Origin of the sequence: Rhodococcus sp. IC4_135 (assembly GCF_011602025.1) — a bacterium.
GTDB lineage: Bacteria > Actinomycetota > Actinomycetes > Mycobacteriales > Mycobacteriaceae > Rhodococcus_F > Rhodococcus_F baikonurensis.
On the sequence record NZ_JAAOLG010000015.1, the window covers coordinates 1 to 56,331 of the forward strand.

Here is a 56,331-nt window from a genome sequence, read left to right on the forward strand (position 1 = left end):
TCAACGTCAGGGTGTCGACGGCGGCTACTCGAATAGCTTCCAGGCGAAGGATTTCCGCTGATGCGGTGATGGCGATCTCGCGGACGTCGGTGGGGTGCAGCCGCCACAGTCGGGCGCGCACACCCACAGCGGAGCTGTTGACCACGTCGGTGACAGCGTCGTCGGTGATGCTGATCGTCATGAGAACCCCCCGTTCCACCTCCCATCATACTCGAACATACATTCGAGTCAAGGATCTTTTCGAGAAGGCGAGCCGGGTCCGGTCTGCGTGATTGTGTTGTTCGAGAGCAGCTTCCGTCACTTCTCGGTTCGTTGGAGGAGGGGACGGGGCCAGGCGCCGAGTGCGAGAACGGTGAGGATCGTCTGGGCCAGTCCGGTGCTGAAGAAGATGCCTTGCAGCGGCGACCAGACGAGGAGCATGACGATCTCGACGAAGATCCAGATCATCATCGTGAGGCCGGCGGCGGCGTGCAGGCCCCATGTCAGGCGGAACCTGTTGTGCTGAGCGAAGAGCGCGGCGGCTTGGATGCCTCCGACGACGACGCCGAGAATGATGCCGGGCCAGAAGTAGGAAGGGAAGACGCTTCCTTCGATCCACTCCGGAGGTAGACCCATTCCGCCGCCGATCGTCAGGCCGGCCATCCCGATAAGTGCGGAGAGCAGGTTGAGCCACGCGATTGCGGACAGACCGATCCGGAGACCCCGTGGAGGGAGCGATGTGGACGTCATGCCTGGCAACGATAGAGGGTCAGTCGAGCCCGTCCATGTTCCTGCGCGTTGCCGCGCTGGCAGCGTCGGCATCGCCCGCGACGATGGCTTCCACCAGATCTCGGTGGGCAGCGGCTTCGTCGTCGATGGATTCGGGGTTTCGTGCCGTGACGTCGGTGATCACGTCCAGGGCCGAGTTGCGGAGCGTTTCGATGAATGAATCGAACACCATCGACAACACGCTGTTGTGCGCAGCATTCACCACGGCGCGATGTAGTTTTATGTCGGCGTCGACAAATTCTGTTGGTGTCGAAGCATTTTCACGGGCTTCGAGTGCTGCCTGTAACAGGTCGACGTCGGCGGAAGTTCGACGCATGGCAGCCAGGCGGCCCGCTTCCACCTCCAGAAGTCTACGTACTTCGTAGACTTCGCGGCGGTCCGAGCGTTTGAGTTCTCGCTCGAGTTCTGTGACCGGAGTCGAGGACATGACGTAGGTGCCGGATCCCTGATGAGAGTAGAGTTGGCCCGACGCAATCAGTGCACGAACAGCCTCCCGGCCGGTCGAACGCCCGACTCCGAGGAGTGTGCTCAGATCCTGCTCGTTCGGGATTTTCGTCCCGACCGGCCATTCGCCGTCGCCGATGAGGCGTGCAAGTTCATCCGCAGCCTTCTGTACCAGTGACTGCTGCTTGACCTGGCGCACTGCCATGTGTCTGCTCCTGACTGACTCGGTGAACCGCCGTCGGGCGGCCCACCGAGTGATACTTCATGTCCTCCGATGAATCTTCAGACTACGGGGCCGTCTGCCGGTTATCGAAGAGCGATGACGTCCAGTTCTCGCTCCGTCTCGTCCTCCGGGTCGAGTCGTCGATCGCGCAGTGTGAAGGCGATGACGGCGCCGACGAACAGTACGGCAGTTGTCGTCCCGATCGTCATGCGCGGCCCGAAGTGATCTGCCAGGTAACCGAACAGCGGAGATGCGATGCCTCCCACGGACATTGCGAGTCCGAGTGTCACCCCACTTGCTGTGCCGGGGCGGTTCGGCAGGTAGTCCTGCGCCAACGTCACCTGTGGCGCGAAGGGCAGGAACATGGCGAATCCGAGACAGACGATTCCAAGTTCGGCAACTGCCACGTTCGGGGCCGCGGCGAGCAATGCCAATGAAGGTACCGCAAGCAGATAGCCGAGTCGGATGGATGCGCGTCGACCGCGACGGTCCGCGAGGGCTCCGCCCACCAGCGTGCCGGCCGCTCCTGCCAAGGTGAAGGAGGACAACACGATTGCTGCACTCGAGGACGATCCGTTCAGCCCGTTGAGTACGTACGGCGAGACCAAGGACAGCGTGGTCACATACGGAATTGACCAACACACCGTCACGAGCACGAGTCGAGTGAACGACCGCCAATCGTCCGATACGGGTCCGTTCGCTGCTAGCTGCGAACTCAACGACTGGGCTGATTCGGCGTCCGTGCCCGTGCCGGTCGATCGCGATTGGGCGACGATCCACCAAATAGCCGCTACCGCTGCAGGAACTGCGAGCAGGTAGCCGCCGGACAATCCGAGCGAACCGACCACGAGCGTGACAAACGGTGGCGCCAGTGAGGCGCCCAACGTGCCACCTACGGAGAACACGCTCATGGCTTTCTGCGAGTGACCTCCAGCTGCGCGTGCCAAATTTGTGGCGGGCGGATGGTATGCGGCAATGCCGATGCCGGCCACAGCAATTGCCAGCCAAGTGACGATGTAGGTGGTGCTCATTGCGGCCACAACGATGCCCGCCGCGGCCGTCACAAAACCCGTGGGTACCAGCCAATTCCGGCTCTTTCGATCGACCAGCATGCCGAATGCAGGTTGCACGACACTGGATAAGCCCGTTGCGGCGAGCGTGATTCCGGCAACCGCAGAGTAGGAATATCCGCGTTCCAGCATCATGAACGGCAACAGTGCAGGCACAGCCCCCTGGTACAGATCGTTCACGACATGTGTGCCGGTGAGAAATGCAACTTGCCCCTTCTTCATCTCTTTGCGCATCCCTTCGTTCAAGTCCTCAAGTCCTCAGGTCCTCTGAGGACTTGAAAGCTATCACGAACCTGCGGACGCACGGTTGTATTGGAGACCTGGCTCTCATTCGAGACGCCTGACTAACTCGCAGCAGTCGCGGCATTGCGGGCGGCGAGTTGTGCGAAAGCGTGGTTCAGCTCTGCCGGGCCGACGACATCGATGTCGGTGTCGAATCGGTTGAAGGAGGCTGCCAGCGCCGTCCAAGACCACGATCCGGCTTCGAGGCTGCACTGCTCGGGGCCAAGATCCTCGACGATGCCGTCTCCGGCAAAGGGAAGAACATAACTGGCTGGTCGATGGAGAACGACCTTGCCGTGGCACGGCCATTTGTTGATATGTTCCGATCCCTTGAAGCGCGCGGCCACGTATTCGCTCACGTCACCGCTCGGGATCGCCTTCGGTGTGAACCGTGGACCGTTAGGGGTGCGTGGGGTGATGCGATCGGCGCGGAAGATTCGCCAGTCGTCGCGCTCGAGATCCCACGCGACGAGGTACCAGCGACGCTTGGAGGTCACCAGATGATGCGGCTCCACTCGGCGTGGGGGTGTTATTTCGCTGTTGCCGTCCGAGTAGTCGAAGCGGAGCACCTCGCGAGCGCGCACCGCTGCGGAAATCGCTACGAGCACCTCAGGAGACACCGAGTCTGCATCGCTGGAATCGGTCGAAATGGTGGTGAACGTGAGTGCGTCGAGGCGATGGCGCAGACGCGACGGCATCACTTGCCGCACGGTGGTCAACGCTCGCACCGCGTCCTCTTCGATGCCGACGCCGGTCAGCGTCGCCGCCTGCAGAGCGACTGCCAAGGCGACGACCTGATCGTCGTCGAACAGCAGGGGTGGTAGCTCGCTGCCGGCGTCGAGTCGGTATCCGCCGTCCGGGCCCATGGTCGCCGCAATGCTGTAACCCATCTCCCGGAGCCGGTCGATGTCGCGGCGGACCGTGCGGTGGCTGATGTCGAGCCGCTCGGCGAGTAGGGCGCCCGGCCAGTCGCGCCTCGTCTGCAAGAGGGACAGCAGATTCAAGAGTCGAGTGGTGGTCGCCATGCCGTGAGACTACGACGAGTCTAGGACGAAAACAGTCCTATACGGCTGTGAGAGTTGAGGCTGCCAGGGAAAACCCGGGCGAAGTTCGTACCAGGAGCAGACATGAGCATCAGAACAACGACCCACCTCAACTTCCGCGGAGACGCCCGCGCGGCGCTGGAGTTCTACCAGTCCGTCTTCGGTGGACAGGTCACGATCGCAACCTACGGCGACTTCGGGATGCCCAAGGAGGTGCCCGGCGCTGAGAACGTCGTGTTCGGCCAGGTGGAGACAACGGACGGCTTTTGCGTAATGGCGTACGACATCCCAGGACAATCGGGAGGCTCGCCCGGCAACGCCGGCACGACGCACCGCGAGAACGGCACCACGATCACCGACCAACCGTTCTTCGTCTCGGTTCGCGGTGAAACCCTCGAAGAGGTGCAGAGTTACTGGGCCAAACTCTCTGCCGGTGCATCGATCATCGAGGGTCTTGCCGCCGCGGCGTGGAGCCCCGGTTTCGGCATGCTCACCGATGCCTTCGGGGTGACGTGGATCCTCGACGTTGCTTCCGGCGAAAACCCGGCCTGATCATTCCCACGGCGAAGCCGCCGGCACCTAAAGGTGTCCGGCGGCTCCAGCGCGTCGGTGCCCGTCTTGCGCCTCTCGGCAAGTGGCCGCTCGAAGCGGCATTTCTGGGGTGGTACCCGGGGCAAAGAACCGAACACCGACACCCTCTACAACGAACCTCTACACAGAGTTATTCCACTCTGACTTGGGCCGCCCTCAGTCGTGGTCCTGCTCATCGCTCAGCTCCGGCAGAGTTGGGCGACAACGGCTTCGATTGGCCGACGTGAGCGTCGGGATCAGCCGGTGACACCGGTCAATTCGTTCGGGGCGTGATCGAGGGTGGTCTCGGTCAGGACGCTGCCGTCCTCGAGGTCGACTGCGATCAGCTTCTTCGACGCGGGGTCGGTGACGTAGGCGGTGTGATCTTCTACGAAGAGTGCGGGCCTGGGTTCTTGCCACTTGGTGGGCTCGGTCCATGCGTCGATGACGGAAATCTTCTTGGTGACGACGCCGGTGTTGGGGTCGATGACGTGGATGGCGCCATCGGTGCCGAGCACCAGGGCCTCACCATGTGGTCCGCGCCCGAGAGAGCGGAAGGTGTAGCTGGTGCCGAGGTCCACGAGCTTGAGTTCCGACGTCGACGTGTTGGTCAGGGAGACCCGTTGCGGGCGTTCGAGTTCGGCATCCGGGTCGGTTTTGTAGTCGCCCAGAACGATGTCCGACTCCTCGGAGCCGGCTTGGTTGCCGATGCGGCCGTAGGCATCGGGGCTCTGGACTTTGGTGATTGCTCCGTTCTTGTACACGAGCAGGCCGTCCTGGCAGCCCAGCACGATGGCTTCACCTGCGGCCACTGCTTCGCCGTGGACACCCGGGCACTGTTCGTTGCGCAGGATTTCCTTGCGGTCGGCATCGAGGACGGCAATGCCGTTGCGGGACTCCGAATTTCCGATTGTGGTCAACAGGCTTCCGTCGGCTAGTGCGACGGCAACGCCGTGATGGGGTTCCGGGGTGGTGTACGTCTCGACGCGGGGTTGGCGCTTTGCCAGTTGCGCCGGATCGAATATCTCGACGAGTCCTGAGCCGTCGTTGAAGAGGACTGTCTTTCCGGCATGGCGTACAACGTGTCCGGGTTCGTTGGCTGCGAACTCGACCTCGGACATCGCGGGATCGGCTGTGTAGTAATGAGAATGGTCGCCGTGGGCCGAGGACCACGTGCCGGTGTCGAGTACTTTGAACGCTTCGCCGGCAGAGATCATGACGTGGCGACCGTCGCCGGCCGGGTTGAGTCGGGTGAAGCCGTCGATCTCGGTCTCGCCGACCACGTCGAGGGAAGTGGCATCCAGCACCAGGACGCCACCGTCGTACGACACCGCGAGACGCGGTGTTGCCGAGGCCTGTTCGGTGGGTGCGGACGCGGTTGTCGTGGTGGTCTCCGACGGGGCCGAGTCCTTGTTGTCGGACGAGCAGCCCGTGACGAGGGCGAGTGAGAGGCCTACTGATGTGGCAAGGGTGAGGCGCCGCGACATGCGGGTGTTGAGGTGCATGGGTATAGATCTACTGTTAATGTAAATGATTGTCAAAGTCGAGTATGCGAATGTTCGCATGTCAGGACGGCCGCCAAGAGGGCGAGAAAGCGCTGGCGATCGCCTGGTGTGTGGTCGCTGAATATTCGGTGCAGGTGTGTTCGATTTGGGTATGGCGCTGGTTCAACTAGGTATTAGTGCACGGATGTCGGCAGGGACATGCTGTAGATCGCATCGGTCGATCGAAAGCTGGGGAGCAATGACGCAGTTCATGTTGATTCATGGCGCAGGACACGGAGCCTGGTGCTGGGACCATGTGGTCGAGGCGCTGGAGAGACGTGGGCACACAGCTCTGGCCACCGATCAACCAGGCTTGGGTCGAGACATGACGAAAGATGGAGAAATAACTTGGGAATCAACGCTTTCCAAGCTATCGGCCGATCTGCTTCAACTGCCTGGAGAAGTGATACTTGTCGGCCACTCGATGGGCGGAACACTGACGGCACAACTGACTGAAATGCACCCGAAGAGAGTTGCTGCGGCCGTCTATCTGGCCGCGACGCTACCCGGGGACGGGGAATCCTGCCTGAGTAGTTCGCGAGAGGACAGCAGCACTGCGAGATTGTTCTTCGCGTGCGATGAACTCGGGATCGACCCTGAGGTTGCCTTGACGTTGTATCCGATGCTCTTGTTCGGGGACTGCACAGATGAGGTGGCGCGTGAATCGATGTCGAAACTTCGCCCGCAACCGATGAGTGTTTTCGGTGGTTCGGTATCGCTGACGCCGGAGCGGGAAGGGACTGTGCCTCGCTACTACATTGAAACCCTTCGCGATCTCGTGATCACTCCTGCACATCAACGAGAGATGGTCTCTCGGCGCTCTTGCGAGAGGGTCTTTACGTTGACGACGGGACATTCCCCCATGCTCGCCGCGCCCGAGGATGTTGCCGATATCCTCGACGAAATCGCCCACGGGTTGCCGAATTCAACTCGTTCCTGAGATCGCGACTCGGTCGGGGTAGTCACCACGCTCGAGCATTCGCGAGGCGATGACCCCGAACACGAGTCCCCAGAAAGCGGCTCCGATATGGAGTAGTTCGACGTCGGAGATCGTCACGAGGAACGCGATCAAAGCGCCGAAGGTGAATTTCCCGCCGAATGCGGCGACGAAGGCGCCCTGCAAGGCCTTGAGCATGGCCAGGCCACCCAGCGTGACGATGAATGCGATCGGAGTTCCCAACATCATCGCGACGAACGTCGGGGCGAACAGGCCGAAGGCGACGGCGAGCAGGCCGCAGAAGATTCCGGCGGTGTACTGGCGTGCCCGCTCTCCTGACGCCGTGAGCAATGCGTTCGTCGGCCCGGTCAGACACGTCGACACACACCCCACCGCCGCGTTCACCAGGGAGAACACTCCGCAGGCAATAGTCGCGGTGCCGATCGGCGGCTGATGACCGGCGGCTCGCAGGACTGCGATTCCCTGGCCGTTCTGCACCACGACGACTGTGATCGCCAGCGGTACAACCAGTTCGATCATCGCCTGCCAGGACCAGGTCGGCGTGGTCAGCATCGGATGCGCCATCCACTCGTGAGCGTTGCCGGCGGAGGTGAATCTTCCAGTCACGAGTATCACGACCACACCGACGATTAACGCGCCGAGAACGGGTGGAACGAATCTTCCCAACTTTGCGAACACGCTCAGAGTGACAAAGGTGGCGATCATCGGCAGTGCGATCATCGCGTCGTGGGCGGGTGCCTCGACCAAATCGGTTCCGAAATGAAGGAAAACGCCTGCCACCATCGCCATTACGATGGGCATGGGTAAGGCGGCCATGATCGGTGTGACCCACCCGGTCAATCCCAACAACAAGATCAGGACACCCGTCGCGAAGAAGGCGCCGAGCACTTGCTCCCACGGCAGATGCTCCAATGACGCTCCGACGACAACGGTTCCAGGGATCGTCCAGAAGAAGGCCAGTGGCTGTCGGTACAGCCAGGAAGCCGTGATGGTCAAAATGCCGTTGACGAAGAAGGCGCCGAAAAGCCAAGAGGCCAATTGAGCTTGACTGAGACCACCCGTCAATCCCGCGGCGAGAATGACCGCTACCGGCCCGGTGGCCGAGAAGACGATGCCGATGACTCCGTTGGCAATGGACGTCGCACCGAAGTCGCGCAAGACCCGCCTCGGGCCGTAGAGCGGTTGGGGGAGTGGCTCGGTAACGACGCGAACGGTCGCGGTCGTCGAAGTATCCGGCATGTTCTCAGTTCTCCTGGCGCGGATCCGAAAGCCCCCGATCGCGGAACAATGCCGCGAGTTCGCTCCGTGATCGCAGTCCGAGCTTGGCGTACGCGCGCGTGAGATGATACTGAATAGTCTTGACGGAGAGGAACAATTCCCCGGCAGCTTCCTTGTTGGACTTGCCCGCTGCGACAAGGTCGGCGACGGCTCTCTCCTGCGGGGTCAGGTCGGTGATTCCCTTCTCAGTTCGCGAGAGGTTCAACCCGCCTGCCCGGAGTTCGCGCTCGCAGCGCTCGACGTAAGTGGCGGCGCCCAACGAGTGATAAAGCTCGCGGGCGGCCCGGAGAACGACATCGGCCTCGGCGCGTTTGCCGGCCCGGCGGAGAGTCTGGCCGTAGGCAAAATTGATTCGGGCTCGGTCGTAGGGCAGGGGCAGCGTCTCGATGCTGAACAGGGCAGCGTCGAAAACCTCTCTCGCCGAGTCGACTTCACCCCGTGCGCCGTGGATCCGGCCGCGAACGTAGCCGAGACGTGCCGCGGCGGAGCGGTGCTCGCGACCTCGCGCGGTCTGCTCGTGTGTTTGTAGGAAGGTGTCGGCATCATCGACTCGCCCGACCATGACCAATGCATTGGCGTAGAGATCGACCCACGGCCAGAAGCCCGGCTCGTCGAGCCATTGTTGTGCTTTGCTCGAGGTGAGCGGAGTCAGAGCCACCAGGACTTCGGCGTAGTCGGCGGCTGCCTCGGCAACCTGTGCTCTGGCGAGAAGTGCCGGAACGTACATGATCTCGTAGGCGTGAATGCCTGCGTATGCGCGTCGCACATGGTCACGGGCCAGTTCCCAGTTGCCGCGCAGAGCGTGAATCTGCGCTCCCGACCAGTGGACCAACGGTCGGATGATTTCTATCTCGAACCGATCCACCTCGGCCGCGGCGCCCTCGACCGTCGAGAGTGCTTCGTCCCAGGCGCCGAGTGCGAATTGAGTGCGGGCGAGCCAGGCTTGTGCCCACAGTGAGATTCGCGCCGAACCACTGGAAAACTCCGTTGACACCGCGCTTTCGAGGTCGCGTCTGGCGGGCTCCGGGTGATCCAGCGCAAGCTCGAGCCATCCGCGTCCCATCTGGAAGCGTTGTGCTTGGGCTCCAGGACGAACGCGATCGGACAGTTCGTCGTATGCCGCGAGTGCGTCGACGGTCCTTCCGGTGGCGCCGAGTCCGAGACCCTTGATCGCCTCGGACTCCACTGCTGCGGGATCCGAAGGGCCCACCAATTCGACTGCGCGGTCCACCCACTCGACGAGAGCTGTGCCATCGAGTCGAGCCAGAGAATGCAGGACCATTCGTTGAGAGATCATCGCAGCGGTGCCTGGTTCACGATTGGCACTGCAGTTGTCCCACGCTCTGGTCAGCAGATCTGCAGCCTCGGTCGGACGCCCTCGATGAATGGCGAGGTAGCCGAGGACGGCGTCGCGGAGAGGCCCACGCGAAATGCTTTCTATCTCCGGCGCGAAGACCATGGCCCGGGGGATGTCGCCCGATCCGGTAAGTGCGTCGACTCCGCGGAGCAGTCGGTCTTCGTGTTCGGCTCGGGCCGTGGTGAGACGGCTGGCCGTGACCATGGCGTCGGCGACCTCCGACCACGCGCCCTCGGATGCTCGTAGTGCCGCGTACGCAACCAGTTCGGCGGCGAGGCCCTCGTCGTGGGTGGTACTGGCAGCAGCAAGGTGGAAAAGTCGTTCGCCTTCTCCCCACGCGATGTCGGCTGCGCGGATGTGCAGTCGATGCAAGTGCGCTGGTCCCAAGGCCGCGAGTACTGCTGCCGTGACCATCGGGCCGCTCAGTGACACCTCGGTGCTGCCGCGTTGCTCGTGGACGGTGAGGAGACCGGTGGCGAAGGCATTGTCCAAGGCGCCGACCACGTCGTCGATTTCGGCCAACTGGGCAAGATGTGACAACGTCGTGCTGCGTCCGAGAACTGCTGCGGCTTCGATCAACGTTCGCGCTCCAGTTGGACATGCCGAGAGAGCGGCGGCGATCGACACTGCTCGATGGCGAGGGACCGGCAAGGTTCGGTGCCATCGGGTCCAATAGGTCGGTGGCAGCTCGTCGAGAAGCGAGACGACGTCGAGTGTGTTGCCGGCGGTGAAACCCTGAAGTTGAAGCGCGACGCCGGAACTGAGGTCGATTCCGTTTCGCATCCGTGCGATGTCGATGATGACGGAAGCGTCGAGCGGGCTGATGTGCAATCGCGCCGACCGGTGCAGGTCGAGAATCTTCCTGACCTCCTCGCCCAGGAACGGCGTTTCCTCGGTGACGAGGACGAACAACAGTGGGGCCGTTCGGCCTCGATGAAGGGCTGAGGTGATTGCCTGAAGCGAGCTGACGTCACTGTGATGGGCGTCGTCGACGACGACGATGGTCAGTTGTGCCGCTGCGTCGATGATCTCGTGCGCTACGGCTACCGGGTCCGAATTCGAAACCGGACGTTCGAGTAGTTGTCCGATCACCCCGAAGTCGGTGTTCGACTCCCACTCCAGCCCACGGGCGCGGCGGAGCGTGTGGGCGGAAGAGATTTCGGCGAACCGGTCGACGAGAGTGGACTTACCACTGCCGGCATCGCCCTCGACCAGCACGAGAGTCGGTACTCCTGCCTCCGCCGCGGCCAAGCCTCGGCCGAGAACGGCAAGCTCGCGTTCTCGGCCGAGCAGCAGGTCACGAAGTGTCACCCGACTACCGTAACGCCGGGCTCACCACGGGTTTCCTTTTCGGCACGGTCGTCATCGGTTCGAAGTGCAGCGGCGCCAGGGTCGGGAGCCTGCTTCGGCACGAAGAAGGTGACGATGGCGCCCAGCACCGCGATGCCGGCGAAGACGTAGAACGCCGATTCCGAGCTGATCCCCGCGCTGATCAGACTTCCTCCGATCAGCGGCCCGAATATTCCGCCCAGACGTCCGAAGCCGGCGCACCACGCGACACCTGCGGCCCGAGCGGCCGTCGAGTAGTAGTTGGACACGAATCCGTAGATCAGGACCTGAGTACCGATGGTGCCGACACCGGCGATGGCAACAGAGGCAAGGAGCGCGGGAAGTGGGAATCCGAAAGTGAACAGGAGCAGGGCAAGTGCAGCCAGGCCGAAGGTGGTGGCGACAACGCGCTGCGGACCGGTGACGTCCGCGATCTTGGAGGCGAGAAGTCCGCCGATGATGGCGCCGCCGTTGAGTACCAGCAGGAACGAGAGGGAACCCTTCGCGTTGTAACCTGCATTTTCCATGATCTTGGGCAGCCAGGTGTTGAGTCCGTAGGTCAGCAGGAGGCCGGCGAAGCTCATGATGCCGAGAAGCGCGGTGCCCCAGACATATTGTCTGCTCGCCAACGCTCGGAACCCGACCTTCTCGGCTACGGCGTCGTTGGGTCGATCTGCACTGACAGGCAACGGAATTCCTGTTCGCGAGGAAATGGCGCGAGCTTCCTCGACACGTTCGCGAGCAAGAAGCCAAGCGGGAGACTCGGGCAGTTTGAACCAGGCAAGGGGAAACAGGAAGATCAATGGCAGAGCGCCGATGAGGAACAGTCCGCGCCATCCGATGGAATCGCGGAGAACGATCGCCAGGACGGAAGCCATGACGCCACCGGCCGGGACACCGCTGTAGACGATGGCGTTGAACAGATTGCGGCGTCCCGGCGGTGCGAACTCGGCAATCATGGCTCCGGCGGTGGCGACAAGTCCACCCACCCCGATGCCGGTGAAGAACCGCAGCAGACCGAAGGTGGTGATGCTGGTGGCGAACGCTGCCAGTGCCATTCCGACAGAGAACCAGATGATGTTGATCAGCATCATCTTTCGGCGACCGAAGTGATCACCGATCGCTCCACACGTCAGCGCGCCCACCATCACTCCGACGAGGGCGTACGAACCCAATGCGCCCGCCTGAGATGCGGTCAAGGTGCCGATATGGCCGGGGTCGTCCATGAGGACCGGCAGGATCGTGCCGTACACGACCAGGTCGTATCCGTCGAACAGAATGGCAATGGCGGCGATGGTGACCACCCACAACACTGACGAGCGATGGCGGGCACTGGCCCAGGAACCACGATCGATCGAGGACATGGCGAATCTCCGTTCGAGAGATCAGGAATCGGGGGAGGCTGGATTCAGCCGAGGTCGCCACCGGCAACGGGAAGGACCGTTCCGGTGACATACGAAGCCTCTTCGGAGGCAAGGAAAGTGATGGCGGCAGCCTGTTCGTCCAGGGTGCCGTAACGCTTGAGCAGCGACGAGTCGACGGTCTGGTCGACGATCTGCTGGTACCAGGCTTTCTCCTCGTCGGTCTCGGCGCCCGGTCCGCGTGCCACGACGCGTGGTGGCGCCTCGGTTCCGCCGGGAGCGGTTGCCACAACCCGTATTCCGTGTTGCGCGACCTCCATTGCCAAGGCCGCGGTGATCGCGCTGACTCCGCCCTTGGCCGCCGCGTAAGGAACACGGTTGACGCCGCGGGTGGCGACCGAGGAGACGTTGACGATGGTGCCGCTCGCCTGCTCGATCAGATGGGGCAGTACCGCTCGACACGTCCACAGAGTGGGGAACAGCGATCGTGTGACCTCTGATTGAATCTGCTCCGGCGTGTAGTGCTCGTAGGGTTTGGCCCAGATGGTCCCGCCGACATTGTTGACCAGGACGTCGATGCGCCCGAAGTGCTCCAACGCGGAATCTATTGCGTGTTGGGCTCCTTCGAACGTCTCGAGGTCCGCCGTCACCGAATGGGATCGTTTCAACGGTATCGCTATGTCGTGGACCAGTTCTGCCCGGTCCACCAGTGCGACGGAACCTCCTTCGGCGGAAACTCTTTCGGCTACGCTGCGCCCGATTCCCTGAGCCGCTCCGGTGACGACCACCACGCGGTCGTCGAACCGTCCGGCGAAGAATCGGGTGCTCACGACGCCACACGTTCCCGAGCGTCGGTGATGGCTCGGCGCATCGTCGACTTTGCGTGTTCGCTGTGCTGGACGATCAGCTCGCGTGCCGCAACGCGATCATTCTGCTCGAATGCGCGCACGATCCTCGAGTGATCCTCCGCGACATGCTCGTCCACCCAATCGGCGGTGCGGAGCACACGGTTCATCAACTGCGTGACCTCGAGGCGGTGGTATGCCTGCAGCAGTACTTCGTTGCCGGTGCAGCGGAAGAGAAAGTCGTGGAACAGAGCATTGGTTTCGGTGAATGCCGGTGCGTCCGTGAAACGATCACGGTCGATCGAAGCAGCCGAGTTCTCCGCCAGAATGCGGTACTCCGTCAACTGTGCCGAAGTGAGGCGACCGATCGTGAGTTCCATTGCTCCGAGTTCAAGTGCCATCCGGGCGTCGAACTGGGCATCCGACTCCGCGACCGGCAGGTGTTCTTCACCGATCTCGTACGTGCCGGCTGCAGATTCTTCGGTCGAGGCTGCCGGTGAATCAGCCGGTGCTGCCGCGTTGTTGAACTTCTCGAAGTAGAAGTTCGTGGGTGTGATCGAGACTTCCTTGAAGTGCCGGCGTACTGCTTCGACCATGGGCGGCGGGCCGCACAGGTAGACGTCGACATTGCCGTCGTCGAGGTGAGAGGCCTCGATCAAGCCGGTGACATAGCCTTTGTTGGGTGCTGTGCTGTCGGGATCGGATACGCAGTAGTCGAAGGTGAATTGGGGTAGGGACTGCGCGTAGTCATGCAGTTTGTCGAGCTCGACGAGATCGGTGTCGGAGCTGACGCCGTAGACCAGATGAACAGGCCGAGTGGAGCTTTCGGTACGCATCTTCTCCAGTATGGAGAGCAGCGGGGCCAAGCCGGTTCCGCCGGCAAGCAGTAGGGCTCGCCGTTGACCTGCCCGGAGGAAGAAGCTACCCATCGGTCCGGTCAGTTCGAGAGTGTCACCTACCTGCGCCCGCTGACTGAGATAGTCGGACATCAGCCCACCGGGGGTGATCTTGACCAGGAACGACGCCGACTCGACCTCGGGGCCGGTGCTGAACGAGTACGACCGCGTCGCTTCGGTTCCGGGAACGAGGATGTTCACGTACTGGCCGGGGAGGAAGACCAGATCTGCGCGGTTGTCGACCGAGACGGTGAAACCCACCGTCGAATCCGAATGACGTACGATCTCGGTGATCGTGGACGTGTACGAACCGGCAGCGGTCTTGGCAACCGCAGACGTGGTGGGAATCTGCAGCACGAGATCCGATTCCGGCACCATCTGGCACGGCAGACAGAATCCCTGCTCGGCCTCGTCCTCGGTGAGTGCTTCGTCGATGTAGTCGCCGGCGTCGAAAGTTCCTGACTCGCACAGCGATTTGCAGGTTCCGCAGGCTCCGTCGCGGCAGTCGAGCGGAATGTTGATTCGTGCACGGTACGACGCGTCCGCGACAGTCTCGTCGGTGTTGCATTCGACGAAGCGGGTGATGCCGTCTTCGAAACTCAGGGCTACCTGAAATGTCGTCGCAGCTTGAATAGTCATGGGAAACAGCTCGATTCGAAGGGAAGTCGTGTCAGAAGTGGTAGATGTCGACCACGTGATGGATGTAGTCGTTCTTGAGGACTACCTTCTTCTTCATGATCAACGGCTGCTCGCCCGAGAAATCGATCGTGTAATGCGAGGTGCCGAAGTAGGTGTCGACGGTGTTGTAACGGAAGTACAGCGTGAACCAGTTGAAGCGGACGTCGACCACGGAGCCGCGCTCTTCGACCACTTCCACGTTGGTGATGTTGTGGCCGGTGCGGGGCTCGGGAAGACTTGTCGCGCTGGAACGGTCCGTTCTGATGCGGAACACGCGGTCTTCGATACCGCCACGATTAGGGTAGTAGATGAGGGAGATCTCCGCGTGCGGGTCCGTGGTCAGTTCGCCGTCGTCAGCCCACGCGGGCATCCAGTACTCGGAATCGGGGTGGTAGCACTCGATCCACTTCTCGAACTCACGATCGTCCAGATAGCGAGCCTCACGGTAGAGAAACTGCTGCACTGTTTCGAGGGCAACGGCATTGGTGATGGTGACAGTCATGGTGGTCGTCCTCAGATCGTCCGGGTAGAAGCTGCTTGCTCGGCGTCGACTGCTGCGAGCATTGCGTCGCGCCAGTATCCGTGCTGAATGGGATACAAGCCCTCATCCTCGGTTTTGGCTCCGCTCGAGAGCACGCGATTCATGCCGAGATCCTTCGCGACCTCGTTCGGACCGGAAATCTGGTGTGCGACACCACGGCTGAGATCGTTCCACGGCGCGCCGGCCGCCTGGTACGTCTTCTGGCAGGAACGGAACTCTTCGAGATCGTCCGGGGTGGCCATACCGCTGGCATTGAAGAAGTCCTCGTACTGGCGGATGCGGTTGCTGCGAGCGTCGGCGCTCTCTCCCTTAGGGGCGATGCAGTAAATAGTGACCTCCGTCTGGTCGACGGAGATCGGACGGAAGTGCCGGATCTGGCTGCTGAACTGATCCATGAGGTAGACGTTCGGGTACAGGCAGAGGTTCCTCGACGCACCGACCATGAATTCGGCTTTCTTGGAACCGAACTGGGCTTCCAGCTCTGCTTTGCGCTCGAAGAGGGGACGGTCCTCGGGATTGCCCCACCACATCCAGAGCAGGAGATGGCCGTAGTCGTAGGAGAAGTAACCGCCGCCCTGCTTGCCCCAGGTGCCGGCATCCATGGCTTTGGTCTCGTTGGACGACTCACCGGCGGTGCGGCGAGCGGTTGTCGCGGCGTAGTTCCAGTGCGTCGACGACACGTGATAGCCGTCGGCACCGTTCTCGGTCTGCAGCTTCCAGTTGCCGTCGTAGGTGTAGGTGGAAGCGCCGCGCAGAACTTCGAGACCGTCAGGTGACTGATCGACGATCATGTCGATGACCTTGGTGGTGTCACCGAGGTGCTCTTCGAGCGGCAGCACGTCGGGGTTGAGGCTGCCGAAGAGGAAGCCGCGATAGTTCTCGAACCGCGCCACCTTGGTCAGGTCGTGTGAGCCGTCCTTGTTGAACTGATCCGGGTAGCCGCCGGTGCGAGCGTCCTTGGCCTTGAGGAGCTTTCCGCTGTTGTTGAAGGTCCAGCCGTGGAACGGGCACGTGAAGGTGGTTCGGTTGTCGGTCTTGCGGCGGCAGAGCATCGCGCCGCGGTGGCTGCACGCGTTGATCAGCGCGCCCAACTCGCCGTCCTTGTTGCGGGTGATGACGATGGGCTGGCGGCCCATGTAGGTGGTGAAGTAGTCGCCGACGTTCGGGATCTGACTCTCGTGCGCGAGGTAGATCCAATTGCCCTCGAAGATGTGGGTCATCTCGAGGTCGAACAGTTGCTCGTCCGTGAAGACGCTGCGCCGCACCTGGTAGCGGCCGGTCTCGGGGTCCTCGACGAGTGCGTCGTCGAGGGCAGCGCGGATGTTCGCGAACTGATCGGCGGCGCGGGCAGCGTCCAACATATCCGTCATGGGTGTCCTCCAGATGAGAGTGGGCGCCTGCCGAAGAAATCCGAGGGCTGTCGGACAAGTCGGTGGGACCCGCTTTCCGGACGGGGCTGCGTCCGGTACTGAATTCACCTTGACATCGTGTGGCTCGGGTCACACCAGGCATTTGCCTAGTCCTGACCAAGGGTGCAGTGTTCGTCGAATTCTTCGGATGGGCCATGGCTGCTGGGGACGACGACCAGGGCGGACTCGACAGCGCGAGTCCGCCCTACCCGACGAGTGGGTTACCGGTTCTTGAAGAACGAGACGTCGTCGTTGCCGATGAGGTCCGGAACGGTCCAGCCGTCGAGGTCGTATTCACTCAGACACTGCTCGGCCAGTCCCTTCATGGAACTTGCGTGTCCACGATTCTGGGCTGCGAACAGCAGTTCCGCCTTGACGTTCTCGTGATTGCCGGAGTAGTTGCGCTCGTAGAGTTCGTGTCGCCCGCCGAACTCGGTACCGATCGAATCCCACAGTGCTTTCATGACTTTCACGCGGTCGACGGCGGTGATGCCGTCGGAACCGCGAACGTACTTGTCGAGGTAGGGCCGCACGTCCGGGCTCTTGAAGTCGAGTGAACTCGAAGGCAGATAGATCAGGCCTGATGCCACGTCCTGCTCGATGATCTCCTTGATCCGAGGGTATCCCTGAATCATGAACATCCGATAGGTGAGGCCGTACTCGAGCTTCGGGATGACCGAATCGCCGACCCACTGTTCGGGGTCGCGTGCCATCGATTCGGTCAACGACCAGAAGAGGTTTCGCCAGCCGATCACTTCACCGACACGGGTCTGGACTCCGCGGAATCCGCCGGCGCCGGTGGCTTCGAGTGCCTTCATCAACAGTCCGGCGATGAAGTCGAGCTTGACGGCCAGGCGTGTGCAGCCCTGAAAGGTGAAGCGCGGCAGGAATCCCGATTGAGGGAAGAAGGCGTTGATCCGGTCGACGTCGCCGTACATGAAGACGTTCTCCCACGGCACCAGCACCTTGTCGAAGACGAAGATGGTGTCGTTCTCGTCCATGCGGCTCGACAGCGGATAGTCGAACGGACTGCCCATCACCGCAGCATGTTCGGTGTACGAGGTGCGGCAGATCAGTTTCACGCCCGGCGCGTCCATCGGCACCGTGCAGATCAGGGCGAACTGCTTCTTCTTGATCGGCAGACCGTAGTGAGCGATGAAGTTGTAGTTGGTGATCGCCGATCCGGTGGCGACCACCTTGGCACCGCTGACGATCAATCCGGCGTCGGTTTCCTTCTCCACCTTCATGAAGACGTCGCCGACCTCGTCCGGCGGAAGTTGGCGATCCACCGGGGGATTGATGATCGCGTGGTTCCAGTACAGAACTTTCTCCTGCGACTCGCGGTACCAGCGCTCGGCGTTGTCCTGGAACGGTGCGTACAACTCCTTGTTGGCGTGGAGGGTGCCCAGGAAACTTGCCTTGTAGTCGGGGGAGCGGCCCATCCAGCCGTAGGTCATACGAGCCCACGTCGCGATGGCGTCGCGTTCCTTGAGCAGATCGGCCGACGACGTCGGTGTGCGGAAGAACGGCATGGTGACACCGCCGTTGCCCGTGTCCGTCGGAACGGTCAAGGCGTCCACGTGCTCGCCCGTGTGCAGAGCGTCGTACAGCCTTGCGGTCATGCGGATCGGATTCCGGAACGCGGGGTGCGTCGTGACGTCCTTGACGCGATCACCATGGAGCCAGATTTCGCGACCGTCCTGCAGGCTCGAGATGTACTCGTCACCGGTCATCGGCCGGGTAGCGAAGTTCTTCGTGCGGTTGGCTTCGCAGTCGGCGGCCGGATTGACCTGTGGCGCTCCGGAATCTGCGGGGTCGACGCCGGTGGGAGGGATTTCGGTGGTCGTCATGGCAAAGCCTTTCAGATCGTTTGAGGTGCGGGCTGAAGATGAATCGGGGTGAACGAAGTGGTGGCGTCGAACCACCCACTGTGGGGGTCGTCCTGACTGCCGTTCCAGACTGTGGTCGACGAGGTAGCGCCCAGATCGTGAAAAGTGCTTCGGTAGAACAGAAGCGGATCTTTGCCGCTCGACTGCGCGTCGACGATCTCGCCGATGAAGATGATGTGGTCACCACCGTCGTACTCCTTCCACGGGACGCACGAGATGGTTGCGGCGGCGCCGTCGAGCAGGGGAGCGGTCGGTCCGTCGATCCACCTCGGTTCGGTGCGCTGCGGGCGGCCGGCGAAATGCATGGCCGTGTCCACTTGGTCGGAGGCAAGGATGTTGACGGCAAACGGTGCGTTGCCGAGGTAGCCGCACGCTTTGGACTTGCGAGTCATCGTGATCTGGCACAGCCGTGGTTCCAGGGAAATGGCCGTGAATGCGGTGACGGTGGCTCCGTGCGGTTGGCCGTCGGCATTGGTGCAGGTGATGACGGTGACGCCGCTCGCGAATTGACCGAAGATTCCTCGAAGTTGATTTTGTTCCATGACCGGACCTCCTTGTCGGATGGCGGGTGAGTGGGGAGCCGCGAAGTGCGGGAGGCGGAGGTGGTGAACGACTCGCGCCGGGAGTGAAGACGAACGTACGGCGAGCGCAGGCTTCGGTCGATCCGTACAGCGCGGCCTCTATCCGGATTGCGCACCCGATCGAAGCCTGTATCCGTTTCCCCTTGGAAGTGACCGGGGACACAGTGTTCAATGAGGTTCAGCGCCCATGGTCGGCAATGTGGCAGGTCACGGGTTTGGAAGGTGAAGAAGGACGATGGTCGACTCCATGATCGGTACAGTTCCGCGCGACTGGGACGAGGCATGTCATGCGGTTTCGGACGCCTATTTTCCGCACACGCTGACGCCGTTGTCACGGCACGCCGCCAGTGGAGTCGGGGTGTGCACCACCGAGTTGGGGCCGCTGCGGATCGCGCATATCCGGTGGGGCGCAGACGTCGCAGTCGAATCCGATCATCCCGGTGCGTATGGGGTGAACATTCCGCTCTCGGGCGAGCTCGAGTCGGTGTTCGCAGGCTCGCACGTGCTCTCGACGCGGGGCGTCGCGACGGTGTGTCCGCCCGACATCACCACGAGGATCACCCGGTGGAGTGCGGACTGCGAGATCGTCGGCGTCCGAATAGACCGTCAGTACCTCGACCGCGAGATGGAGAAAGTTCTCGGCCGACCCGGAATGCACTTACCCGATCAGGTGGACCTTCGAGGAGACGACGGAGCCAGATGGCTGAGATTTGTTCGCTCACTGTCGGATCAGATTCTCGGCCCGGTCGGAGTTCTGCACAACGAACTGGTGGCAGGCCAGCTCTCCGGCGCCGTGGTCACGGCATTCGTCCTTGCTGCAATGCCCGACAGTGAGGACGCGGTGCAACACGCCAGGCCACGCATCGTCAAGCGGGTGCTCGACGAGATGCACGACGACCCGGCCCGCGTGTGGACCGCAGCCGAGATGGCGGAGGTTGCGGGCGTCAGCGTACGGAGATTGCAGGAAGGATTTCGGCAGTACGTGGGCCGGAGTCCGTCGGAATGCCTGCTCGACATCCGTCTCGAGCGGGTCCACGCAGATCTGGTGGACGCCGACGACTCCACGACGGTCACCGATGTCGCTGTGAGATGGGGTTTTACGCACACCGGACGGTTCGCATCGTCTTTTCGGCGCAAGTACGGCTTGTTGCCCTCGGAAGTGTTGAGGCGTTAGCTCCGGTACCCCATGTCCGCGCTGAGTTGATTCGCCTTCTCGACGAGGAAAGGTGCGACGTCGGTGCGGAAGGCTTCCGGGGTAGTGCGTCCGGCCGACGTCGAACACGCGGCCACGCCGACGACGCTTCCGCCGGCGTCGCGGACGGGGGCGGCGAGGGAAATCAGGCCGTCTTCGAGTTCCTCGGACGTGAGCGCGTATCCCTGCTCGCGCACCACACGAAGAGCGGTATGGAATGCGCCTTCATCGGTGATCGTGGTGGGTGTGAGGGCGTCGAACGTGGAGTTCGCGATGACGTTGTCGACGATTTCGGTTGGCGCCCAAGCGAGCAGGGCCCGTCCCATGGAGGTGGCGTATGCAGGCACTCTGGTGCCGACGCTGACGTTGATGCTCATGATCCGACGAACGGGTACACGCGCGGCGTAGACCACGTCGACGCCGTCGAGGACTCCGAGTGACGCGGACTCGTGGGTGTGCTCTGCGATCTCCAGCAGACGCGGGAGAGCCGCCTCGGTCAGAGCGTGTGATGCGGAGAAGTGTTGCCCGATGCTCAGAACGCGCGGGGTCAGCGACCACCGACTGTTGTTGCCGGTGACGTACCCCAGCTTCTGCAGGGTGAGGAGGATGCGTCGGACAGCAGGGCGAGAGAGTCCCGTTTCGGCGGCAAGATCGGCGAGCGACGGGTTGGGGTTCTTCTCGTCGAAGGCCATCAGCACAGCGAATCCACGCTCGATGCTCTGGATGTAATCGCGATCGTTCTCGCTCACGGAAGGGCCTTTCATCTGCGGGTATGCATGATCGGTGCCCTCGAAGGTTGACAAACCTTGTGACTGGGCGCACAGTACAAGCGTACGCAGAGCGTAACAGATGTACGCAGAGCGTACAACCTTTGAGTGCAACCAGACTTGGGAAGCCGACTCAGCCCAGCAGTACGGCACCCACCCGGTAACAGCCACACACGGCCCCGAGGAGGACCACATGACCACTTCCGAGAGCCCCACCGCAGTAGGTTCGGGCACTGCCGCCACCGACAAGTTCCTCCAGGAACGAGTCAGCGCGGACACCCCGCCCGAGCGCGTCTCGGCCATTGCCAAGGACGTACTCGAGGCACTCGCCGGCGTCATCGACAAGCACGGCGTCACCTACTCCGAGTACCGCGTCCTCAAGCAGTGGCTCATCGACATCGGCCAGTTCGGCGAGTGGCCCCTGTGGCTGGACGTCTTCCTCGAGCACAACGTCGAAGAGGTTGCGTACCGCGGCCAGCACGGAACCAAGGGAAGCATCGAGGGCCCGTACTACGTCGCCGATGCCAAGACGCTGCCATCCAAGTGTGAACTTCCGATGCGTGACAACGAGGTTGGATCGAAGCTGGTCTTCGAGGGTCAGGTTCGCGATCTCGACGGCAAGGGGCTCGGCGGCGCAACCGTCGAACTCTGGCACGCGGACGACGAAGGTTACTACTCACACTTCGCGCCGCACATCCCCGACGGCAACCTCCGCGGAACGATCGTTGCCGATGGCGAGGGACGTTTCGAGATCACCACGATTCAGCCTGCGCCGTACCAGATCCCGACCGACGGCCCCACCGGCTGGTTCATCGAGAAGGCCGGCTGGCACCCGTGGCGTCCAGCTCACCTGCATCTCATGGTGAAGGCTCCCGGCAAGCGCACGATCACCACCCAGCTCTATTTCAAGGACGGTGAGTGGATCGAGAACGACGTGGCAACGGCCACGAAGCCTGAACTCATTCTCGATCCGAAGCCGGGTGTCGACGGAATCAACCGGGTCACTTACGACTTCGTGCTCGACCCGGCCTGATCCACAACTGCTCGAAAGAAAGTGATGTGATGACAGACCTGTCGATCGTCTCCATCGAGACGACCATCCTCGACGTTCCTCTGGTTCGCCCCCACAAATTCGCCACCACGTCGATGACGGCGCAACCGTTGTTGCTCGTTGCGATTCGCACATCCGACGGTGTGGTCGGATACGGCGAAGGTGTCGTTCCGGGCGGGCCGTGGTGGGGCGGCGAATCGGTGGAGACGATGCAGGTCATCATCGAGAAGTACATCGCGCCGGTGGTGGTCGGCAGACGTGTGGATCAGATCACCGCGATCATGGCAGACATCGAAAAGATTGTTGCCAATGCACGATTCGCGAAGGCCGCCGTCGACGTGGCGTTGCACGACGCCTGGGCTCGTAGCCTGGGAGTTCCCGTGCATACGCTGCTCGGCGGGGCTTTCCGCGAGAGCGTCGACGTCACGTGGGCACTGGGTGCAGCGCCGGCGGACGAGATCATCGAAGAAGCTCACGAAAAGCTGGAATCCAGGCTCAATTTCAGCTTCAAACTCAAGATGGGTGCACTCGATCCGGCGGTCGACGTCGCGCGCATCGTCAGCATCGCGCAGGCGCTCGACGGCCACGCCGGCGTCCGCGTCGACGTCAACGCGCGGTGGGATCGCTTCACCGCGCTTCGGTACCTGCCACAACTCGCCGACGGCGGAGTGGAACTGATCGAACAGCCCACGCCGGCAGACCAAATCGAGGTCCTCGCCGAACTCAGTAGGCTACTGCCGATTCCGATCATGGCGGACGAGAGCGTGCAGACCCCGCACGACGCTCTGGAAATCGCTCGCCGGAGTGCTGCCGATGTCATCGCCCTCAAGACCACCAAGTGCGGTGGCCTCCAGCGCAGCCGCGACATCGTTGCGATCGCCAAGGCGGCGGGTATCGCGTGCCACGGCGCGACGTCCATCGAAGGACCGATCGGCACAGCGGCTTCGTTGCACTTCGCCTGCGCCGAGCCCGGAATCAACTTCGGAACAGAGCTTTTCGGTCCGCTGCTCTTCAGTGAAGAACTGCTTCAGGAGCCGTTGAAGTATTCCGAGGGGCAGTTGCACCTCCCCTCCGGGCCTGGGCTGGGAGTCGAACTGAACATGGACGCCGTCAAGACCTGGACCAGGAACTAGAGGACAAGAAGAACATGGCACTGTTTCACGTACGGATGGACGTCGATATTCCACGCGATCTGGATCCGGCAGTTCGCGCCGAGACCGTCGCAACGGAAAAGGAGTACTCACAAGACCTTCAGCGCCAGGGCAAGTGGGTGCATCTGTGGCGAATAGTGGGACAGTTCAGCAACATCAGCATCTTCGACGTCGACTCGCCTGACGAACTGCACGAGATTCTCTGGAATCTCCCCTTGTTCCCGTACATGACCATCGAGGTCATGCCGTTGACGCAGCACGGATCTTCGATCAAGTAGCCGGCCGTGTCTGCCGTGTCTGCCGTGTCTGCCACGCCTGCGAGCCTGCTGGAATCTGTGCAGAAGTGGCACTGCGAGATGTCGGAGACCTTCGGTGGCCTGTGCCCCGAGAGCTCTGTCGATACCGTGCCCGTGGGCACGGTCAGTGGCGTAAGTCTCGGGGACGTGGGCGCTTTCGACATTTCCGGTTCGCCTCAGATACTGCGACGGAGCACACGGGCAGCAAAGCGACACGGTAGTGATCTGCTCAAGATCTGCGCGGTCCGAACCGGGAGCGCGATACTGCGCCAATCCGACCGCGAGTTGACGGCTCGGCCCGGCACGATGATTCTCTACGACGTGGAGCGTTCGTACGCACTGCGTTTCGACGGCCACTGGTCGTGCACCGTCATGACCGTGCCGCGCACGGCAATGAGTCTGACCGAGCGAGAGTTGAACTGCGCGCTCGAACGCATCCACGACGGCCGACGCGGATCCGGGGCATTGCTGCAGAACTTCATCTCGGGCGCCGTGGCATCCCAGGTCGACGGCAGCGCGGCAGGGCTTCTCGGAGATGCGGGCGTCAATCTCGCTTCAGCAGTTCTGGTCCAAGACACTGCGCCCGCGGCACCCGGACGGTCGGCGCGAGAGGAGATCTTGCGATATGCGCTTCGGAATCTCGACTCTCCGGATCTCTCGGTCACATCGATCGCCGGTGCGCTGCACATGTCGCCGCGAACCGTTCAGCGTCACTTCGGGGACGGAGGTCTTACCCTCAATGCGCTGATTCGCCGAGAACGGTTGATTCGCGTACGCCGAGATCTCACCGACGCCTCGCTGCGAGATCACTCGATCTCCGTACTGGCCGCACGATGGTGTTTCCATGACGCTCCGGCCTTTTCGCGGGCGTTCAAGACGGAATTCGGTACGGCACCGTCGGAAGTACGTGGCTCGACTGATCCGAACGTGCGCGAACTTCACTGAACTGTCGCATCCGAACAACAAACGTGTCCGATCACGACAACTCGGAGCCCGAATACCGGGGCAGAGTGTGTTCCAGATCGCTTTTCAAGCTCGTGAAGAGCTCAGGCCCGCGACCGGCGAGGACTGCAGCGAAAGCTACGAATCGAGGAACTCATGACGAATCTGCTCGCGAATCGGCGATGGTACGGAAAGATTTTCGGCGGCCAATGGATCGACGGGAGCGGTGACACCGTCGAGTCGGTCGAACCGGCAACCGGTGAGGTGCTCGGTGTGATCGGGACGGCCACTGCTGCTGATATAGATCGAGCGGCACACATCGCGTCGGCGGCGCAGCCGGAGTGGGCGGCCACGATCGGACAGGACCGCGCTTCGGTGATCCGTAAGGCAGCGCAGATTTTGGAAGCGAAGCGAGCCGAAGTGGAACGCTGGTTGATCCGCGAAGGTGGTTCGGTACCAAGGAAAGCCGCGTTCGAAGTTGATCTCGTCATCTCCGAACTGTGGGAGGCGTCGGCGCTGCCGACGCAACCGTGCGGTCACCTCCTGCCCGCCAGCCAGCGCGGGCGATCGAGCATCGGCCGGCGGGTACCCCTCGGCGTGATCGGCGTGATCAGCCCGTGGAACTTCCCGCTGCTCCTTGCCATGCGTGCTGTCGCACCGGCCTTGGCTCTCGGAAACGCCGTCGTTCTGAAGCCGGATGTTCAAACCGCGATCAGCGGCGGCGCCGTCATCGCGGAGTTGTTCACGGCTGCAGGCCTTCCCGAAGGTCTACTCCATGTGCTCGCCGGTGATGCGGAGCCAGGTCAGGCGTTGTGCGAGAGCCCGCTGATCGCGATGGTGTCCTTCACCGGTTCGACCGCAGTCGGCCGGCAGGTGGGAGAGACGGCCGGCCGCACGCTCAAGCGTGTCTCGCTGGAATTGGGTGGGAACAACGCCCTGATCGTTCTCGACGACGCAGACTTGGATGCCGCGAGTTCGGCGGGTGCGTGGGGATCGTTCCTGCATCAGGGGCAGGTCTGCATGACCGCGGGCCGACACATCGTGCTGGAGTCGGTTGCCGATCGGTACCTGGACTTGCTGGCCAAGCGTGCCTCGGTCCTGCCGGTCGGAGATCCCAATACGGGCAACGTCGCTCTCGGGCCGCTCATCAACGCGAGGCAGATCGCGAACGTCGATCGAATCGTCCAGGACACCAAGGAAGCCGGTGCCGAAATTCGCGCAGGCGGAACCTACGAAGGGCTGTTCTATCAGCCGACCGTGCTGGCCGGCGTCACTTCGGACATGCCCGCGTTCCGCGAAGAGATTTTCGGGCCGGTGGCGCCCGTCGTGGTCGTCAAGGACGAAGACGAGGCCGTCAGGCTGGCCAATGACAGCGAATACGGTCTGGTGGCGGCCATACAAACAGGATCGGTGGAACGCGGCGAGCGGATCGCTGACCGCCTTCGGACCGGCATCGTGCACATCAACGATCAGACTTTGAACAACGATGCCTATGCACCGTTCGGCGGCGCGGGTGCCTCGGGAAACGGTGCGAGATTCGGAACTCAAAGCAGTTGGGACGAATTCACCACCTGGCAGTGGCGAACCAGCCGGCCTGCCGCTCAGACCTTCCCGTTCTGAAGTCGAAAGGAACTCCGATGCACACCATCTCGGCTCACGAGCTTCCCATCGTGTTGCAGGACGGCGAATTCGAACTACGGATGCGAGAAGAAGGCGACATGATCGTCAACTTCGTCAAAATGCCTGCCGGTGCCAACTTCGTCGAACCGTTCTCGCATCTGGAAGGGGGACGCTGTCAATGTCCTCACTACGGGTACGTCTTGAAGGGCAGGATCTACACAGATTCCGAAGCGGGGCGGCAGACCTACAATGCAGGCGACGTGTTCTATTGGGCGCCCGGTCACGTTCCGGGAGCGATAGACGACTCGGAGTACGTCGACTTCGCTCCCAAGACCGAATTCCTCGAACTGATCGACGGAGTGCGTAAGACAATGGGCGGCTGAGCTGTTCGGCCGCTGTCGAGGTCAGCGTATTCCGTCGCGACGTAGTGCGACGGAGACTGCGGCAGAGCGGGTATCGACACCGAGCTTGGCGTAGATGTGCCCGAGGTGGGTTTTCACCGTCGCCTCGCTGATGAAGAGTGCTTTACCCAGCTCGCGGTTGGTCATCCCCTCGGCGAGCAGGCTCAGTAGTTCGGACTCACGGGCGGTGAGCGCTTCCTGTGGGCGCTGCATCTGCTGAACGAGACGGGAGGCGACGGTAGGGGAGAGGACGCTGCGCCCGGCAACCGCCCCGCGCACCGCGCCGAAGATCTCGTCAGGCGTCGAGTCCTTGAGTAGGTAACCGATGGCGCCGGCGTCGACAGCCCGTACGACGTCGGCGTCGGTGTCATACGTCGTGAAAACCAGGACGGGAACATCGAGACCGTCGTTTCGAAGCCGTTTGATCGCCGCTGCACCATGCATGCCGGTGCCCATGTCCAGATCCATCATCACCAGATCCGGCGAGGCCGACTGTATCGCCGTGGCCGCTTCCTCGCCGGACGATGCTTCGCCGACTACTTCGACGTCCGGCTGAGTGTCCAGCAGCGCTCTCAGCCCGGCGCGCACCACCAGGTGATCATCGACGAGGAAGACGCGAATGGTGGTCACCGGATCCTCCGTTCGAGCGGGAACTGGGCCGCGACGACGGTGCCGTCTCCCGGTGCGCTTTCCACGGTGAACGATCCGCCGAGCTGCGCGACGCGACTCCGCATCGCACGTAGGCCGTATCCACCGTACCGAGAATGGTCGGCGAGTTTTCCCGGATCGAAGCCGACGCCGTCGTCGAAGATGTCTACCGAGATGGAGTCGTCGAGATACGTGATCGTCACGCCCGCTGTGTCGGCGCGGGCGTGGTGGGCGATGTTGGACGACGCGCTCGAGACCACTCGCACGATGGCATGAGCTACGTCCGAGGGCAGGATGACGGCTTCACCGACGGTGCGGATCCGAACGGCCGGGACGAACTGCCGGGCCGCAGACACGACCAAGGCGTCGAAGTTGCCCGTACCGCCCTTGGTCGGCGCCAGATCGTGGACGAGATCTCGACTCTGCATCAGGCTCGTGCGGATGTTCTCTGCCGCGGCATCGACATCGGCGCGAGACGGCGAACCCGTTGTGTTCCACGTTTGTTCGGCTGCCTCGAGTCGTAGAAGGGCGCTCGCCAGTCCCTGTGTAACGGTGTCGTGGATTTCGCGCGCGAGGCGCTCTCGCTCAGCGGCAACGCCGGCGGCACGTTCGGTATCTGCCAATGCAGATTGCGCTTCTGCTACCTGGCGTAGAAGCCGAAGGCGTTCTCGGGCATCTCGTTCCATCTGCCCGTAGGCTGCCGCGACCAGTGCCGCGGTGCACAGAGGTCCGAGCAGTGTCACCAATTCGGCACGACCGGTGACCCGGTAGAACGCGATACCGGCGAGGACGCCCAGGATCCCGACGAGTGGGTAGGCGATTTTGCTCGGGTACAGGCGAATACAGAGGAAGAGAACGGGGAACGCGCACCACGCGAAACTCGGTGCAAGCCAGACCAGTGCTGCCCAGGTGCTCAGTACCGGCCACATCCACAGCCGTTGGCGAACCACATCTCGCGAAGACACCGTAGCCATGACGGCGTAGAGCACGGCGAGAACCCCGGCCAGAACGAGCACCACCCCGAACCGACCGCTTGTCCCGTGGACTGTGACGTACCGAACTCCCGATGTCGACAACAGTACGAAGAACGACGCGTGGATCGCATACGCCAACGGGCCGCGTAGGCCGAGTTCGGCGTCGGCGTTCATCGCTCCGTTACTCATCCCTCGAATATTACGGAGGGCGCCAGGCCGTCGTATCAACCATTCGGATGATATCTGGACAACCAGATGGGGCACGGTTCGTCACCCGAGCGCCCGATGTGCGCACCCGCGCCGGGACGCGACGCTGTAGTGGACGGTTTCGAACCATTCGACTGAAAGTGTGCCCGCCATGAACCACCGCATCTACACCCGACTTCCCCGTACGCTCGCTGTCGCCGTTCCGGTTGTCGCGATCCTTGCAAGCGCCGCCTGCTCGACCACCGACACGCCGGTGGCGAACGCATCGAGCACGACGTCGATTTCTGCCACGCAGCAGCCTGCTGCGACTGGCGATTCGGCGGTGGTCAGTCAGAATCGACTCAGCGCCGACGCAGCAGTGAAGGCCGCCGGTGCGGCCATGGCCAAATGCCGTGCCGACGGGCTCGGATTTGTCACCGTCTCCGTCGTCGACCGGGCAGGAAACGTCATCGCCATGGTGCGAGGCGACAACGCGGCGCAGCACACGGTGGAGGCCTCACGCGAGAAGGCATACACCTCTGCAGCTTTCGGAGCCGACACCAGTGACCTCTCGCAGCGTACCAAAGGTGAGGGATCGACCATCGCCGACCTTCCCGGCACCCTCTTCCTTGCAGGTGGAGTCACATTGAAGTCCGGATCCGCCTCGATCGCCGGTATCGGTGTCGGTGGTGCTCCAGACGGAATGCAGGACCAAGCTTGCGCTGCTGCGGGGCGAGAGGCGATCGCTTCGTCCCTCGGCTGAGTGAGCGCAGACAGCGCGCATCGTGAATTGTGCTTTTCGCCACCTGGATTCGTTCGGCACGACAGTTGTCCGTTTGCCGCGATGACCTCGACTTTGTAACACCGGAGCCCCCGGAAAGGGACAAACACGTCGACAGTGGAACCGACGATGCACTTACCGAAGCGAGTTTCTTGATGCGCAGTTTCGGGGAAAGACACAACCTTGCAGAGAATCAGATTCACGTTGCCCGAGCGCAATACACGGCGGGTACGGGTGCTCGTAGCGGCGTTGTTGTCGATGCTTCTTCTCGGCGGTATGTTCGGCCCGACTGCCGCGAGTGCCACTCCGGCCCCTGGCGTGACTCCGGCGCACTCGGCGCCATGGGGTGGTTACGACGAGTTGTGGGTCCCGTCTTCGATGGGAAACATCAAGGTTCAGGTGCAGTGGGCCGCGCGCGGTGGCAACGCCGCGCTGTACTTGCTCGACGGTCTTCGCGCGCAAAACGACAGGAATGCTTGGAGTTTCGAAACGAACGCACTCGATCAGTACCGCAACGACAACATTACGTTGGTGATGCCGGTCGGCGGTGAGTCGAGTTTCTACACGGATTGGTACGCGCCGTCCAATTTCAACGCTCAGCCGATAACGTACCGGTGGGAAACATTTCTCACCCGTGAGCTTCCGGACTTCCTTGCAGGGTACGGTGTTTCACCAACCAATAATGCGATCATCGGGTTGTCGATGGGCGGTAGTGCCGCATTGAACCTGGCGGGGCATCATCGGGATCAGTTCAAGTTCGCCGGCTCGCTGTCCGGCTACATCAATATCTCGGGCCCGGGTATGCGCGAAGCGATCCGCGTAGCCATGTTCGACGCCGGCCGGTACAACGTCGATTCGATGTGGGGCCCGCCGTGGTCATCCGGGTGGCTTCGGAACGACCCGTTCGTCAACGCGGAATCGCTTCGCGGACTGTCGATGTACATTTCGTCGTCCAACGGCATCCCGGGACCGTACGATCATCCGTCTGCGCCGATCGACTATTTCCACACCGCGACGGGTATGGGACTGGAGGCGCTCTCGTGGGTGCACGCGCGGGCATTCGAAATTCGCCTGAAGTCCTTGGGAATCCCAGCGACGTACAGCTTTCCGCCCGCCGGTATTCACTCGTGGCCGTACTGGTCCGCTGAATTGTGGATGGCCAGAGGGCAAATCCTCGACACCATGAATGCCTGGTGACGCTGATGTGAAGGATCTCTCCGGACTTGCTGACGAGTCAAGCCCGGAGAGACATCGCTCAGAAGGTGATGATTCCGCGCAGATTGCGACCGGCATGCATGTCGGCGAATCCGTTGTTGATCTGGTCGAGGCTGTACCGGTTGGTGATGAGGCCGTCGAGTTCGAGTTTGCCGCTGGTGTAGAGATCGATCATCCACGGAATGTCGGCGGTGGGATTGGACGCCCCGAACAAGGAACCTTGAATTCTCTTCTGGTACAAGGTGAGCTCCATCAGGCTCACGGGAATGCCGACGTCCGTCATCTTCCCGAGACCGGTGACGACGCACGTTCCTGCCTTGCGGATCGACGAGAATGCCTGCGCGACATGTTCGCCGGTGGTGACGCCGACGGTGACGATGGCGGAATCCGCGCCCTGGCCGTTGGTGAACGAGCGCGCGATGTCGGTGGCTTCCTCCATGGTGGCCACGGCATGGGTCGCGCCCAACTTCAATGCACTGTCACGCTTGAAGGCGACCGGGTCCACCGCGATCACGTGGGCGGCACCGGCATGCGAGGCGCCCTGTACCGCATTGATTCCGATTCCGCCGACTCCCATGACGATGACGGTCTGCCCGGGATAGACCTGAGCGGAGTTGACCGCGGCGCCCCACCCGGTTCCGACGCCGCAGCCGAGCAGGCACAGAGCGTCGAGAGGCAGGTGCTTGTCGACTTTCACGGCCGAGAGAGTGCTGACCGTGGTGTATTCACTGAAGGTGGACAGGCCGCAGGTCTGGGCCACGGGCTGACCGTCGAGAGACATTCTGTAACTCGAGGTTTCGCCGGGCCTGCTGCCGGTCATGATGGCGGCGCCGTTGTCGCACAGGTTCTGGATTCCGCTTGCACACCACCGGCAACGGCCGCAGGCGGCGAGGAACGAGAACACGACATGATCACCCTCGGACCACCCTTCGGTATTCGGCCCGACCTCGACGACGATTCCGGCGCCTTCGTGTCCACCGCAGATGGGATAGCGGCCGACTCCGTGGTCGCCGCTGGCGATGTGATCGTCCGAGTGGCACAAGCCGGAGGCGACCATCTTGACGGTGAGTTCGCCGCTGCGGGGTGAATCGAGTTCGAGATCGACCACCTCGTATGTGCCTGGTGCTTGGCGAATGACGGCTCCACGAGTGCGCAAGGTATCTCCTGAGGTGAGAGTTGTTCTTCGGATTCCTCAGTTGTCTACTCGAGAGTTCAGGGTGGGCTCGAGGCCCATCTCACTGATCGGACGTTTCGTATCTTTCAGACTCGTCCGGGGCACGTCCCAGGATGGCGAGTTGTAGTTCGGTGAGCAGGCGCGTATCCGGCTCGTCCAACGAAATGCCCATGATCTGTTCAGCACGCCGAATGCGATAGCGCAGCGTGTTCGGATGAACTTTCAGTGAGGAAGCGGCCTTCTTCACGTCCCCGAAAGCTGTCAGATAGGCCGTGAGCGTGAACTGCATGTCAGAAGTGTTCTTGTCGTCGTAGGAGATGAGTCTGTCGATACGAGGGTCACGTAGTCGCTCGTGATCGGCGACGAGATCGAGGATTTCGCCCAGCAACACCGCGGTGCGTGACGCCGCGAGTGTGGTGACCTTCGCGGTGTCGTGATCATCAGTGGTATCGAGCACGCGGTCTACCTCTCGACGCGCCTCGGGCACACCGTGCAACCGCGCGATCGGTACCGCCACGGCGGCACGGACGCTGATGCCCGCACGATTCTCGAGTACTCGCACGGTGTCGTAAGCCCAGTCGCTGATCGCGACCTCGTTTTCGGCCCGAGGAAACAGCACGTAGATCCGGTGGTCGATGATCGTCGTGACCGCGTCGCTGCGGAATGCGCTGGCGCGCAAGCGCAAGGCGTTGGTGATTCGATCGAGATCCGATCCGGGCTCGAGGGAGATCGCGAATCCGACGACCGCAGCGGGGCCGTCGGTGCTGATGCCGAAGGAGCCGGCGAGGGAGTGCACGTCGATTCCGCCGGAGCGAACACCGAACAACCTTTGCACTTGATCATTTTCGCGGCTGGACGCGTCCAGCGTCCGCATGAGAATGCGTGCGGCGACGGCCGCTGCACCACGCAACACCGCGCCCGCGTCGTCCGACAGTGGTCCTGACGCCTGCTGCACCCAGATGCTGCCGAGATTGTGTTGGTGTGCAACGGAACCCGTCGGCGCCGACAGGTCCGGGCGGGTGATACTCACTGCCAGCCGGTGCGCGGCTCCGATGCCCGGCTCGGAGGGCAGACTGATGATCTCGTCCGAGCGCCTGAGATGCTCGAACACGCCTCTGCTCTCTATCCATTCGGTGTATTCGATCGGCCACTCCCGGCCGAGTATGGAGAGTTGACGGAGCTCGTCTTCACCCTCGTGAGCAGCCGAATACGCGATGACGTGGAGTGCAGTGTCGTCGATCGTCACGAGGCCGCCGGTCAGTTCAGCGATCGTTTCGGAGAGTGCGAACAGATCGGAGTCGCCTCCCGGTACTGCACCCGCCGCGGCTCGTGAACGATACGAACTCTGCGTCAGAAGTCGTTGTACCAGCGAGTAAACGTGCCCGGAACTGGCCTGCGGATGGACCGCGGCCACGGCGATTCCGATGCCTCGTGCGGCGTTGAGTACCGTCGTCGCCTCGCGCGCATTCTTGACGAGCAAGAGCTTCGGCCGACGCCGTGACGGCCTGCCTTCGAACTTTCGCAGCCACTGCGTCAGCGTCGACTCCGGAACTCCGACGGGAAGGTAGATGTCGGAGATCGCACTTCGGCTGTCGGTGCCGTCGATGTCGGAGGACTCGACGAGGGCGATCGAACGGATGTCGATGTCAAGCCCGTCCGGGCTTTCCAGAAGCTCGATCACGGACTTGTCCGTGGAATGCATGAGGGCGCCGAGGGTGGTGCCTACATGCGGCCCGTTACTCCTCGGACTTGTCGACGCGTGCGGGAGGGCTACAGAAAGTGGCTGCACATTTGCTCCTCGGCCGGTTGGTCATTACAGGCTAACCCCGACAGGCGAAATGCAGAATAAGGAAATAGGGGACAAATTTATTCGTCAGGCATCGTGATGCCGAGTTCTTGTGCTTTTTCGGCGACTGCCTCGGGAAATACGTTCTTGAACAGATAAAGGTCTTGGCCGATCACCCAACCGGGTGCCAACGCCGTCGCATATCGCTCGAAGTATCCGAGTTGCTTACCGAAAAGAACCAATTCCTCGGGACTCGCGACACCCCACTGTTTGCCCAATTGAATCAGTGCCATGATCAATTCACTGAGCTTGAGTTCACCCAGGTCACGGCCGAGAATCGGGGCGAGGGCTGTCGCCACCTGCATTCCGAGTTGAGCGTCGTCGACTTCGTAGTCGGTTGCATAACCCAAGGATCGAATTCCGCGAGCGACGCGGGCGAAATCCCCGTCGATGAGAGTCGCGCGGAACATATCGGACAGGATCGAGCGCCACGTTTCCGGAAGAACTCCGACAATGCCGAAGTCGAGCATCGCTATCCGGCCGTCGTCGAGGACCCACAGATTCCCGGCATGTACGTCTCCGTGGAACGGACCGTGAACGATGACAGATTCGAGCCAGACCTTCACACCGCGCCGGATCAGCATTCGGGCTTCGTCGATTCCGTCCGGGCCGGCGACGAACCGATCGAGCGGAACGCCCCGCATGCGTTCCATACAGATGACTCGGGGACCGCAGTAGTCCCAGTAGACCTCTGGCGTCGTGACTCCTTTGTTGTCGCCGAACGCACTGATGTTGTTCCGGAAGGTGGTCTGCCGGTCGGCCTCGACTGCGCTGTTCAATTCCGTCATCGTGGCGTTGTGCAGATCGCGAATGATGGCGGTGGCATTGGCAATTCGAAGGAACTCGACAAACTTCTCGAGGATGTTCGCGCCCCAGTACGCCGCCCGCAGGTCGACCAGCATCCGCGCATAGATGTCCGGACGCTGGATCTTGATGACGGCCTCTCGGCCGTCGTGCAGAACGCACGCGTGCACCTGTGCAACCGACGCGGCCGCGAGAGGTACATCGTCGAACTTCGCGAACAGGTCGTCCACGGAGTACCCGAGGTCCTTCAGCACGACGCTCCGAGCCTGCTCGGCAGGAAAGGACGGAACGTCGTCGAGACAACGTAGGCACGCATTGGCGACCGGGGCCGGGAACAGGCCGGACGACGACGCGACCAGTTGGCCGAGCTTGACGAAGGTGGGACCCAGTGCGATGAATCCGTCGACCATCCCGTCGGAGGCAGCGTCTGCCCACGTGCGTCCGCGCTTGCGGAAAGGCCACACGATCAGCGCCAACATGATCGACGTGGACAATACGACGGCGATGATCGCGGAACGCCACAGCTGGGCGAGGCCGAAGCGTTCGAGGTCCGGCATGCGGACCTCGAGGGCAGAGGCGGGCACTCCTGACGAGTACGGTCCGACAGGTCGCGTTGGATCCAGCACAGCTCTCCCTCGTTCAACGAGCGCATCCAGCATTTTGCCGTGAGATCACTTACGCGACCCCTTCCGTTAGTCAGTATGCCAAGTCACACATAACTGCCGGAACCGCCTACGGATTCAGCCTACGATCGGTGAATGCGTGAGCACTTGATCCCGATCGGCGAGGTTGCACAATCGTTCGGAATCGCGGCGTCGACCTTGCGCTATTACGAGGACGAAGGACTGCTGTCCGCGCGGTCGCGAACTGGCGGCAAACGCTGGTACGGCCAGCGTGAGCTGCGCCGCCTGGCCTTGATCCGGATGTACACCGAGACGGGAATGTCCTTGGAACAGGTGCGGTCCTTCATCGAAACCGACACTACGTCCGAGCAGTTCTCCACGGTTCTCGCAGATCAAGTGTCGACCCTCGAGGCGCAGATCGCCGCCGCTACGCGAGCGAAACTTATTCTCGAGCATCACCTGACGTGTCGGCAAGAGCGTCCGATGCAGTGCGCGTGGTTGCTCGAGCAGCTCGACAAACGCGTCGAAGCGGCGCTTTACTTCAAGTTGACTTGAACCTCCATAGTTAGGGCGCACTTACCGCTCTATCCGGAGGTTGACCATGTCGGCACGACGATGGCTGCCGCTCATCGCCGCATGCATCGGAACTTTTCTGTTACTGACGTACGCCACGATCACGACGATCGCGGTGCCGGCCATCGCGGTCGGTTTGGACGGCAGTACAGGCGCGATGTCCTGGGTCGTCGACGCCTACACGCTGGCTTTGGCTGCTCTTCTGGTGGGCATGGGCGCACTCGGTGATGCGTGGGGACGCAAACGCCTCTACATCTGCGGACTGGTCGTGTTCCTGGTGGCAACGGCTGTGTGCGCGATTGCTCCGGACGTCACGGTTCTGGTCGCAGCCCGTGGCGCTCAAGGAATTGCCGGTGCGGCGATGTTCGCGACGCTCCTGCCTCTGCTCGGCGACGCATATTCGGGCCGCGATCGTCACGTCGCCTTTGCTGCGTGGGGTGCCGTCGCTGGATTGGCGGCGGGAATCGGGAACGTTGCAGGAGGGCTGCTGACGCAGTTCTTCGACTGGCGTGCGGTCTTCTATTTCGGAATACCCGTGGCCGCAGTGGCGCTCGCAATGGCTGTGTTCTGTTTCGCCGACAGTGAGCGCGGCGACGACAACATCGACTGGGCCGGAATCGTTTTGTTCACCCTCGCTGCCGTTGCCGCGGTTCTCGGCGTGACGTGGGGCGGCGACATCGGGTGGGCTTCGTCGTCGACAGTTCTTGCCTTCCTGATCGCAATCGGTGCGCTGACGGCGTTTGTGTCCTGGCAGCGTCGAAGCGGCAGCCCGATGCTCGATCCGGCATTGTTCCGATCCCTGAAATTCGACGGCGTCCTCGTCGCTGCGTTCGGGTACTACCTCGCGGCCTACGGCCCGCTCGTGGTTCTTTCACTGTGGCTGCAGAACGGGCTGGGACTGTCGGCATCGACGGCCGCACTTGTGCTCTCGATTCAACCGCTCGCTTTTGTCACAGTATCGGCGCTGTGTGGATCGCGGCTTCAGCGCGTCGACCTTCGACTGTCGCTCGGATTAGGGACGGTCCTGTGCGGAATCGGTTGCGTGGCCATGCTGTACGTTCTCGTCGAGCCGCTCTGGCCCGCGCTGATCGCCGGGCTGATTCTGACCGGTGTCGGTTCGGCGACGGTATCGCCGGTGCTGCCGGGCGCGGCGATGTCGGATGCCCCGACAGAGCGCGCCGGGACCGCTTCGGCAACAGCCAACTCGTCGCGTCAATTCGGGCTTGCCGTCGGAATTGCGTTGTGCGGCTCGCTCTTCGCTGGTTCGGACGAGTTCGCCCTGCTGTGGCCGTTGGTCTTTTGCGCGGGCGTCGGAATGCTCACAGGTTTTACATCGATCCTTCTCTTTTCTCGTTCGTCAACTCCTGCAACAGTTCAACCAATCGCCGAAAGGGCACACACATGACCACGCTGCTCACTCCACGACCGCACAGGTGTCTCGTGATGGACTGGAATCGCCGCAGGTTCCTCGGCGCCGCAGCGGGATTGGCTGCCTCACTGGCAGTGGCCGGTTGCTCGCGCTCGGGTGCAGACGACGGGGGTGTAGGCGATGCAGGCTGGTCCTTCACCGATGATCGCGGAAACCTGATCGAATTGGATTCACCGCCAAGGACATTTGTCGCCTACACCGGTATCGCGGGTGCTCTGTGGGATTACGGACTGGTGCCGGTCGGTGTTTTCGGGGCACTGACACGATCTCCGGGATCGACGGACACCAGCATCTCCGGCAACTTGGATTTCTCGAAGACTGACATGGTCGGGCAACTCTGGGGACAAGTGGAACTCGAGAAGATCGCTGCGCTCGAGCCGGACGTCGTCATCGTCCCTCAGTTGCGCGGGTCGGCATTACTCGACGAGGCGAACTTGGATGCAGTGAAAGGCTTGTCGTCAGTACTTTTCGTGGAAACAGCAACAGGAAACATCGATTCCATCGTGCAGGACATTGTGCAACTGGCCGTGGAACTCGGAGCGGACCAGGATCTGGAGGCGCAGAGAGAGGACTACCGCGCTGCGCGTGAGCGAATCTCCGAAGTTGCTTCCTCCCTGAAGAAATCACCGGTTTTGTTCGTGTCCGCAGATCCGGACACGATTCGTGTCAGTCGTTCGGGATTCCCGATCCTCGCTGATCTGACGGGTCTGGGCCTTGCCGTCGTCGATCCGGCCGAGGGCTCGTCGGTCTACGTCGAGAAACTGGCCTGGGAGATGGCGGACCACTATCCGGCCGACATGATCTTCCTCGACGACCGCCCGTCCAGTTTGCAACTGGATTCGCTCGGCACGAATCCTGCGTGGTCCAACTTGCCCGCGGTGAAGGCAGGGAAGGTCGGCACCTGGAATCCGGAACCCGTGCTCAGTTATGCCGGGATCGCCCGTACGTACAACTCTCTGGCTGACCAACTGCTGGCATTCTCACATTCCTGACCGCCGCGTCGTCTACGACGTATGGACCTCTTCACCGATCTGCCTGCTCGAGTTGATTCCCTCGATTGGCCTGCGCTGATCGAGGGAATCAACGCCAGTGGGTGTGCACAGGCGGCGCCGATGCTCGACGAGTCGGAGTGTCGCGAAATCGCTTCCTGGTACTCGGAGGTCGACCGCTTTCGGAGCACCGTCGACATGGCTCGATACCGCTTCGGTCAGGGGGAGTACCGGTACTTCGGTGATCCCGTACCGGAACCGATCACGGCTATGCGAGCGGCCTTCTACCGGCACCTGCTGCCCGTGGCGCGGGAGTGGGCGTTCGAACTGGGGGACAGTGCGCCGTGGCCGGACACTTTCGAAGAATGGATCGATCAGTGCCACGACGCCGGCCAGAATCGGCCGACCCCGATTCTTCTGTCCTACGGACCCGGCGACTGGAATGCTCTGCATCGGGACCTGTACGGAGAGTTGGTATTTCCCTTGCAAATCGTGATCGGGCTCGACAGACCTCGCATCGACCACTCCGGCGGCGAGTTCTTGCTCGTGGAACAGCGGCCGCGCGCCCAGTCGAAAGCGACGGTGACGGTGCTCGAACAGGGGCACGCGTTGATCTTCACCACGCGGGATCGGCCGGTTCAGAGTTCGCGTGGGTGGTCGAGAGCACCTGTGCGGCATGGTGTCAGCGTGGTGCACTCCGGCACGCGTCGAACATTGGGATTGGTGCTTCATGATGCCGAGTAAGACGTACATCCTCCGCGACGCTCGCAACAAACCCTACGAGAGTTCGACGCCCGGTGCGCTTGGTGGGCATCGGAAAACGAAGATCTACGGGCGGCTCGACTGTCGAGGGGCTGCGCAGGCAATCGCACGCGGTGGGTACGTCGCCAGTCGGGTGTTCTTCGCGGACGAGCCGACCGCGATTGCGGCCGGCTATCGCCCCTGCGCCGTCTGCATGCCCGAAGGTTACGCAGCATGGAAGGCAGCCACTACGCACCGAAGCGGTCGCGGTACTCCTTCGGAATGAGCGGCTTGTCGCCGCGGACCTTCAGCTGCTGGACAGCCCAGGTATTGCCGTCCGGGTCGGCGAATCCGAAGAAGGTGCCCCCGTCACGCTCGTCGAAGACGGTGACCTCACTGGCATCGACGCCGCGGTCGATGAGCTCTTGGCGAGCCGTTGCAGCGTCGGCCACGACCAACTGCAATCCCTTCAACGAACCAGGGGCCATCTCGGTTTGCGACGGCAGGTTGCCGATGACGATCGAGCAGCCCGAACCACGCGGAGTGAGCTGGGCGACCGTCATGTGTTCGTTGACGGTGTGGTGGTCGAGATCGAAACCGACCTTGTCACGGCAGAACTCGATGGAGCGGTCGAGGTCACTGACGGGGACGATGACTACTTCGAGGGTCCAGTCCATGAAACTGCCTTTCGCTGGGGAGGTTCGGGCAAACAGGTGGTCAGAGTTGCGCGACGATCTTGTCCAGGCGTTCGTAACCTTCGGTGACACCGAGCTCCATATTGCTCTCGATCATTCCGTCTCGCGCTTCGAGGCTCGGATATACGGAATGACCGGAGAGGCGGGTGCGTCCGTTGCCCAGATCCTCGAACGTGATCGATTCGATGCTGACGATGTCGGGGAATCCCTCGTATTCGAAGGTCTGGATGGCAAAGTCGTTTTCGCGAACAACGTGAAATACACCGTTGAACCGGAACTCTTCGCCCTCGGGGTTGCGATGGACGTACTTGTATCGACCGCCGCTGACGAACTCGTATTCGTCGATCTCCATCTCGTATCCGTTGGGGCCTAGCCACTGCTTGACCAGTTCGGGATTCGAATGAGCTGCGAAGACGGCACTGACGGGTGCGTCGAACTCACGGGTGATGTCGATGTACGGCACGCCCTCAGGAGCCGTGATGGTGACGGGATTGGTGGTAGCCATGGCTAAGTCTCCTTCTGTGTGGTGCTGAGTAGGTGATCGAGCTTGCGGAACTGTTGTTCGTGGATCAGTCGATAGCGGTCGATCCAGGCGGTCAAAGCCTCGAGAGTTGCGGCGTTGAGATGTACCGGCCGCCTCTGGGCTTCGCGGCTGCGGGTGACCAAACCCGCGGCTTCGAGTACCTGAATATGTTTGGAGACGGCCTGTTTCGTGATCTCGAATGGCTCGGCCAACTCGTTGACCGTGTGGGGGCCGGTGCTCAGGCGGGCGATGATCCGCCGTCGTACCGGGTCGGCAAGCGCCATGAACGCTTTGTCGAGGCGCTCGTCTGCCCCTGGATCCACGATCACTTGTCAACCATCTCCTTTATCAACCAATCTGTTGATTACGCTACGGGCCCATGCGAAGGGTGTCAATGCTTCGAAACCGATTAGCGTGGAATCCATGAACGCTCTGATTCCTCGGCCACGTATGGAGGTGGCACCGGGGGCGATTCTCGTTCCGGATTGGCTCAGCATCGAACAACAGCGCAGATTGGTGGCTGAGTGCCGACGGTGGGCGACCGCCCCTGTTCCGATGCGTTCGGCTGTTGTCCCCGGTGGGCACAAGATGTCGGTGCAGACGGTCTGTCTCGGTTGGCACTGGCAGCCGTACAAATACACCCGCACCGCCGACGACGTGAACGGCGCGCCCGTTGCAGCGGTACCTGACTGGCTCGTCGACCTCGGCCGCACCGCAGTCGCCTCTGCCTACGGTGACCCGACTGCGGGGGAGAGATACACGCCGGACACTGCCCTGATCAATTTCTACGAGGAGGGCGCTCGGATGGGCATGCACCAGGACAAGGACGAGCGTTGCGACGCTCCCGTCGTCTCACTGAGCGTCGGCCAGAGTTGTGTCTTTCGGTTCGGTAATTCCGAGAATCGAAATAAGCCGTACAGCGACGTCGAACTCCATTCGGGTGATCTGTTCGTGTTCGGTGGAGAGTCTCGGTTCGCGTATCACGGAGTGCCGAAAGTTATCGCCGGAAGTGCAAGCCCCGACATCGGTTTGTCGTCCGGGCGGCTGAACATCACCCTGCGGGATACCGGAATGTCGTGACTTTCTCACCCCTGCTGTGCCACTGGTGCAGCAGGGTCGAAGTCGGCGCTCGAAGGTCCGTCCCCGACCATCTCGACCAACTCGGTCGACGGCGGAGTTGGCAGCGTGCGCCAGCGTTCTCGTTCGAGGCGGTGGGGTTCTATCTCGTTCATGCCCTCATTATCGACTTCCGATTCCGATCCGTCGGCTCTTTGTGGGTGGACATTCGGTCAGGCATCGGGGTCGACGCCCGGCATCGACGAAGAAGCGTTCGCGGTCGGCAGCGGCGCAGGTTCCCCACGCAGCCGAGCCTCGCTCACCGAGCCGAAGGCCCAAGGAAAATGCTGCTGTCGCGCAACGGCATTCGGATCTTGGGTCGCGCCGCGGATCTGGGGGGGAGATTGGTGGGTTGATTCGAGACGACAGGGGTTCGCTTATTTCAGTGTCCTGTTGCGGCCGGCGAGGGAGCCGAAGACGAGTTGCACAGCGAGCAGCAGTAGCAATGCGATCAGGGGAGCCGTCCAGGAATCAACGGCATCGTGCAGTGCACCGAAAACCAGGGGACCAGTGGCCGCCAGAAGGTATCCGACGGACTGTGCCATTCCCGAGAGTGCCGCTGCTTGACCGTGATTGGCAGTGCGTAGTGCGAAGAAGGACAAGGCAATGACGATCGATCCGCCGATACCGATGCCGAGGAATGCATTCCACAGCAGGGCCCAGGAGGGGAGGAGAAGTTGGCCGAGGACTGCCGCCGCGGCGACTGCTACCAGCCCCAGCACCGCACCTCTCTGATCCTTGGGCAGTTTGTGCAGGAGCACGGCTGTGAGGAGGCTGCCGACGATCGAGAATATTTGCATGATGCCTTGGTGCAGTCCGGCGGTGGCAGCGGTTGTTCCGTGTGATTCTTCGATGGTGGGCCACCATGTCAGGGCTGTGTAGAAGAAGAGAGATTGGACCCCCATGAACATTGTGATCTGCCATCCGAGTGCGGAGCGCCACGGTGAGCTGTGGCCGCCCGGATGGGGGTCGAGGGCCGCAGCGTGATCGTGTTTCGGAAGCGTGCGTCGGCGAAGTTGGGGAAGAAAGACCCCAAATCCTATGACGGCCACGGCTGCCCAGATTCCGAATGCGATCCGCCATCCATGATCGGTGAGACCGGCGATCGGCACGGCGAGCCCGGATGCGGTCGCGGCGACTGCTGCAGAGATCGCCGAGAATATTCCGGTCAGACGACCGGCTTCGGTCGGAAAATCTCGTTTGAGGAGTGCCGGCAGTAGAACGTTCATCGTCGCGATGGACATGCCGAGCGCGATGGTGCCGATCCACAGCGCAGGCATCCACGGAACAGAGCGGATCACGATGGCCACGGCGAGGGTGCCGAGTGCTGCTGCGAGTGTCGGTTCCATTCCCCATCGAGCTGCGATCATGGGGGCGACGGGGGAGAATACTGCAAAGCACAGCAGTGGAAGGCTGATCAATGCTGATGCTGTTGTCGACGAAATCTCGAGGTCGGCGCGTACCTCACCGAGTAGCGGGCCGACGACCGTGATTGCGGCTCGAAGATTGGCCGCGATGAGAAGAATGCCGGCGATAACGAGGCCGCGGCGCATTAGCGGTATCGCGCTCGGGGTAGATGCCACGTGTTCGGTGTCGGGGACGACGTTGGCCGTAGGTGTACTCTCCTGGGGTCATCTGTGTCTGAATGTCTTGTGTTTCAATTATTTCGGCGTGTTTCGAAGGAAGAGGGATCGGCTGTGATCCATCAGTCGGACCACTGCGGCGGCTGCGCCGTCCGGATCGCGATCACGGATGGCCGCCAGCAGCTGCCGGTGTGGGTCGTCGTCGGTCCAAGGCTCGATGAATAGTTGTCGAGTCTCCTTGTCGGACTTACCTTGTGGGATGCTCATGGTGTCGGAGCGATCGAGGCTGCGGTAGATGTCCGTGATCAGTTGGTTCCCGCTCGCTGCGAACATCTCCAGGTGGAAGTCGAGGTCGTACTCGACGGATTTGGCGACGTCGGGCTCAGCGTCTCGGCGATCCAAAGCCCGAGTCATGCGGTCGATGTCTTCGGGCAGGGCTCGTTCCGCAGCGAGTCGGGCGGCGTAGAGCTCCAAAGCTTCACGGGCTTCGAAGATTTCGAGCACGTTCTCCGCCGCTGCACGTCTTTGCAGTGCAATTTCGAGTTCTGAGCTCGCGCAGACGTAGGTTCCGTCTCCCGGGCGCGCTTCGAGGAGTCCGGCATGGACGAGGCCGCGAATGGCCTCCCGGACTGTATTGCGGCTCGCGCCGGTCATTTCGACAAGTTGATGCTCGCCGGGGATCCTCTCCCCTAATTTCCAGTTGCCAGAAGTGATCTGGGACCGCAGTTGTTCCGCGATCTAGACTGACAGGGGGACATTGCGAGCGGTGGGTGCGATACGGAAATCCGGCATGAGTCAAATGTAGGACATTTGGTTGTTTGTGGATAGGTTTACCTTTGTGATGTATGGCACTGGGGTTCGATGGGCCTGGGCTGGGACCTGATTCTGCGTGCTCTGCGTGCACGTATGTACTCCTGCCGACCGTGCACGGGGCAGTTGCCCCGTCTCGGAGGGCAACCGCGATCGGTGACTCGCGAAATCCGATGCCTAGCAGACCCTCACGCATGGCGTCATTGTTGTGATTCCAGCGTCCATGCGGGTTGGTCTGCCACCTCCATGCCGGAGTGCAGCACCCAAACAGATGGCTCGGAGATGTAGGTGGCAGCATCGGTGAACCAGTATGTTTCGTCGGGTGCCCAGCCCGCGATGACGCTCGCCGTGTCGGCATCGACGTCGATCGCGGTTCCTGCCGCCGCCAGGTATCCCGTCACGGTGAGGTGCACTCCCTCAAAACTTTCCGCGACCTGCATCCAATCGGGGATGACCCACCTGCCTGATCGACCGGTCGTCCGGTACCAAACCTGCCGCGTTTCTGCGGTGACCTCGAGCGGGAACCGTCTGCACAGGTCTGACCAGGCTTGTGCACCGTCGATTTCGTAGATGCGTGCGCCATTCGGCGGCCGCAATGCCCGCACGACGGAGCGTTCCCATCCCATGCTGTCTTCGACGAACCACAAGCCCGCCGGAGTTCCGTCGAGCAGAGCCCTCGTCGAACACTGAGTGGGTGGATTAGACCACCAATAGCCTGACCAGTTCGCTTCAGGATCCACCGGGCGGTCACGTTCAGCTCTTGCTTCCGATTCCAGGGTGCTCGTGCGCCACTCGCTGAGCAGTCGTTGCGCAGCAGGCACTTCGCCTGTGCCCGGAGAGTCGTCACCTCGGCTCATGATCGACCATTGGTCAGACGCGGCAAGCGAGGTGCTCCACCACTGCGCGTGTTCGGATCCGGCGATGTGCTCGGCGACGCGTCGAAGCTCGTCTCGCACCACCGCGGTGGCGACGAGGACGTCTTCTCCGTCGGGCTCCTGCCAGTAGCGTGCCGCATCGACGGCTTCAGCGAGGGCGGAGCGTAGATCGACGGCGGTGACGTCGGGAAGCGATATTTCCGAGAGGCTGCGCGCCACGTCCTCGGCGGTGACTATGGTCTGACGGGCCTCTTCGGCGCCCGGGCCGAACAACACTCGGGTGGTTCCTTGCCCGACATCGAGGTGATAAGCCGCCCGGTGAGCGCTGATGCGGAACACACCGTCGCCTGGCTCCGGCCGCAGGGTGCGTTCGGCGTCGATCGCGTACGCGAGCAGCATCCTGCGCCCGCGCGGTCCCGACAGCAAAGATTCCGCAGTGAGCATCTGATCTCCCGTTTTTCTGGTTCAGGTCACGGTAGCTGAGGTCGGCGAGACGGAAGACTTGCTCCCCGTGGTGTCGGCGCACTGGACCGTTCGCCGTCACGAAGTAGATCGTCACACGCTGCATTCGGTGACGAAAGTGGACGGATGGGAACGCCAGGCCGCTGCCAGTCGCGGAACGCCGCCACTTGTGGTGAGCACGACCGTTGCCGTCGTTGTGCAGCCATGGTTTTCGTCCATCAGAGCTCGCACTGTTCGTCTGTAGTGACAGCGCAATAGGTCCTGCTCATTGCGCAGGATGATCCCGAATGAGAACTGAAAAGTCTGGGAGGCAGTTGTTTTGGCGAGAGCAACCTTTGTGTCATCAGTACAGTCTCGACCGAAACCAGTGATCGAGACTGATCATGTCTATCTTGTGCATGTCGAGACCCAGCTGGGCAGCAGCTTTCACTGCGTCGGCGCGGGGGATAGAGCTCTGGGGCAGAGTCCAATTGGTCTCCCGCGCATGATGCTCGAGAAGGTCGATGACTGTCCGTGGGGCAGGTTCGTTGACGTGAAGTGTTGAGCCGTAGCGAAATTGGTGTTCTATCGACAGCTTGTGGATAGATCGGGCGAGTAGGTCTACGTCGACTACTGACAGTACCGCGTTGCCGTCGTCGATGATCGAGTCGAGTCGAGAGACAATTCGCGTCAGTGTCGGCAGAAACCATCTGTCGCCGGGTCCGTACACGAGATGGGGCCGGACGACGAGGCCGCCGGCGTCGCGCACGAACTTCTCGGCGAGAGCCCGCGTGCGACTGGCAGGTGAGAGGGGTTTGAGAGGTGCGCCGTTGACCGGCAGGTCTCGAAACGGGCCTGGCCCGTACACCGCGGCCGTGCTGACGTAGAGCAGCCGTTCGACGCCGACGGCGGTGGCGATCGACGCAACGTTACGTATGCCGTGTTCGTTGACGTGAACACACTGTTGTTCGTCGTCGCCCACGTACGACACGCAGCAGATGACGGTCGACGCCTGGCTCATTGCAACTCGTAGAGAGGCGCTTTCGTTGATGTCGCCGATAGTGGCGGCAATTCCGTTGCGGCTGAGTTGCTTGGCCGCGCCGTCCGTGCGAACGAAACCGATCGCAGCGTTTCCGTCCCGGGAAACCAACTGGTTCATCACCGCCGAGCCGATGAAACCAGTGGCCCCGAGGACCAGAGTCGTCACGGTGTGTCCGTGTCGGGAGCGTTGCTGCCGGGTCTTTCGACGTATCGTTGAGATTCATTCCGTCGGCAACGAGAGCTGGGTAGATCATGCAGGAGCGTGCGGTCCTCACGCGCCAGGCTGTCATTTTGGGTGCTGCGAAGAGTTTTGAGAAGTTCGGGTACTCCGCCAGTCTGGGCACGATCTTGCAACACGGGGGTGTGTCCAAGGGCGCGATGTATTTTCATTTCGCGTCCAAGGAGGAGCTTGCGCACGCGGTCATCGCAGCGCAGCACGGTATGGCGATGGAGGGGACCCGACGGGTTGCTGCGCATTCCGACATTGCGGTCGAAACCCTTGTGCTCGTTTCGCAGGAGATGGCTCGGCAGCTTGTGACGGAGCCCATCGCGCGAGGTGGCATGCGGTTGACGATGGAGATCGGCAGTATTCAAGGTCCCATCGAACAGCCGTACCTCGATTGGATCGAGGCCATCAAGCAGGTGGCAACCCAAGCGGCGGAAGCCGGCGATATCGTCCCGGGCACCGACATCGACGCGTTGGCTCGATTCGTCGTGGGGTCGTTCACCGGAGTGCAGATTCTCTCGGAAATGCTGACGGGCAGAACCGATCTGTACGAGCGGTTGAGTCAGATGTGGAACTTGGTGTTGCCCACGATTGTCCGCGAGGACAAGTTGGCGCATGTCATGCAACTGGCCGCGCTTGCACCGAGGGAGTGGGAACCTCCGAGCGTTTGACGTCAACGACGCTACGAGAAGGACGTGTCCGTGTCCTCTCATAATTGGTCCGCAACTGTAAGTTCAAGTTCCGCAGTCGTTTCCAGTTCTTGAGTGAACCGAACTCGGTGCACACGGCCTGACGCGTCGAGTGGAGTCGTTGACACCTCGCACGGCGTTTCCCATTCGGTGAACCTCGGAAAGGTCGCCGAGAGTGAGGCGATACGTGTTGCTGGGGCGCCGGTGCGGTACCGCACCGCCTGTCGAGCGGCCTCGAAAAGGATCATTCCCGGGATGTGGTCGACGGGGTGGTCGAAAAGGGAGTGGTTGCGCGGATCGGGAGTGCAGTACATCGTGTGCCCAGCAGCATCAGTACTGATGAGCACATCTCCATCGGTCAAACGTCCGACCCGCTCCGAACCGACCACCGCGGTTCCGGTGGGAAGGATGCGCCGACTCGGGCGGTAGTCTTCTCGTCCTTGTCGAATTCGACGGTATCCCTCGGGGCTGACTCCTCGCGCAACAGCTTTGCATCCGGCGACGTGCCGGGCGCCCTCTCGGAGGACCCCCGTCATTTCGACGCCCGAGACCGCTCCGTCGCGATGGGTGAGGTTGTCCACTGTCATCGAGAAACTCAACGGCTCCGCGACTGGTTGCACGTCGAGCGCATCCAACATCTCGAAGCTGAATGTTTCCATGAGGAACTTGTAGTGCAGTGGAATGTCGTATCGGGTGTGGCACAGAAGCACCACTGCCTGCCGGAATGCTTCTGCCACCCCGAGCGGATCGTGTTGCTCGCTCGATGCGTCGAATATTCGGTGCGAGAGCGGGAGTTGCACAGCAACCTGGTACGCCGAGTTCGATTCGATCCGGTAGTCCGTCAGGAAAACCTCGGCAACAGCATGTCTGTGGACGAGATGTCGCGGCACTGTGCGTGTGTATTCCATTGATTGAATGCACCTTTCGATGTTCACTCGTGTCTTCGGCGTCGTGTAGGACCTAATATTCGACGTCCGGGCACGTCGTCGAATCGTCAAAATTGACGATCTTTGCGAAGGTCGAGTTCGATCAGAGTGAGCACCCATCTCAATGAGTGTGTCTATGGGTGCTTCCTGCTAGAAGCGTCCGATCCGAAGCTCCAACGGGTATCTGCGTGTGTCGTGACCAGAGCGGCGGAGCATCCCGCAGGCCTCCAGTTGGGAGTGCACCCCCAGCTTCTGCAAGATGCTTCGGATGTGGGCGCGAACCGTGGTCGGTGCAATGTGGGCGGTTCGAGCAATCGAGTCGACATTGGAACCGCCGTAGAGAAGTCCCATGATTTCGAATTCGCGATCGGTGAGACTGCTGATTCGTGCGAATTCTTCGGCGCGCAACCGGATGCGTTGTACGAGAGAGGAAGTGTCGTGCGCAGGCTGAGCAGAGTTGGGGTTGAGCGCGGCCTGCAGCTCATCGAGCAGCGATGCGAACGGTAGTTGCGAGTTGAGCGCCGTGCGGGCGCCCGCCGCGAGCCCCCGAATCAGGGAGTGGCCACCACTGAGATCGCCGATCAGGACCGATCCTTCGAGCGCGGAGAGCTCCTTCACCTGCCAATCGACGCCCCCGAGTGGTAGAAGAACAAGCGCTCTACCGTGCTCGCTGGTGTGGTTCTCCAACAGACTCATGTCTGCGGTGTGTGGCCCGGAATCAGCCCTGTCGCTGATTCCGGCAGCGATTGCATGGGCGAATCCTCGATCGCGACGAGTGGTGTACACGGTGACTGTGCTGGAGTGTGTCATAGGGACTACACCGCCGGTGGAGGCCCAATCCGGTCTGTTCTCGTTGCCGCGAAACCAACACCGTTGGTTTCAGAGTGGTCTCGTCAGTGCGCCAGCGGTCGCAGTGACCTCTCCATCTGATGCGCACGAGGGTAACGGCGATATCTCAGTTACCTGTCCGCCTGGAGAAGCTCGCACGTTTGGTTCTCGAATTATGTTGGAGCGATGAATGTTTCGGGATGGCTATCCCGAGTAGGCGAGCCGTCGGGCATTTCGCCGGCGGTGTGAACGACACCTCGGTGGCGTGAGGCGTTCAGCCGTCTCGATCGAATTGCCATGCGGCAGGCGCGCCGCCATCCGTGACGTTCTGTCTCGAGTCTGGTCGAGATATTGACTGTTACCGTCGGTTGCACATACCCTGTTGATTGGCGCTGACCTTAGGGCATCCGGCCTGGACCGGTTGATAATTCTCGGCCACTGCCGACGCCAGATGTAGCTTCGCGACGACCTACGAAACGAGTTTCCTCATGACACAGCATGTCGACGTACTGATCATCGGCGCTGGCTTGTCCGGAATCGGCGCGGCTTGCCACCTCATTCGTGAGCAGACCGGAAGCACTTACGCGATCCTCGAGCGCCGCGAGAACATCGGTGGCACCTGGGACCTGTTCAAGTACCCCGGCATCCGTTCGGACTCCGACATGCTCACCTTCGGATTCGGTTTCCGTCCGTGGATCGGCACCAAGGTGCTCGCGGACGGCGCCAGTATTCGTGACTACGTCGAGGAAACCGCGAAGGAATACGGCGTCACCGACCACATCAACTTCGGCCGCAAGGTCGTGGCCATGGACTTCGATCGTGCGAGGGCTCAGTGGACCGTGACCGTCTTGATCGAGGCGACGGGTGCGACCGAGACGTGGACCGCGAACGTCCTCGTCGGCGCCTGTGGTTACTACAACTACGACAAGGGTTACCGCCCCACCTTCCCCGGTGAGGACGATTTCCGCGGTCAGATCGTGCACCCGCAGCACTGGCCGGAAGATCTCGATTACAGCGGCAAGAAGGTCGTGGTCATCGGGTCCGGTGCCACCGCGATCACACTGATCCCGTCGATGGCTCCCACTGCCGGCCACGTCACCATGCTGCAGCGCTCGCCCACGTGGATCCAGGCGCTACCGTCCGAGGACCCTGTTGCCAAGGGTCTCAAGCTGGCACGCGTTCCCGACCAGATTGCTTACAAGATCGGTCGAGCCCGCAATATCGCACTGCAACGCGCCAGCTTTCAGCTCTCACGTACCAATCCGAAGCTGGCGAAGAAGCTGTTCCTCACTCAGATCCGCTTGCAACTCGGCAAGAACGTGGACCTGCGTCACTTCACCCCCAGCTACAACCCGTGGGATCAGCGCCTGTGCGTGGTTCCCAACGGGGACCTGTTCAAGGTGCTCAAGAGCGGCAAGGCCGACATCGTCACGGACCGTATCGCGACGTTCACCGAGAAGGGCATCGTGACCGAGTCGGGCCGCGAACTCGAGGCCGACATCATCGTCTCGGCGACGGGCTTGAACGTACAGATCCTGGGCGGGGCGACCATGAGCATCGACGGCGAGCCGGTCAAGCTCAACGAGACAGTCGCCTACAAGAGTGTTCTCTACTCCGACATCCCGAACTTCCTGATGATTCTCGGATACACCAACGCATCCTGGACGCTCAAGGCCGACCTGGCCGCGTCCTATCTGTGTCGCGTACTCGAGATCATGCGTAAGCGCGACTACACGACTTTCGAGGTTCACGCCGAACCTGAGGACTTCGCCGAAGAATCTCTCATGGGCGGAGCCCTGACCTCGGGCTACATCCAGCGCGGCGACGGAGAGATGCCGCGTCAGGGTGCCCGCGGTGCGTGGAAAGTGGTCAACAATTACTACCGCGACCGCAAGCTGATGCACGACGCCGAGATCGAAGACGGTGTGCTGCAGTTCAGCAAGGTCGACATTCCGGTCGAACCTGTCAGCAAGGTCGCCAGTGCCTAGCCGACTTCACTGAGGCGAGCCGGTCGCACCACTCGAACGTCGGCGAATGGGCTGGCGATGTTGCGTCGGCGTACCCGATCGCGTCACGGGGTTCGTGATCGGTGAGTTCGCTTCCGCAATCGTCGGTTGTGCAGCACGACGGGAAGAACATAGGCAGCGACCATGATCACGGCCAGCAGTCCGAGGTAGAGGTAGGGCCAGGTCCATCCCGCTGCTCGTATGGCCAGCAACGATCCGCCCATGATCAAGGGCATCCCGGCCCCGGCGAGCAGGTCGACGTCACGGGGCGAGACGGGTGGGGTTCCGAGCAGGGGTACGCGGCTGTCCGAGTTTTCTCTGATCGTGCGCATTACTGAAATGAAGTAGAGGGCGGCGCCGGCGATCGCGATCACCCCGCCAAGTGCAACTTCGACGACGCCGGTTCTCGTGGACATCAAGGCGTAGGCAAATACGCCCACCGTTCCCAGAGTGACCGGCGCCGACTTCCAGATCGGCGTCGAGGTATGAGTGTCCTCGGTGACGCCCACTGGGCGCATCGGTTCGAGGGGCTCCATCAACCCAGCGTGCCATGTGCTGCACGATAAACAAACTGCTTGTGCCGTTTCTGGCAGACTCCGGCCGCCAGGCCTGGATGTCGGGACCCCTCACTACGATTCTCGTCGTGACCGATTACGACGATCTCGACATGTTCGGTGGCCTCGACGCCTCCTCCCTGCCGCTCCGCCAGCAGCAGATCCTGATGACCATCCGGGACCTCGTGGCTGCCAACGGGTGCACGCCGAGCACGCGGCAGATCGGAGACGCGGTTGGTCTGCGCTCGACGTCGACAGTGTCCAAGCACCTCAAGAGTCTCGAAGAGAAGGGCTTCCTCCGTAGGGGAGCAGCCATGGCTCGGCAGTTGGACGTGCGGCCGTTCCTCGCAGGCGCGAAGGAACAGTCGTCGTCGAACACCGTGACGGTTCCGGTGGTCGGTGACATTGCCGCCGGCGCGCCGATCCTCGCGGAGGAGCACACCGACGAGGTGCTGGCGCTTCCTCGCGAGCTCGTCGGTTCCGGCACGGTATTCGGGCTTCGGGTGCGTGGTGAATCGATGGTCGACGCAGCCATCTGCGACGGCGACGTCGTCGTGGTGCGCCGCCAGGACGAGGCACACTCCGGCGAGATCGTCGCCGCGATGATCGACGGCGAGGCCACCGTGAAGGTGCTCCGGCGCCGCGACGGTCACGTGTACCTCGAACCCCGCAATCCCGCATACAGCGTCATCGACGGCGATCGCGCGGCCATCCTGGGCAAGGTCGTTTCCGTGATGCGACGTATCTGAGGGGGATCCGGTCTCAGCGGAGGTTGGCGCGGGGACCGTTGTATTCCTCATCGGTGACTTTGTCGCCCCATGTCGTTTCGGTGCTTCCGTCGCCGGGTCCTTCCCACAGTGCAAGGTGGCTCATGAAACGGTCGGGTGCCGCGCCGTGCCAGTGTTCCTCTCCCGCCGGGGTATAGACGGTCTCGCCCGGGTGAACTTCGACGATCTCGCCGCCGCGAGCTTGAACCAGAGCGGTACCGGAGACGATGTGAAGGGTCTGTCCGAGGGAGTGGGAATGCCAGTCGGTTCGCGCACACGGTGCAAAGCGAACCATGTTGGCGCGCATCCTCGACGGCTCCTGGCCGGCATAGATGACGTCCCACCAGACGTCGCCGGTGAACCAGTCGCCGGGTGCCTTGCTGGTGGGCTGGGGCTTCAAGATTTCCATGATTTCTCCTCGGAATCGATAGGGGCGGTTCAGTTCTGCGTCAGCGGAATCCGTAGGCCGAGTGAACGTACAGTTGGTTCTCGGCATGGACAACCCAAATCGTGATGTATGGCCTTGCGGTGCCGTCGCGGCGGTGCGAGGAGATCTGCGATTCCTCGGCGCCGCCGATCGTGATCAGTTCAGCCTCGGTTCACGAGTGCGCCATCTCGAATTCCCTTCTCCGGTTCGAATTGCTTTGTGGTACTTCGCGTTCTCGTGGACGGGACGATCATTGCGAGGGCGATGACGAGACAAGCGGCGAGCAGGGCGGTTCCTGCAGTGAGAGCCGTTGACACGTGATCGGTGAGTGCCGTTGCAGCGTTGTCGGCAGAGGGTCCGGCTCCTGACGAGACCGCGACGAGTACGCCGAGTCCGAGAGCGCTGCCCAGTTGGTGTGCAGTGTTGACCAATCCTGATGCGGCACCGGCATCCTCGGCCTCTACCCCGGAGATCCCGGCAGAAGTCAGTGGGGCGAAAGCCAACCCCTGACCGGCGCCGATCAAGATCATCGGAAGTGCTATCGCCGTGAGGTACGTGCTGCCGGGATGGACCAGACTGAGCCACGCCATCCCGGTTAGGGTGACGGCAATGCCAACCGACAGAATTGTGGAATTTCCGAATCGCGGTGTCAGCCGCGGAATAAGCATCGCCACAGCAAAATTGACGATCGTCATCGGGAAGAACGCGATGCCTGCTTGGAACGCGCTGAAGCCCATGACGCCTTGGAGTAGCTGAGTCGTGAAGTAGAAGAATCCGATCATGGCACCCAGATAGAGCATTCGGGCGGCATAAGCGCCGGATCGCTCCCGGCTACGGAACAACCGCAGTGGCATGATCGGCTGCTCCGCTCTCGCTTCGTTGAGGAAGAGCAGGATCAGTAGTATCGCCCCAGCCGCCAGTGTCGAAACAGTGATCGGTGAGGTCCACCCCGCGTCGGCCGAGTTGACGATGCCGAAGACGAGCGCGGTCATGCCGAGTGTCGCGAGAACAGCACCGGCCACATCGAAACGTCCGGTGCTCGGCTGGGTTTCCGGAATGAACCGGGGAGCGAGCACGATCATCGCGATGCCGATCGGAACGTTGATGAAAAAGCCCGCGCGCCAGGACACCCAGTTGGCAAGGGCGCCGCCGATCACGAGTCCGAGGCTGGCGCCTATTCCCGCCGCAGCGCCGTACCAGGCAACAGCACGCGTTCGCCCCGGGCCGGGCGGAAAGCTGGCCGTCAGCAGTGACAGCGACGCCGGGGCCACCACTGCGGCTCCGACGCCTTGGAGAGCGCGCGCTGCGATGAGCCACCAACCGTTCGACGCGACCCCGACGAGAAACGACGCAATCGCGAAAATCGCGAGACCGGCCACGAATACGCGACGACGGCCGAAGATGTCCCCGAGACGAGCACCCAGCAGGAGAAGCCCGCCGAAGACCAGGGTGTAGGCGTCCTGGACCCAGGACAGCCCGGTTGCCGAGTAACCCATGCTGCTTTGGATGCTGGGCAGCCCGGTGAAGATGATCGAATTGTCGAGCAGGATCATGAAATAGCTGATCAGAATGATCGCCAAGATCGCGGTGGAATTGATGCGACCGGCAACGGGACGGGTGGCAGTGTGGGTCACGCGCTTCTTCTTCGCAAGTGGTGGATTACGGGCGGACGAGGACCTTCAACGATTCACGGGAATCCATGGCGCGGTAGCCTTCCGCAACGTCGTCGAGCCCGACGGTGCGGTCGAAGACCTTGCCCGGCTCGATCTTTCCGTCGAGTACATCCGGCATCAGCTCTTCGATGTACGCGCGCACCGGGGCCGGTCCACCGGTGAGCGTGATGTTCGGTCCGAAGAGCGACCCGAAACCGATTGGAGCTTCTTCGTATTGGGGTACTCCGACTCGGCTGATGACGCCGCCCGGTCGGACAACTCCGAGCGACTGCTCGTAGGCAGGCATGTGGCCTACCGCTTCGAGGACGACGTGAGTGCCGTCGCCGCCGGTCAGTTCGCGGACCTTCTCGACGCCCTCGTCACCACGTTCGGTAACTACATCGGTGGCTCCGAAATCGACACCGAGGTCCGTACGGGCCTTGTGGCGCCCCATCAGGATGATGCGCTCGGCACCGAGGCGTTTGGCGGAGAGCACTGCCATCAGCCCCACTGCTCCATCGCCGATAACTGTGACCGTCGTGCGTTCGTTGACGCCACCCTTGACCGCCGCGTGATAGCCGGTGCCGAAGACGTCGGAGAGCGTCAGCAGTGATGGCAGGAGTTCGGAATCCTCACCGACCGGCGCCTTGACCAGGGTGCCGTCTGCCAACGGCACTCGGATGGCCTCCGCCTGACCGCCTCCGATCCCGTTTCCGGCCCAGAATCCGCCGTGTCGGCAGGAGGTCTGCAAGCCTTCGCGGCAGAAGTCGCATGTTCCGTCCGACCAGGCGAAGGGGGCGATGACGAAGTCGCCCTTCTTCAACGTGGACACCTCGCGACCGGTCTCTTCCACTACTCCGACGAATTCGTGGCCCATCGGGGAACCACCGGGCGTCGCCGGCATGTTGTGGTAAGGATGCAGGTCAGAGCCGCAAACGCAGGCCCTGACGACCCGCACGATCGCGTCCGTCGGCTGCTGCAGTACCGGATCGGGCACGGTCTCGACTCGAACGTCTTCGGCGCCGTACATGATGGTTGCTCGCATGGTGTCCCCTCTTGCTTCTGGTGTCGCGTGCATAGAAGTCGACGTTTCTGCGTGAACCGGTCGACTGCAATCAGTCAACGCCGCGCCTCGCGGGCGCGGGAGTGTCTGTTGTTCCAGGTAACGGCAGTACCTCCCTCGGCGATCGCCGCTCGAGTAACGTGAACTGCATGGACAACCGAGCCGAGATTCGCGAATTCCTCAGCTCCCGTCGTGCTCGCATCACACCCGAGCAGGCAGGGCTGCCGGCCTACGGCGGAAACCGCCGCGTCAAGGGGTTGCGCCGTGAGGAAGTCGCTCTGCTCGCCGGTGTGAGCATCGACTACTACGTGCGCATGGAACGCGGAAATCTGGCGGGAGCATCGGACTCGGTGCTCGAAAGCCTTTCCCGAGCATTGCAACTCGACGAAGCCGAAACTGCCCATTTGTACGACCTCGCGAAGGCCGCCAGTGCAGGCGCGCCGAGTAGAAAGCGGCCCGCCCCCAAGGGCGTGAGCCCGGCGATTCAGCAGATACTCGACGCCATCACGGACGCGCCGGCGTGGGTACGCAATGCCAGGCACGACATGCTGGCGGCCAATCGCATGGCGCGCGCGTTGTATTCGCCAGTCTTGGCTGATCCGCGTAGGCCGGCGAACAACGCCCGCTTCGTGTACCTGGACCCGGCGTCGCAGGACTTCTTCGTAGATTGGGAGCGCGCGGCAGACGACATCGCCGCGATGCTCCGCTCGGAAGCCGGGCGCAACCCCCACGACAAGGCGCTGACCGAGCTCATCGGTGAACTTGCCACTCGGAGTGAGGTATTCCGTACCCGGTGGGCGAAACACAATGTGCGCTTTCATCGGACGGGTTTCAAGAAGGTTCGTCACCCCGTCGTCGGCGACCTGGAGCTGAACTTCGAGGCGATGGAACTGCCGTCCAATCCCGGTCTGACACTGCTGGTCTACACCGCCGCGCCCGGGACGCCCACGGCTGATGCACTCAAACTCCTGGCGAGTTGGGCGGCAACCCAGGATCAGTTGGATCCGGCGAACGGCAGCGAAGCGGCGCTCTGATTTCGATCGGCAGTAAACGTGCCGATTCAGCTCAGATGCGTTACCGCCCAGGCTACTTGGTCTCCACCTCGTCGCTTGGCTCGATACATCGCGTTGTCGGCGTCGGCAAGTATTCGATCGATGGTTCCGGACGCGTCCGGGATTGTCGAGGACAGCCACACGCTGGCTCCGACACTCACCGAGATCGTCTGTCTGCCGGCAGGCTTCGAGATCGAGTTGTGGATGTCGACCACGGTTTGTTCGATGCGACGTGGCTCGACAGGCATGAGAATCACGAACTCGTCACCGCCGGTCCGCGCGACCAGTCCGGTCTCTCCGACGGCCGAGTTCAGTCGTCGGCCCACTGTCACCAGCATTCGATCACCTTCTGCGTGACCGAGTTTGTCGTTGACGCTCTTGAACGAATCGACGTCGATCACCACCGCGAGAACAACGTGTCCCTGGAGTTCGCCGACACCGAACAGCTGTTGCCAGACGTTGTGCAGCCCACGTCGGTTCAGAGCAGCGGTGAGTGGATCGCGCCAAGAGTGTCGTGCATCGTCGGTCAAGTACAAGACGAGGAAATGCACGGTCATCGCGGCTGAGGCGATGACACACCCGATGACG

General features: G+C 62.0%; 57 protein-coding genes and 1 pseudogene (1 of these 58 only partly in view). 21 read left to right on the top strand and 37 right to left on the bottom strand.

The features are described from left to right. The 5 genes and pseudogenes from G8767_RS23030 to G8767_RS23050 all read right to left on the bottom strand — a co-directional run. Window positions 1-181: pseudogene (locus tag G8767_RS23030) on the bottom strand (HNH endonuclease); the annotation flags it as partial. A 116-nt stretch (window positions 182-297) separates the two neighbouring features. Beyond that, complete coding sequence (locus G8767_RS23035) at window positions 298-729, bottom strand: hypothetical protein (RefSeq protein ID WP_240952668.1); 432 nt, start codon at window positions 727-729, stop codon at window positions 298-300. Between the two features lie 19 nt (window positions 730-748). Continuing rightward, window positions 749-1,417 (bottom strand): FCD domain-containing protein, encoded by a 669-nt coding sequence (locus G8767_RS23040; RefSeq protein WP_095971964.1) that lies wholly within the window; start codon window positions 1,415-1,417, stop codon window positions 749-751. 101 nt (window positions 1,418-1,518) lie between these two features. Further along, the gene (locus tag G8767_RS23045) at window positions 1,519-2,727 is read right to left on the bottom strand and encodes an MFS transporter (protein ID WP_240952669.1); all 1,209 of its coding nucleotides are present in this window, start codon (window positions 2,725-2,727) and stop codon (window positions 1,519-1,521) included. A gap of 122 nt (window positions 2,728-2,849) precedes the next feature. After that, a complete protein-coding gene (locus tag G8767_RS23050) occupies window positions 2,850-3,812 on the bottom strand; it encodes a WYL domain-containing protein (protein WP_166811992.1) in 963 nt (320 codons plus the stop codon). Between the two features lie 102 nt (window positions 3,813-3,914). On the opposite strand from G8767_RS23050, the gene G8767_RS23055 reads away from it, so the two are divergent. Beyond that, a complete protein-coding gene (locus G8767_RS23055) occupies window positions 3,915-4,382 on the top strand; it encodes a VOC family protein (protein ID WP_166811994.1) in 468 nt (155 codons plus the stop codon). 275 nt (window positions 4,383-4,657) lie between these two features. On the opposite strand, the gene aztD is transcribed toward G8767_RS23055, so the two are convergent. Beyond that, window positions 4,658-5,905, bottom strand: a complete 1,248-nt coding sequence (aztD, locus tag G8767_RS23060) for a zinc metallochaperone AztD (protein WP_124569561.1) — start codon at window positions 5,903-5,905, stop codon at window positions 4,658-4,660. 238 nt (window positions 5,906-6,143) lie between these two features. Between aztD and G8767_RS23065 the strand changes: the two genes are divergently transcribed. Next, a complete protein-coding gene (locus G8767_RS23065) occupies window positions 6,144-6,884 on the top strand; it encodes an alpha/beta fold hydrolase (protein ID WP_166811996.1) in 741 nt (246 codons plus the stop codon). Here G8767_RS23065 and G8767_RS23070 read toward each other — a convergent pair. The 9 genes from G8767_RS23070 to G8767_RS23110 all read right to left on the bottom strand — a co-directional run bounded on the left by G8767_RS23070 (window position 6,870) and on the right by G8767_RS23110 (window position 19,027). Beyond that, entirely contained in the window at window positions 6,870-8,141 is a 1,272-nt protein-coding gene (locus G8767_RS23070; protein ID WP_124569563.1) for a benzoate/H(+) symporter BenE family transporter, read from the bottom strand. The genes G8767_RS23065 and G8767_RS23070 overlap by 15 nt on opposite strands. A gap of 4 nt (window positions 8,142-8,145) precedes the next feature. Next, entirely contained in the window at window positions 8,146-10,848 is a 2,703-nt protein-coding gene (locus tag G8767_RS23075; protein WP_166811998.1) for a LuxR C-terminal-related transcriptional regulator, read from the bottom strand. Then, the gene (locus G8767_RS23080; RefSeq protein WP_166812000.1) at window positions 10,845-12,230 is read right to left on the bottom strand and encodes an aromatic acid/H+ symport family MFS transporter; all 1,386 of its coding nucleotides are present in this window, start codon (window positions 12,228-12,230) and stop codon (window positions 10,845-10,847) included. Before G8767_RS23080 ends, G8767_RS23075 begins: the two co-directional genes overlap by 4 nt. 44 nt (window positions 12,231-12,274) lie before the next feature. Then, complete coding sequence (locus G8767_RS23085; protein WP_124569566.1) at window positions 12,275-13,057, bottom strand: 1,6-dihydroxycyclohexa-2,4-diene-1-carboxylate dehydrogenase; 783 nt, start codon at window positions 13,055-13,057, stop codon at window positions 12,275-12,277. Next, window positions 13,054-14,607, bottom strand: coding sequence for a benzoate 1,2-dioxygenase electron transfer component BenC (gene benC, locus G8767_RS23090; RefSeq protein ID WP_166812002.1), 1,554 nt, complete (start codon window positions 14,605-14,607; stop codon window positions 13,054-13,056). Before benC ends, G8767_RS23085 begins: the two co-directional genes overlap by 4 nt. Window positions 14,608-14,638: 31 nt before the next feature. Beyond that, a complete protein-coding gene (benB, locus tag G8767_RS23095; protein WP_095971974.1) occupies window positions 14,639-15,148 on the bottom strand; it encodes a benzoate 1,2-dioxygenase small subunit in 510 nt (169 codons plus the stop codon). Window positions 15,149-15,159: 11 nt separating this feature from the next. Beyond that, entirely contained in the window at window positions 15,160-16,557 is a 1,398-nt protein-coding gene (gene benA, locus G8767_RS23100; RefSeq protein ID WP_166812004.1) for a benzoate 1,2-dioxygenase large subunit, read from the bottom strand. Window positions 16,558-16,817: 260 nt separating this feature from the next. After that, window positions 16,818-18,446, bottom strand: coding sequence for a 4-hydroxyphenylacetate 3-hydroxylase N-terminal domain-containing protein (locus G8767_RS23105; protein WP_003939685.1), 1,629 nt, complete (start codon window positions 18,444-18,446; stop codon window positions 16,818-16,820). 11 nt (window positions 18,447-18,457) lie between these two features. Further along, window positions 18,458-19,027 carry a flavin reductase family protein gene (locus G8767_RS23110; RefSeq protein WP_095971976.1) on the bottom strand — a complete coding sequence of 190 codons (570 nt, stop codon included), beginning with the start codon at window positions 19,025-19,027 and terminating at the stop codon, window positions 18,458-18,460. A 274-nt stretch (window positions 19,028-19,301) separates the two neighbouring features. Between G8767_RS23110 and G8767_RS23115 the strand changes: the two genes are divergently transcribed. Continuing rightward, window positions 19,302-20,240, top strand: coding sequence for an AraC family transcriptional regulator (locus G8767_RS23115; protein ID WP_166812006.1), 939 nt, complete (start codon window positions 19,302-19,304; stop codon window positions 20,238-20,240). Here G8767_RS23115 and G8767_RS23120 read toward each other — a convergent pair. After that, window positions 20,237-21,007 (bottom strand): IclR family transcriptional regulator, encoded by a 771-nt coding sequence (locus G8767_RS23120; RefSeq protein WP_037120593.1) that lies wholly within the window; start codon window positions 21,005-21,007, stop codon window positions 20,237-20,239. The genes G8767_RS23115 and G8767_RS23120 overlap by 4 nt on opposite strands. Window positions 21,008-21,218: 211 nt before the next feature. On the opposite strand from G8767_RS23120, the gene catA reads away from it, so the two are divergent. From catA to G8767_RS23150, 6 genes are all read left to right on the top strand, one after another. Further along, window positions 21,219-22,058, top strand: a complete 840-nt coding sequence (gene catA, locus G8767_RS23125) for a catechol 1,2-dioxygenase (protein WP_095972111.1) — start codon at window positions 21,219-21,221, stop codon at window positions 22,056-22,058. Between the two features lie 29 nt (window positions 22,059-22,087). Beyond that, entirely contained in the window at window positions 22,088-23,209 is a 1,122-nt protein-coding gene (locus G8767_RS23130; protein ID WP_095971978.1) for a muconate/chloromuconate family cycloisomerase, read from the top strand. Between the two features lie 14 nt (window positions 23,210-23,223). Next, window positions 23,224-23,505 (top strand): muconolactone Delta-isomerase, encoded by a 282-nt coding sequence (gene catC / locus G8767_RS23135; RefSeq protein ID WP_095971979.1) that lies wholly within the window; start codon window positions 23,224-23,226, stop codon window positions 23,503-23,505. A 6-nt stretch (window positions 23,506-23,511) separates the two neighbouring features. Then, window positions 23,512-24,468 (top strand): helix-turn-helix domain-containing protein, encoded by a 957-nt coding sequence (locus tag G8767_RS23140; RefSeq protein ID WP_260395793.1) that lies wholly within the window; start codon window positions 23,512-23,514, stop codon window positions 24,466-24,468. A gap of 153 nt (window positions 24,469-24,621) precedes the next feature. Continuing rightward, a complete protein-coding gene (locus G8767_RS23145; RefSeq protein ID WP_166812008.1) occupies window positions 24,622-26,085 on the top strand; it encodes a benzaldehyde dehydrogenase in 1,464 nt (487 codons plus the stop codon). A 17-nt stretch (window positions 26,086-26,102) separates the two neighbouring features. Further along, window positions 26,103-26,468, top strand: coding sequence for a hypothetical protein (locus tag G8767_RS23150; RefSeq protein ID WP_166812010.1), 366 nt, complete (start codon window positions 26,103-26,105; stop codon window positions 26,466-26,468). A 21-nt stretch (window positions 26,469-26,489) separates the two neighbouring features. Here the strand turns inward: G8767_RS23150 and G8767_RS23155 are convergent, their stop codons facing one another. Continuing rightward, window positions 26,490-27,116, bottom strand: a complete 627-nt coding sequence (locus G8767_RS23155) for a response regulator transcription factor (protein ID WP_166812012.1) — start codon at window positions 27,114-27,116, stop codon at window positions 26,490-26,492. Further along, window positions 27,113-28,282 carry a sensor histidine kinase gene (locus tag G8767_RS23160; RefSeq protein ID WP_166812157.1) on the bottom strand — a complete coding sequence of 390 codons (1,170 nt, stop codon included), beginning with the start codon at window positions 28,280-28,282 and terminating at the stop codon, window positions 27,113-27,115. Before G8767_RS23160 ends, G8767_RS23155 begins: the two co-directional genes overlap by 4 nt. A gap of 184 nt (window positions 28,283-28,466) precedes the next feature. On the opposite strand from G8767_RS23160, the gene G8767_RS23165 reads away from it, so the two are divergent. Next, the gene (locus G8767_RS23165) at window positions 28,467-29,057 is read left to right on the top strand and encodes a heme-binding protein (protein ID WP_124569572.1); all 591 of its coding nucleotides are present in this window, start codon (window positions 28,467-28,469) and stop codon (window positions 29,055-29,057) included. A 276-nt stretch (window positions 29,058-29,333) separates the two neighbouring features. After that, window positions 29,334-30,272: an alpha/beta hydrolase family protein gene (locus G8767_RS23170; protein ID WP_346843029.1), complete on the top strand. Its 939-nt coding sequence runs from the start codon at window positions 29,334-29,336 to the stop codon at window positions 30,270-30,272. Window positions 30,273-30,330: 58 nt separating this feature from the next. On the opposite strand, the gene G8767_RS23175 is transcribed toward G8767_RS23170, so the two are convergent. The 3 genes from G8767_RS23175 to G8767_RS23185 form a co-directional block, all read right to left on the bottom strand. Beyond that, window positions 30,331-31,446 (bottom strand): NDMA-dependent alcohol dehydrogenase, encoded by a 1,116-nt coding sequence (locus tag G8767_RS23175; RefSeq protein ID WP_095971986.1) that lies wholly within the window; start codon window positions 31,444-31,446, stop codon window positions 30,331-30,333. A 79-nt stretch (window positions 31,447-31,525) separates the two neighbouring features. After that, window positions 31,526-33,253, bottom strand: a complete 1,728-nt coding sequence (locus G8767_RS23180) for a helix-turn-helix domain-containing protein (RefSeq protein WP_346843023.1) — start codon at window positions 33,251-33,253, stop codon at window positions 31,526-31,528. A 77-nt stretch (window positions 33,254-33,330) separates the two neighbouring features. Then, on the bottom strand, window positions 33,331-34,740 hold the full coding sequence (locus G8767_RS23185) for an AarF/UbiB family protein (protein WP_166812014.1): 1,410 nt from the start codon (window positions 34,738-34,740) through the stop codon (window positions 33,331-33,333). A gap of 132 nt (window positions 34,741-34,872) precedes the next feature. Here G8767_RS23185 and G8767_RS23190 point away from each other — a divergent pair, with 132 nt between their 5' ends. From G8767_RS23190 to G8767_RS23210, 5 genes are read left to right on the top strand one after another with little or no spacing between them, the layout of a single operon-like run. Then, window positions 34,873-35,292: a MerR family transcriptional regulator gene (locus G8767_RS23190; protein WP_166812016.1), complete on the top strand. Its 420-nt coding sequence runs from the start codon at window positions 34,873-34,875 to the stop codon at window positions 35,290-35,292. A 46-nt stretch (window positions 35,293-35,338) separates the two neighbouring features. Continuing rightward, the gene (locus G8767_RS23195; protein ID WP_166812018.1) at window positions 35,339-36,715 is read left to right on the top strand and encodes an MFS transporter; all 1,377 of its coding nucleotides are present in this window, start codon (window positions 35,339-35,341) and stop codon (window positions 36,713-36,715) included. Window positions 36,716-36,753: 38 nt separating this feature from the next. Then, window positions 36,754-37,731, top strand: coding sequence for an ABC transporter substrate-binding protein (locus G8767_RS23200; RefSeq protein ID WP_235170453.1), 978 nt, complete (start codon window positions 36,754-36,756; stop codon window positions 37,729-37,731). A 21-nt stretch (window positions 37,732-37,752) separates the two neighbouring features. Next, entirely contained in the window at window positions 37,753-38,472 is a 720-nt protein-coding gene (locus G8767_RS23205; protein ID WP_166812022.1) for a 2OG-Fe(II) oxygenase, read from the top strand. Continuing rightward, the gene (locus G8767_RS23210) at window positions 38,462-38,755 is read left to right on the top strand and encodes an Ada metal-binding domain-containing protein (protein ID WP_124569576.1); all 294 of its coding nucleotides are present in this window, start codon (window positions 38,462-38,464) and stop codon (window positions 38,753-38,755) included. The genes G8767_RS23205 and G8767_RS23210 overlap by 11 nt, the downstream gene beginning before the upstream one ends. On the opposite strand, the gene G8767_RS23215 is transcribed toward G8767_RS23210, so the two are convergent. From G8767_RS23215 to G8767_RS23225, 3 genes are read right to left on the bottom strand one after another with little or no spacing between them, the layout of a single operon-like run. Continuing rightward, window positions 38,718-39,146, bottom strand: coding sequence for a VOC family protein (locus G8767_RS23215; RefSeq protein WP_166812024.1), 429 nt, complete (start codon window positions 39,144-39,146; stop codon window positions 38,718-38,720). The two genes, G8767_RS23210 and G8767_RS23215, sit on opposite strands and share 38 nt — an antisense overlap. A 40-nt stretch (window positions 39,147-39,186) precedes the next feature. Further along, window positions 39,187-39,669, bottom strand: coding sequence for an SRPBCC family protein (locus tag G8767_RS23220; protein ID WP_095971994.1), 483 nt, complete (start codon window positions 39,667-39,669; stop codon window positions 39,187-39,189). Window positions 39,670-39,671: 2 nt separating this feature from the next. Continuing rightward, the gene (locus tag G8767_RS23225) at window positions 39,672-40,016 is read right to left on the bottom strand and encodes a metalloregulator ArsR/SmtB family transcription factor (protein ID WP_029256427.1); all 345 of its coding nucleotides are present in this window, start codon (window positions 40,014-40,016) and stop codon (window positions 39,672-39,674) included. 94 nt (window positions 40,017-40,110) lie between these two features. Between G8767_RS23225 and G8767_RS23230 the strand changes: the two genes are divergently transcribed. Then, window positions 40,111-40,767: an alpha-ketoglutarate-dependent dioxygenase AlkB gene (locus tag G8767_RS23230; RefSeq protein ID WP_166812026.1), complete on the top strand. Its 657-nt coding sequence runs from the start codon at window positions 40,111-40,113 to the stop codon at window positions 40,765-40,767. Window positions 40,768-40,772: 5 nt separating this feature from the next. Here G8767_RS23230 and G8767_RS23235 read toward each other — a convergent pair whose 3' ends face one another. The 5 genes from G8767_RS23235 to G8767_RS23255 all read right to left on the bottom strand — a co-directional run bounded on the left by G8767_RS23235 (window position 40,773) and on the right by G8767_RS23255 (window position 45,719). After that, window positions 40,773-40,919, bottom strand: a complete 147-nt coding sequence (locus G8767_RS23235; RefSeq protein WP_166812028.1) for a hypothetical protein — start codon at window positions 40,917-40,919, stop codon at window positions 40,773-40,775. A gap of 261 nt (window positions 40,920-41,180) precedes the next feature. Then, the gene (locus G8767_RS23240) at window positions 41,181-42,386 is read right to left on the bottom strand and encodes an MFS transporter (RefSeq protein ID WP_346843024.1); all 1,206 of its coding nucleotides are present in this window, start codon (window positions 42,384-42,386) and stop codon (window positions 41,181-41,183) included. Window positions 42,387-42,464: 78 nt separating this feature from the next. After that, a complete protein-coding gene (locus tag G8767_RS23245; RefSeq protein ID WP_346843030.1) occupies window positions 42,465-43,124 on the bottom strand; it encodes an FCD domain-containing protein in 660 nt (219 codons plus the stop codon). 272 nt (window positions 43,125-43,396) lie between these two features. Next, entirely contained in the window at window positions 43,397-44,515 is a 1,119-nt protein-coding gene (locus G8767_RS23250; protein WP_166812032.1) for a hypothetical protein, read from the bottom strand. 361 nt (window positions 44,516-44,876) lie between these two features. Continuing rightward, window positions 44,877-45,719: an NAD-dependent epimerase/dehydratase family protein gene (locus G8767_RS23255; RefSeq protein WP_166812034.1), complete on the bottom strand. Its 843-nt coding sequence runs from the start codon at window positions 45,717-45,719 to the stop codon at window positions 44,877-44,879. Window positions 45,720-45,805: 86 nt separating this feature from the next. Between G8767_RS23255 and G8767_RS23260 the strand changes: the two genes are divergently transcribed. After that, window positions 45,806-46,450 carry a ScbR family autoregulator-binding transcription factor gene (locus G8767_RS23260; protein WP_019745609.1) on the top strand — a complete coding sequence of 215 codons (645 nt, stop codon included), beginning with the start codon at window positions 45,806-45,808 and terminating at the stop codon, window positions 46,448-46,450. Between the two features lie 38 nt (window positions 46,451-46,488). Here G8767_RS23260 and G8767_RS23265 read toward each other — a convergent pair whose 3' ends face one another. Both G8767_RS23265 and G8767_RS23270 read right to left on the bottom strand, forming a co-directional pair. Further along, the gene (locus G8767_RS23265) at window positions 46,489-47,376 is read right to left on the bottom strand and encodes a ScbA/BarX family gamma-butyrolactone biosynthesis protein (RefSeq protein WP_166812036.1); all 888 of its coding nucleotides are present in this window, start codon (window positions 47,374-47,376) and stop codon (window positions 46,489-46,491) included. Window positions 47,377-47,544: 168 nt separating this feature from the next. Further along, entirely contained in the window at window positions 47,545-48,204 is a 660-nt protein-coding gene (locus G8767_RS23270) for a LuxR C-terminal-related transcriptional regulator (RefSeq protein WP_166812038.1), read from the bottom strand. Between the two features lie 506 nt (window positions 48,205-48,710). Here G8767_RS23270 and G8767_RS23275 point away from each other — a divergent pair. Continuing rightward, window positions 48,711-50,210, top strand: coding sequence for an NAD(P)/FAD-dependent oxidoreductase (locus tag G8767_RS23275; RefSeq protein ID WP_166812040.1), 1,500 nt, complete (start codon window positions 48,711-48,713; stop codon window positions 50,208-50,210). A gap of 83 nt (window positions 50,211-50,293) precedes the next feature. On the opposite strand, the gene G8767_RS23280 is transcribed toward G8767_RS23275, so the two are convergent. Beyond that, complete coding sequence (locus tag G8767_RS23280; RefSeq protein ID WP_166812042.1) at window positions 50,294-50,764, bottom strand: hypothetical protein; 471 nt, start codon at window positions 50,762-50,764, stop codon at window positions 50,294-50,296. Window positions 50,765-50,841: 77 nt separating this feature from the next. Here G8767_RS23280 and lexA point away from each other — a divergent pair, with 77 nt between their 5' ends. After that, window positions 50,842-51,531 (top strand): transcriptional repressor LexA, encoded by a 690-nt coding sequence (gene lexA / locus G8767_RS23285; protein WP_185564890.1) that lies wholly within the window; start codon window positions 50,842-50,844, stop codon window positions 51,529-51,531. A 13-nt stretch (window positions 51,532-51,544) separates the two neighbouring features. Here lexA and G8767_RS23290 read toward each other — a convergent pair whose 3' ends face one another. Genes G8767_RS23290 through G8767_RS23305 form a run of 4 tightly spaced genes read right to left on the bottom strand, consistent with a single transcriptional unit; the run spans window position 51,545 to window position 54,673 of the window. Beyond that, window positions 51,545-51,958, bottom strand: a complete 414-nt coding sequence (locus G8767_RS23290) for a cupin domain-containing protein (RefSeq protein ID WP_095972004.1) — start codon at window positions 51,956-51,958, stop codon at window positions 51,545-51,547. 40 nt (window positions 51,959-51,998) lie between these two features. Continuing rightward, window positions 51,999-52,136: a DUF2255 family protein gene (locus G8767_RS23295; protein ID WP_095972115.1), complete on the bottom strand. Its 138-nt coding sequence runs from the start codon at window positions 52,134-52,136 to the stop codon at window positions 51,999-52,001. 1 nt (window position 52,137) lies between these two features. Further along, window positions 52,138-53,610 (bottom strand): MFS transporter, encoded by a 1,473-nt coding sequence (locus G8767_RS23300; RefSeq protein ID WP_346843025.1) that lies wholly within the window; start codon window positions 53,608-53,610, stop codon window positions 52,138-52,140. Window positions 53,611-53,635: 25 nt separating this feature from the next. Then, window positions 53,636-54,673, bottom strand: coding sequence for a zinc-dependent alcohol dehydrogenase family protein (locus G8767_RS23305; RefSeq protein ID WP_166812044.1), 1,038 nt, complete (start codon window positions 54,671-54,673; stop codon window positions 53,636-53,638). 167 nt (window positions 54,674-54,840) lie between these two features. On the opposite strand from G8767_RS23305, the gene G8767_RS23310 reads away from it, so the two are divergent. Then, window positions 54,841-55,725 (top strand): helix-turn-helix transcriptional regulator, encoded by an 885-nt coding sequence (locus G8767_RS23310; RefSeq protein ID WP_166812046.1) that lies wholly within the window; start codon window positions 54,841-54,843, stop codon window positions 55,723-55,725. A 26-nt stretch (window positions 55,726-55,751) separates the two neighbouring features. On the opposite strand, the gene G8767_RS23315 is transcribed toward G8767_RS23310, so the two are convergent. Continuing rightward, a protein-coding gene (locus tag G8767_RS23315) for a GGDEF domain-containing protein (protein WP_124569072.1) crosses the window boundary here: on the bottom strand, window positions 55,752-56,331 show its 3' portion. It continues 563 nt past the right edge of the window; the window shows 580 of its 1,143 coding nt (coding positions 564-1,143); the start codon falls outside the window, past its right edge — the gene reads right to left on this strand; it ends in the stop codon at window positions 55,752-55,754.

Excerpts from the sequence above, each read along its gene's own strand:
- G8767_RS23210 (WP_124569576.1), top strand. The coding sequence starts at position 38,462 with ATGCCGAGTAAGACGTACATCCTCCGCGACGCTCGCAACAAACCCTAC.
- G8767_RS23280 (WP_166812042.1), bottom strand. The coding sequence starts at position 50,764 with ATGGAGCCCCTCGAACCGATGCGCCCAGTGGGCGTCACCGAGGACACT.
- benC (WP_166812002.1), bottom strand. The coding sequence starts at position 14,607 with ATGACTATTCAAGCTGCGACGACATTTCAGGTAGCCCTGAGTTTCGAA.
- G8767_RS23250 (WP_166812032.1), bottom strand. The coding sequence starts at position 44,515 with ATGCTCACTGCGGAATCTTTGCTGTCGGGACCGCGCGGGCGCAGGATG.
- G8767_RS23200 (WP_235170453.1), top strand. The coding sequence starts at position 36,754 with ATGGACTGGAATCGCCGCAGGTTCCTCGGCGCCGCAGCGGGATTGGCT.
- G8767_RS23065 (WP_166811996.1), top strand. The coding sequence starts at position 6,144 with ATGACGCAGTTCATGTTGATTCATGGCGCAGGACACGGAGCCTGGTGC.
- G8767_RS23170 (WP_346843029.1), top strand. The coding sequence starts at position 29,334 with ATGCTTCTTCTCGGCGGTATGTTCGGCCCGACTGCCGCGAGTGCCACT.
- benB (WP_095971974.1), bottom strand. The coding sequence starts at position 15,148 with ATGACTGTCACCATCACCAATGCCGTTGCCCTCGAAACAGTGCAGCAG.
- G8767_RS23190 (WP_166812016.1), top strand. The coding sequence starts at position 34,873 with ATGCGTGAGCACTTGATCCCGATCGGCGAGGTTGCACAATCGTTCGGA.
- G8767_RS23055 (WP_166811994.1), top strand. The coding sequence starts at position 3,915 with ATGAGCATCAGAACAACGACCCACCTCAACTTCCGCGGAGACGCCCGC.
- G8767_RS23275 (WP_166812040.1), top strand. The coding sequence starts at position 48,711 with ATGACACAGCATGTCGACGTACTGATCATCGGCGCTGGCTTGTCCGGA.
- G8767_RS23270 (WP_166812038.1), bottom strand. The coding sequence starts at position 48,204 with ATGACACACTCCAGCACAGTCACCGTGTACACCACTCGTCGCGATCGA.
- G8767_RS23145 (WP_166812008.1), top strand. The coding sequence starts at position 24,622 with ATGACGAATCTGCTCGCGAATCGGCGATGGTACGGAAAGATTTTCGGC.
- aztD (WP_124569561.1), bottom strand. The coding sequence starts at position 5,905 with ATGCACCTCAACACCCGCATGTCGCGGCGCCTCACCCTTGCCACATCA.
- G8767_RS23165 (WP_124569572.1), top strand. The coding sequence starts at position 28,467 with ATGAACCACCGCATCTACACCCGACTTCCCCGTACGCTCGCTGTCGCC.
- G8767_RS23115 (WP_166812006.1), top strand. The coding sequence starts at position 19,302 with ATGGTCGACTCCATGATCGGTACAGTTCCGCGCGACTGGGACGAGGCA.
- G8767_RS23205 (WP_166812022.1), top strand. The coding sequence starts at position 37,753 with ATGGACCTCTTCACCGATCTGCCTGCTCGAGTTGATTCCCTCGATTGG.
- catA (WP_095972111.1), top strand. The coding sequence starts at position 21,219 with ATGACCACTTCCGAGAGCCCCACCGCAGTAGGTTCGGGCACTGCCGCC.
- G8767_RS23235 (WP_166812028.1), bottom strand. The coding sequence starts at position 40,919 with ATGAACGAGATAGAACCCCACCGCCTCGAACGAGAACGCTGGCGCACG.
- catC (WP_095971979.1), top strand. The coding sequence starts at position 23,224 with ATGGCACTGTTTCACGTACGGATGGACGTCGATATTCCACGCGATCTG.
- G8767_RS23105 (WP_003939685.1), bottom strand. The coding sequence starts at position 18,446 with ATGACGACCACCGAAATCCCTCCCACCGGCGTCGACCCCGCAGATTCC.
- lexA (WP_185564890.1), top strand. The coding sequence starts at position 50,842 with ATGTCGGGACCCCTCACTACGATTCTCGTCGTGACCGATTACGACGAT.
- G8767_RS23160 (WP_166812157.1), bottom strand. The coding sequence starts at position 28,282 with ATGAACGCCGACGCCGAACTCGGCCTACGCGGCCCGTTGGCGTATGCG.
- G8767_RS23150 (WP_166812010.1), top strand. The coding sequence starts at position 26,103 with ATGCACACCATCTCGGCTCACGAGCTTCCCATCGTGTTGCAGGACGGC.
- G8767_RS23215 (WP_166812024.1), bottom strand. The coding sequence starts at position 39,146 with ATGGACTGGACCCTCGAAGTAGTCATCGTCCCCGTCAGTGACCTCGAC.
- G8767_RS23130 (WP_095971978.1), top strand. The coding sequence starts at position 22,088 with ATGACAGACCTGTCGATCGTCTCCATCGAGACGACCATCCTCGACGTT.
- G8767_RS23305 (WP_166812044.1), bottom strand. The coding sequence starts at position 54,673 with ATGCGAGCAACCATCATGTACGGCGCCGAAGACGTTCGAGTCGAGACC.
- benA (WP_166812004.1), bottom strand. The coding sequence starts at position 16,557 with ATGACGGATATGTTGGACGCTGCCCGCGCCGCCGATCAGTTCGCGAAC.
- G8767_RS23230 (WP_166812026.1), top strand. The coding sequence starts at position 40,111 with ATGAACGCTCTGATTCCTCGGCCACGTATGGAGGTGGCACCGGGGGCG.
- G8767_RS23310 (WP_166812046.1), top strand. The coding sequence starts at position 54,841 with ATGGACAACCGAGCCGAGATTCGCGAATTCCTCAGCTCCCGTCGTGCT.
- G8767_RS23050 (WP_166811992.1), bottom strand. The coding sequence starts at position 3,812 with ATGGCGACCACCACTCGACTCTTGAATCTGCTGTCCCTCTTGCAGACG.
- G8767_RS23290 (WP_095972004.1), bottom strand. The coding sequence starts at position 51,958 with ATGGAAATCTTGAAGCCCCAGCCCACCAGCAAGGCACCCGGCGACTGG.
- G8767_RS23265 (WP_166812036.1), bottom strand. The coding sequence starts at position 47,376 with ATGGAATACACACGCACAGTGCCGCGACATCTCGTCCACAGACATGCT.
- G8767_RS23080 (WP_166812000.1), bottom strand. The coding sequence starts at position 12,230 with ATGTCCTCGATCGATCGTGGTTCCTGGGCCAGTGCCCGCCATCGCTCG.
- G8767_RS23040 (WP_095971964.1), bottom strand. The coding sequence starts at position 1,417 with ATGGCAGTGCGCCAGGTCAAGCAGCAGTCACTGGTACAGAAGGCTGCG.
- G8767_RS23195 (WP_166812018.1), top strand. The coding sequence starts at position 35,339 with ATGTCGGCACGACGATGGCTGCCGCTCATCGCCGCATGCATCGGAACT.
- G8767_RS23110 (WP_095971976.1), bottom strand. The coding sequence starts at position 19,027 with ATGGAACAAAATCAACTTCGAGGAATCTTCGGTCAATTCGCGAGCGGC.
- G8767_RS23035 (WP_240952668.1), bottom strand. The coding sequence starts at position 729 with ATGACGTCCACATCGCTCCCTCCACGGGGTCTCCGGATCGGTCTGTCC.
- G8767_RS23260 (WP_019745609.1), top strand. The coding sequence starts at position 45,806 with ATGCAGGAGCGTGCGGTCCTCACGCGCCAGGCTGTCATTTTGGGTGCT.
- G8767_RS23070 (WP_124569563.1), bottom strand. The coding sequence starts at position 8,141 with ATGCCGGATACTTCGACGACCGCGACCGTTCGCGTCGTTACCGAGCCA.
- G8767_RS23220 (WP_095971994.1), bottom strand. The coding sequence starts at position 39,669 with ATGGCTACCACCAATCCCGTCACCATCACGGCTCCTGAGGGCGTGCCG.
- G8767_RS23045 (WP_240952669.1), bottom strand. The coding sequence starts at position 2,727 with ATGAAGAAGGGGCAAGTTGCATTTCTCACCGGCACACATGTCGTGAAC.